Origin of the sequence: Gordonia metallireducens, from assembly GCF_021245825.1 — a bacterium.
Classification (GTDB): domain Bacteria; phylum Actinomycetota; class Actinomycetes; order Mycobacteriales; family Mycobacteriaceae; genus Gordonia; species Gordonia namibiensis.
This window is the reverse complement of sequence record NZ_JAJQJP010000057.1, coordinates 1-57,671: the sequence shown is the minus strand read 5'-3', so window position 1 is coordinate 57,671 and position 57,671 is coordinate 1. Positions and strand designations below refer to the sequence as shown.

Below are 57,671 nucleotides of genomic sequence, written 5' to 3'. Positions count from 1 at the left end.
TGCCGGTGGCCCGTGTGCTGCCCATACTCGGACTCGCACACCTCGACCGACCGTTCGACTACCTGGTCGATTCCGATCAGGATGCGACGGCGGTTCCGGGGGTGCGGGTCCGCGTTCGGTTCGCCGGTCGTCTGATCGACGGATTCCTCCTCGACCGGATCGAGAAGAGCGACCACCCCGGCAAGCTGGGCTGGCTCGACCGTGTCGTCTCCGCCGAACCTGTCCTGTCACCGGAACTGGCCTCGCTGTGCCGCGCCGTCGCCGACCGCTATGCAGGCACCATGGGAGGCGTTGTCCGGCTGGCGATTCCGCCACGGCACGCACGCACCGAGAAGGAGACGACGCCGGAACCGACGACCGTCGTCGAGGCGCCCGACCTGGATGCGTGGCGACGCTACCCGCTCGCCGAGTCGTTCTTCGAGGCGATCTCCGACGGTGGGCACCCGCGTGCTGCGTGGCAGGCGCTGCCGGGGGAGGCCTGGCCCCGCAGGCTCGCCGAACTCGCCGCGACGACCCTGGCGGCCGGGCGCGGCTGCATCATCATCGTGCCCGACCAGCGGGACCTCGACCGGGTCTGGGCGGAATGCGAACCGCTCATCGGCGACCGGGGAGTCGCGCTGGCCGCCGGTCTCGGTCCCACCGCGCGGTACCGTCGCTGGCTCGCCGCACGACGCGGCGCGGCGAAACTCGTGATCGGTACGCGCAGTGCGGTGTTCGCACCCGTCACCGACCTCGGTCTGGTCGTCGTCTGGGACGACGGCGACGACAGCATGGCCGATCCACGCGCGCCGTATCCGCACCCGCGTGAAGTCGCGGTCCTGCGCTCGCATCAGGAACGCTGCGGACTGGTGCTCGGCGGCTTCGCCCGGACCGCAGAAGCTCAGGCGCTCGTCGCATCGGGGTGGGCACACGACCTCGTCGCCGACCGGCCGCTCGTCCGCCATCGCAGTCCGCGTGTGCAGGCCATCTCCGACGACGACCGTCAGATCGCCCGCGATCCGATGGCGAGGTCAGCGCGGATCCCCGAGGTCGCCTTCGACGCGGCCCGTTCGGCGTTCGCCGCCGATCAGCCTGTGGTGTTCAGCGTCCCGCGCCGCGGCTACGTGCCATCGTTGGCGTGTACGCGGTGTCGCGAGCACGCTCGTTGCCGCGCGTGCAACGGGCCCCTGCAGATGGACGGCAACCAGCGTCTGAGTTGCCGCTGGTGCGGTCGCCCGGAGCCGGTCTTCCGCTGTCCCGAGTGCGGCAACACCAAAGTGCGTGCGACGGTCACCGGAGCCCGACGCACCGCCGAGGAACTCGGACGTGCCTTCGCCGGCGTGCCGGTCCACACCAGCGGCGGCGACACCATCCTCGACGAGATCGAGGCGGGCGCACGCCTCGTCGTCGCGACGCCGGGCGCCGAACCGGTTGCACCAGACGGTTACGGCGCGGCTGTCGTCGTCGACACCTGGGCGCAACTCGACCGAGCCGATCTGCGCGCGGAGGAACACGCCGTCCGACGCTGGATGGCGTTGGCCGGCATGGTCCGGCCGCATGGCGAGGGCGGACGCGTGGTCATCGTCGCCGACTCGACCCTGGCCCCTGTCCAGGCGCTGATCCGTTGGGACCCCGTCGGATTCGCGTCGCTTCAGCTGAACGAGCGCGTCGAACTGGGTTTTCCGCCTGCGGTGACGATGGCCTCGGTCGACGGTCCGACGCAGGTCATCACCGACTTCGTCGAACACCTCGAATTGCCCGAGGGTGCGGACGTTCTCGGGCCGGTACCGCTCCCGCCCGGGGTGCGACCGCCGGCCGGGAGTGCCGAGTGGGAGGCCGCCGCCGACGACGAGATGGACCGCATCCTGGTGCGGTTGCCGCGCAAGCACGGCCGGCTCCTCGCGCAGGCTCTCGCCGCCGGGCAGGCGCGGCGCAACACGCACCGGCAGACCGGGCCGATCCGGGTCCAGGTGGACCCGCCTACGATCGGATGAATGCGCATCGTTTTCGCCGGCACCCCCGAGGTGGCCGTGCCGTCGTTGCAGGCCCTGCTCGACTCGCCGTCGCATGAGGTCGTCGGCGTCATCACCCGGCCCGACGCGGTGTCGGGTCGTGGTCGCAAGGTCGTGCGGTCACCGATCGGCGTGCTCGCCGACGAGCACGGCCTCGAGGTGATCACCCCGCGACGCATGTCCGAACCCGACGTCGCCGAGACGTTGCGTCGCTGGGCGCCGGACTGTGCGGCAGTGGTCGCCTACGGCGGCCTGGTGCCTGAGGATCTGCTGGCGCTCCCGACCCATGGCTGGATCAACCTGCACTTCTCGGTGTTGCCCGCGTGGCGTGGCGCGGCACCGGTGCAGGCCGCGATCGCCGCGGGTGACGAGGTGACCGGTGCCAGCACCTTCCGGCTGGAGAAGGGGCTCGACACCGGGCCGGTGTACGGCATCGTGACCGAGACCATCCGGCCCACCGACACCAGCGGCGACCTGCTCGCCCGTCTCGCCGATGCCGGGTCCGGCCTGCTCGTCAACACGCTCGACGGCATCGAGGCCGGGGAACTCATCCCCGAACCGCAGCCCTCGGTCGGAGTCAGTCATGCGCCGAAGGTCGAGGTCGAGGATGCGCGTATCCGCTGGGATCTGCCCGCGCACATCATCGATCGGCTCATCCGCGCCTACACGCCGGCCCCGGGTTCGTGGACGAGTCTCGACGACGCCCGGATCAAGGTGGGCCCGGTGCGCCCCGTCGCCGAGGACGATGCGTCGCTCCCGGAATCGGTTCGTGCCGAGCCGTTGCCGGCGGGTGCGGTCGCGGTGACGAAGAAGGCGGTGTTCGTCGGGACCGGTTCGACGCCGGTGAAACTGGGCACGGTGCAACCGCCCGGGAAGAAGCCGATGCCGGCCGCCGACTGGGCGCGCGGCGCCCGACTGACCGATGGGACGGTATTGGGATGAGTGCAGATCGCCGACCGAGCCAGGGCAAGCGGGACAACAACTCCGCGAAGTTCCGGCAGAAGGACCTCGACCCGGCCCGCGTCGCGGCCCGGGACACGCTGCGCGCGGTTCGTGAGCGCGACGCCTACGCGAACCTGGTCCTCCCGAAGATGCTGCGGGATCGCAAGATCGAAGGCCGCGACGCGGCGTTCGCAACCGAACTCGCCTACGGCACGTCGCGTGCCCAAGGGCTCCTGGATGCCGTGATCGCCGCGGCGGCCAAGCGACCCGTCGAGGAGATCGACGGCCCCGTCCTCGACGTGCTGCGACTCGGCACCTACCAGTTGCTACGGACGCGCGTGGGTTCCCATGCGGCGGTGTCGACGTCGGTGGATCTCGTACGTTCTGAGAACGGCATGGGCCCTTCGGGTTTCGCCAACGCCGTGCTGCGCAAGGTGTCGCAGAAGGACGAGGACATGTGGGTCGAGGAGCTCGCGCCGTCGCCCGCCGAGGACCTCGTCGGCTACCTGGCCTTCCAGTACGCGCATCCGCGCTGGATCGCGGAGGTGTTCCGCGACGCACTCGGCGGTTCGGCCGGTCAGCTGCAGGCGGCGCTCGCTGCCGACGACGAACGGCCGCCTGTGCACCTGGTCGCCCGGCCGGGCTACATCACCGCCGAGGAACTGGCGCTGACCAGCGGGGGAGAGGAAGGCAACTTCTCGCCCTACTGCGTGTACCTGCCCGGCGGTGATCCCGGTGATGTCGACGCGATCCGCGAGGGTTACGCCGGTGTGCAGGACGAGGGGAGCCAGTTGATCGCGCGTGCGGTCACCGTCGCCGAGGTCGCCGACGACTCCGGCCGTTGGCTCGACATGTGCGCCGGACCCGGCGGTAAGGCCGCGCTGATCGGTGCGCTCGCCGAGATCGACGCCGCCCGACTCGACGCGATCGAGGTGTCGAAGCACCGCGCCGACCTGATTCGCAAGGTGGTCAGCGACCTGCCGGTGACCATCCACGTTGCCGACGCCCGGTCCAGCGGCCTCGAACCCGGATACGACCGCATCCTGCTCGACGCCCCCTGCTCGGGTCTCGGATCGCTGCGCCGGCGCCCCGAATCCCGTTGGCGCCGAACCGCCGCCGACGTCGAAGAGCTCGTCGTCCTGCAGAAGGAGTTGCTGACCGAAGCGCTGCGGTTGGTCAAACCCGGTGGCGTGGTCGTCTATTCGACGTGCTCGCCGCACCCGGCCGAGACCACGTCGGTCGTCGCTGATGTTCTGTCATCGGTGCAAGGTGCGCGTCAACTCGACGCCCGTCCGCTGGTGACCGTCGGCAAGCTCGGGCCGGAGCTTCTCGGCGACGGCCCGCACGTTCAGCTGTGGCCGCACATCCACGGCACGGATGCGATGTTCCTGGCGGCACTGACCCGGGACTGACCGTTCAGTTGCCGTGCGAGGCAGTGACCGCGCGGACGCCCTCGTAGTCTGCTACCGCCGCCTGGCCGGTCGGTTCGTATTCGAGGATCAAGAGTCCTCCGGGAGTCGCGGTGTGTTGCGTCATCCGGAATCCCAGGCTGATTGCGTTGCGTCCGAACAGCTGTCTCCCGGTGCCGAGTGCGGTCGGGGCGACGACCAGCCGCAATGCGTCGACGAGCCCGGCTTCGAGGAGCGACGTGGCGAGGGTATTGCTTCCGTGGACCTGCAGTTCACCGCCCGGTCTCGAGCGCAGGGAAGACACCGCCTCGATCGCGGCGCCACCGAGGAGTGTCGCAGGCTGCCAGCGGGGTTCGGTGAGCGTGCTGCTCACCACGTACTTGGGGAGGGTGTTCATCCGCTCGGTGAACGGGTCGCCGGGGTCGGTGATCTGCGGCCAGTCGCGGGCGAAGGCCTCGTAGGTTCGACGCCCCAGGAGCAGTCCGTCGGCCAGATCGAGCCACTGTGACGCCTGCTGAATGAAGGTCTCGTCCATGTGTGGGACCAACCATCCGCCGGCAGTGAAGCCGTCGGAGGTGTCCTCGTCGGCCGAACCTGGTCCCTGGGTGACGCCGTCGAGGGTCATGAATTCGGTGACGGTGACTCTCATCGCGACCCCTCGTTTTCGACGAGTGCGGCGAGCGCTGCGGTGACCGAGCCCCAGCCGTCGTAGAAGCCGAGATCGTGATGCTGCTCGCGATCGGATGGATTGCCGTGTCGTACGACGACGCTGTACTCGGTCCCGTCGGGATGTTGGCCGAGGGTGATCTCGGCGGTCATGGGGACGGGTGCGGGTTCCGCAGGTCGCCACGAACTGTCGATGGCGTTGGTGAACACCAGGCGTTCGTGGTCGTCGACGACCAGGAACACGGCGTCCATGTGCGGCACGAAGGTCTCGCCGTCGTCGCTCATCTGCGTGACCAGTGCACCACCGGGACGCGGTTCGAGACGCTCGACCCGGGTGACGGTCGGGGAGGGCGTCCACCATTTCGCGAGCTGCTCGGGCTTGGTCCACGCGTCCCAGATCCGTTGCCGCGGTGCGCGGATGATGCGTTGCAGGGTCAGGTCGAGTTCGGGGTCGATCATGTGGTCTCCTCGGTTTCGGTGACGAAGGCTTCGAGTCGGTCGGTGCGTTCGGTCCAGACGATGCGCTGGTGTTCGAGCCAGGTCTGTAGGCGTCGCAGGCGTCGACGGTCGAGCGTGCACATTCGGGTGCGCCCGGTCTTCTTGGTCATGACCAGGCCGCTCTCCTCGAGAACCCTCAGGTGCTTCATGAAGGACGGGAGGGACATGGGGAAGGGGCCGGCGAGTTCGCCGACGCTCGCAGACCCGCGCCCGAGACGTTCGACGACGGCGCGGCGCGTCGGGTCCGACAGCGCACCGAATATCTCATCGAGGGCGACTGAACTGTTTGCCATGTGGCTAAGTGTTGCACGGTCGGATGATTAACTCAACGGTTAAGTGATGGAAGTTTCGTCTGGTTGTGGAAAACCTCGTCGGATCTGTGCGGAAGCGCGTATCATCGAACGTATGTACGAAACGTGTGCGAGCGGAATGTCGATCCTTTCGACGGATGATCTTCAAGCTTTTCAGCGCCTCCTCGCGGGAATGACTGCGGGCGTCGACGAGGCCGAGTCGGTGCAGCGGTTGACGCTGCTCGAGGAGGTGAAGTCCGCCTGTTCCGCGGCGCAGGTGCGTGAGACCGCGAACCTCGATCAGCTTCGTGCAGCCGATGAGGCTGCGAGGAATGTCCCGCCGCAGCGGCGGGGGCGGGGGCTTGCCGCCGAAATAGGATTGGCGCGTAAGGCCTCACCGCAGAAGGGGAGCCAGTACCTCGGGTTCGCTCGTGCCCTGGCGCATGAGATGCCGCATACGATGGCGGCTCTCGCGGACGGAGTCCTCACCGAGTGGCGTGCCACGATCCTCGCCCGCGAAACCGCTTACCTGACTCGCGAATCGCGGGAGGAGATCGACCGCCGGGTGTGCGGCGACCGTCAGGCGCTGGTGGGTGCTTCCGATCGAGAGGTCGAAGGCCGGGCAAAGCGTCACGCCTACGAACTCGAGCCGGCCGCGGTGGTCGCGCGAAAGGCCAAGGCCGAGAAGGACCGGCGGGTCAGCGTGCGGCCGGCGCCGGATCTGATGACCCAGCTTTCGGCGTTGTTGCCGATGACGCAGGGGATCTCCGTATATGCCTCGCTCAAGAAACATGCCGACTCGGTCCTCGGCGCCGACGATCGCACGCACGCGCAGATCATGGCCGACACGCTGGTCGAACGTGTCACCGGTCGATCCGCAGCGGAGCCGGTGCCGGTGGCAGTGAACATGATCATGTCCGACGAGTGTCTGCTCGGGCTGAACGATTCGGCGGCTGAAGTGCAGGGGTACGGACCGATCCCGGCGGCAGTGGCACGGGAACTCGTCGCCGCATCGGTGTCGCCCGATGGCGAGACCGCCTCGACGCTGCGTCGAATCTATGCACGTCCGTCGGATGGCGCACTGGTGTCGATGGAGTCGAGATCGCGAACCTTCCCGGCCGCACTCGCGCACTTCGTTCGACTCCGAGACCAGCGCTGTCGAACTCCGTACTGCGGCGCTCCGATCGCAGAGGTCGACCACGCGAAACCGCATCGACACGACGGCCCGACCAGCGAAGCCAACGCCGACGGCATCTGTGTCACCCACAATCGGGCGAAAGAGGCTGACGGCTGGGCATATTCGGTTCGCATGGCCGGACACATACGGGTCATCGACGTCATCACCCCGACCGGCGCCCGCCATCGAAGTGCCGCGCCACCGGCGATCGGGCACCAAAGTCCTGACCGCAGCATGATCGAGACGAAGCTGCTGCAGCTGCTCGCGGTCGCTTGAGCGCTGCGGGGCGCCGGGTAACCTCGCTTCGCGTGACGATCAGCCCTTCCATTCGACCGGCGACTCCGGAAGACATCGACGCTGCCGCAGAAACGCTCGGCCAGGCCTTCGCCGACTATCCCTTCACCAGGCACACGGTGGATGCGCGTGACCATGGCGCTCGCGTCGAATACCTGCAGCGGTTGTATCTCGCCGAGATCGGCATGCGGTGCGGCCGCGTCTGGGTCTCGGACGACCTTGCCGCCGTGGCGGTGTGGATCACTCCGTCCTCGTCGGGTCTCGACGAGGCGTTCGGCGACATCGCCGCCCGAGTCGTCGACCTGTACGGGGACCGAGCAACCGTCGCCGCGCGGGCCGACGAGGCAACCGCCGGTCTCCGGCCGGCCGAACCCGTCTGGCATCTGGCCACGGTCGGGGTCGCGCCACATTCGCAGGGACGAGGGCTCGGCAGAGCTGTGCTCGAGCCAGGGCTCGAGGCGGCCCGGACAGAGGGGTATGCCGCATACCTCGAGACCTCATCCCCGGAGAACGTCACGTTCTACGGACGGCTCGGGTTCGAGGTGACCGGCAAGGTGTCTCTGCCCGATGACGGCCCGGACGTGGGGGCGATGGTGAGGGTTCCGTGATTGTGGATGTCGAATCCCCACTTCGTGCTGTTTCGTACTAGGTTGTCTGAGCGGAGGGGTGTCAAGAAGTGTTGATGCCGGGGACGGGGGACTCACAGTGACTTATCGCCTGGAAGCCGAGAAGGGTGTAATCGAGGGCGTCGGCAAGACGTTGGCCGAGTGCTCGAATGCCACCCGGGCGCTCTGGTCGGGCAGTACCGGATTCGCTGACGCAGCTGCGGCGATGCCGGGTTCGGCTTTCGGTGGCGCCTGCGCCGGCAAAGACGACCTCGTTCGAACTCTCCTCGGTCGCGCAGCTGCTCGCATGGACGCGGTTTCGCAGACCTGCTACCAGGTTGCGACCGAGTTCGCAGACACCGATGAAGAGTTGGCGAGCGGTTTCCGAGCCATTTCCGTGTTCTGATGAACCGTCCGACACGGTCGACCGTCAACAGCTGGGACGTGATGGTCCTGCTCCAGTCTGCGGAATCGCTGGAGACGACAGCCGAGAACCTGCGAACCCAAACCAAGGCGATGGCCGATGCTCCCATGAACGTGGAGGGCTGGTCGGGCGAATCCAAGCGTGCGTGCGAAGACCGTACGACGTCCGACCGAGACGAGATCAACAGGCTCGGCACCGAACTCAGCGCGGCCGCGAGGGTGCTGCACGACACCGCCGCCGCGATCAGCCCAAACCGAAGCACTGCTCTGACGAAGGCACTCGGCCTCGAACTCGACAAGTTCAGCGTCTCGGATGACTGGACCGTGCGCGACGCTCGTGACTACGCCTCGGAGTTGAACGGTGTGGAGGCCGGAAGCGCGGCCGAACAGTCGATTCGGAACGACCAGGCCAAGCGCGCCGAGGAGGCGAAGACAGCGACGCTGTCGCTGCAGTCGCTGGCGGACCAGATCGGGGAGGACGACCGTAACGGTGCCCGCGCACTGAACGTGGTCTTCGGCAACGCCGAGATCAACGCTCCGCTCAGCTCGAGCTTCTCCGCCGGACAAGCAAGTCGCGACGTCCAGGCGATCATGAGCGGGACTGCGACACCGGAGCAGAAGGAACGCTTCTACCGTGCGACCAGTCTGACGCCCGAACAGCGCGCGGCGCTGGCACGCGGCGAAGAAGCGGTCATCTCGAAAGAACAGTTCGATTATCTGAAGGCCATCTACACGCCCAATTGGGGTCAGAGTTCTGAAGGCTCGGCGCCCTACTCGCTCGACGCTTTGAAGCGTTTCGGTGACGAATATTTTGGCGCGGAACGTCTTCAGTTGAAGAACGCGCTCGGTGACGGTATCTACCTGCTCGGTAACCCAAGCGTGCGGACAGACCAGCAGGTCGAGCAGACGTTCCTTGCCGGACCGCTACAGCAGATGGGACTGCACCCGGGGCCGCGGTTTGTGACGGGCGGACTGAACGAACTGTCTGCCCCGGTTCGCGAGGTGCTGACAAGCCCTGCAGCTAGCAAGGGGCAGTTGAGCGCCACCGACTCAGGTGCGCATTCCGGTAGTAGCAAGTCGGTCAACAATCTCAATACGTTCAATGATCTCAAGTCGTTGATGGACATCCTGGAGCATCGGTCGGTGGATACAGGTGAGATGTACGGGTCCAGATCCCTTCAGCTTGGCAGCGATGTAGACCGCGCCCTCATAGCAAGGGCGGGCGAGGTAGCGGCCGGTAGAGAGGAGTCATACGTCACCGACCTCCGAACCTTCGGCCACAGCAATATCGAAAAGTCCGAAGTTGAAGGTCTACTAGTTCGAATGCTCGATGTCGCCGGCGCGGATCACATCGCGGTTCATGACGCTGTTATGTCCGGGACGGGGCGGGACGTTGATGGCGGCGGGATCGCCGCCTACGACCTTGATGGGAACAAAACGACTCTCCATGATGCGGGAACTCTGAAGAACCTTCTTTCGTTCGATTGGACAGACGATGACGGAAAAGAAACTTCTGGCGTCAATAAGCTTTTCAATTGGATGCCGGACGTAGCGAGCACCCCCGACGGAACGCCCGATGTGAGAATGGCTGACAGCGTCCGGTCCGGCCAAATCGCAACCGCACTAGGTGAATACGTTGGCGACAACAAGGATTATTTCGCTGATATGCACGGCGACCAAGCTCTCGGCGAGCTAAACCCGGAGCTGACGAGGACGTTGGCGAAATCGATAGCGCCATACCTTGCTGAGATGGCCGGCGCTGACCAGGACATCTTCCAGACCCGTGGCGCTTCACAACTAAGTGATGCCCACGATTTGAAGGGACTCTTCCAGGTCTTGGACACGGACCCTGAAGCTGGTCGAATCGTGAACACCAATGCCATGATGCAAGCGGGTGTCTTGGAGCAAGTATTCGGTGCCGACGACAGTCGCTCTGGCCTAGGCAAAATTGCAGGCAGACTCCACGGCGCGATGACTGCAGGTCTAAACGACATGTTGGATGAGGATGTAGAGGACGAACGCTACAAGGCGGCCAGAGATTACGCGCGCTATGGTGCGGCGTTTGACTCGGTTGCAGCTCTGGGAACTGCGATACCGGGCCTCCATCCAGGCCTGAGTTCTCTTGTCGATCTCTCGTCCTCGGCGCTCAAGTTGAGTATTATCGGCGATCCTCCCAACGCGTCTGACATCTCTCCTGACGTCAAGTTCAACGAGGTGCGAGCCAGTGTTTTCAGAAGCACGAATATGGATTTCGTATACGAAGGAATGATGGAAGGCTATCTCAAGAACAATCCGGATTTCGTAGACAGCCCTGAGATGAGGGAAATCTACGGCGACAGGATGGACGATCCTGCTTTCGTCGAATCGTTGCGACGCGACGGGCTGAGTCCGGATGGAATGGATAGGACGGTGTTGAGCGAGGTGGCGGGGAGGCTCTTTGGGGCTCGCGACAACGATTTCTTGAATCAGTACCAAGGTGAGATGGAGAGGCATAATCGTCCAACCCCCAACGGGGGTGGATGGTGAGGACGCTTCTTCTTCGGGTTGTGGCGGTAGTAGTTTCTGCGTTCGTACTGGGCTCGTGCACCCAAGATGCCGACTCAAGGGGAGTCGAGGAATCTGGCTCTGGCGTTGACGAAGGCCTACCGCCAGGTTTCGACGTCACTTTCAGATGGGTTGCCGGCGAGAAGTTCGATCCTCTGGCAGCCGAAGGTACGTTCGTTCGCGGGTTTGTCGAGTCGTTCTATGTGGCCCGCGAGGGAAATTCGACGTCTTGGGCTTATCCCGGATTTCTGGAGGCTGCGCCAGACGGATTCGCTTCCTCGGTGCTACGGCCGAACTCGGCCAGCGCTGGAAGAGAGTTGGTTGGCACGTCGACGTTCAGCGTTTTGCGTCGTGATGATCGCGGTTCCATGACCAGACTCGTTCTGTGCGAATTTGGATACGCGTCAAGTCCGACAGGGGCAAACAGCACAGGATTGTGGGAGACCTATGCGAAGAGCAGCCTGGTTTCGATAATCGAATTTGACAGGATTGGTCAGTCGCCGCCCCCGCGACAGCGTGGAAGTGCGCGGCGGCCCCAGAACGACGTCTTCGGTGGCTGGCGAGTGCTCGATTTCGAGTTCGTTGCGAACGGTCCTGAATTCCATCGAGAAATGGCGGGATGTGATTCGCTACCCCGCCCCGAAGGCGTGCCCCCAGAGTCCGAGGTGCGCGGAAGCAGCGCCGTCCCGCGCGCACCGGAGCAACAGAACCCTGGCTGGCCGATGTCCGGCGTCGAGTAGAAGAAATCGGCATATAGCGCGTATTACTTCTACCGATCGCGGGGGCGGTGACTGCCGCGCCCTACACTTGTCCACCATGTGCACCGCTGGTAACGCGCCTATGATCGCTCCGTCCATTCTGTCCGCGGACTTCGCGAATCTCGCCGACGAGGCGGCTGCTGTTGCCAAGCCCGGTGCCACCCGTGCCGATTGGCTGCACGTCGACGTGATGGACAACCATTTCGTGCCGAACCTGACGCTGGGTCTGCCGATCGTCGAGAGCCTGCTGAAGGCCACCGACATCCCGCTCGACTGCCATCTGATGATCGAGAACCCGGAGCGGTGGGCGCCGCCGTATGCCGAGGCCGGCGCCTACAACGTCACCTTCCATGCCGAGGCCACCGAGAATCCGATCGGCGTCGCCCGTGACATCCGCGCCGCTGGTGCGAAAGCCGGTCTGTCGATCAAGCCGGGCACCGCGCTCGAGCCGTATCTGGAGATCCTCCGCGACTTCGACACCCTGCTCATCATGAGCGTCGAACCCGGTTTCGGTGGGCAGAAGTTCATCCCGGAGGTTCTCGAGAAGGCCCGCGCCATCCGGAAGTTCATCGATTCCGAGGATCTGAGGCTGCTCGTCGAGATCGACGGCGGCATCAACGCCGACACCATCGAAGAGGCGGCCGAGGCCGGAATCGACTGCTTCGTCGCCGGGTCGGCGGTCTACGGTGCCGCCGACCCCGGCCAGGCCGTCGCAGCCCTCCGCGAATCTGCCGCGACCGCACGCGCCCACAGCGACATCTGATCCACCACATGGACATTGCCGCCGCCATGGACCGAGCCGTCGAGGCGTCGTATGCGGCCATGGGTGTCAGTTCACCGAATCCGCCTGTCGGAGCGGTGATCCTGGCTGCCGACGGCACTGTCGCCGGCGTCGGCGCGACCCAACCGCCGGGCGGGCCGCACGCCGAGGTCATGGCCTTGCGTGCGGCGGGTGACGCCGCACGTGGCGGCACCGCGATCGTCACGCTCGAACCCTGCAACCACACCGGACGCACCGGCCCGTGCACGCAGGCACTCATCAAGGCCGGCATCGCCGACGTCCACTACGCGGTCAGCGACCCCAACCCCGTCGCCGCGGGTGGCGCCGACACCCTGCGGGCCGCCGGCATACGGGTGACCGGGGGAGTCGCGGCCGACATCGTGGAGAACGGTCCGCTGCGTCCGTGGCTCACCCGACAGCGCCTCGGGCGGCCGATGGTCACCGCCAAGATCGCGGCCGGCATCGACGGCCGCATCGCCGCACCCGACGGCACCAGCCAGTGGATCACCGGCCCCGCCGCCCGCGACCACGCCCACGCGCAGCGGTCACGCCTCGACGCCATCGTCGTCGGCACCGGCACGGCCCTCGCCGACAATCCGACCCTCACCGCCCGCACCGCCGACGGCGGGCTCTATCCGCACCAGCCGGCCCGCGTGGTGCTCGGACACCGCGACGTACCGGCCGACGCCAACCTCCGCGGGGACACCGGGGGACCGCTGGCCCAGGTCGACTCCCACGACCCGGCCGACGTCCTCGCCGCACTGCCCGACGCCCTCTGGGTTCTGGTGGAGGGCGGCCCGCACATCCTCGGCGCCTTCTTCGCCGCCGACCTCGTCGACGAGGTGCACGCCTACGTCGCGCCGATGGTCCTGGGCGCCGGACGCAGTTCCGTCGAGATCCCGGGAGTCACCACTCTGGGCGACGCCAGACGGTTCGAGACCCGCGAGGTCACGACGCTCGGCAATGACGTGTTGGTCACACTCGCCCGCACTGTGCGGCCATCGGCGCAGGTCTGAGCAGGGCGAGATGCGCGACACACCGGGGTCGGACTGTTTCGCTCAGCGAAATTCCAATGCGACTCCGTTCGCGCATCGTGCTAGCGTCGATATCACCAGTTCTCGGGGCGGGGTGAGATTCCCCACCGGCGGTGATGAGGGTGCTATGGATATGCACCTTCCAGCCCGCGAGCGCCTGTCGGAAGACAGGGACAGCAGATTCGGTGAGATTCCGAAGCCGACGGTCATAGTCCGGATGCGAGAGAACAGGCGACACAGTGCCGCCCTGTCTGCTCCGAGCGAGCAGGAGGAGTGCGTGTTCACCGGAATCGTGGAGGAACTCGGCGTCATCGCCGACCGCGAGGATCTCTCTGATGCAGCCCGCTTCACCGTGCGGGGACCCATCGTCACCACCGATGCCGGCCACGGCGACTCCATCGCGGTCAACGGCGTGTGTCTGACCGTCGTCGACCTCCGACCGGGCGAGTTCACCGTCGACGTGATGGGCGAGACGCTTCGTCGTAGCTCCCTGTCCGACCTCGCCGCGGGCAGCACCGTCAACCTCGAACGCGCCATGCCCGCCAACGGGCGTTTCGGCGGCCACATCGTGCAAGGCCACGTCGACGGGACCGGTCGCGTCCTGTCCGTGAGCCCCTCGGAGAACTGGACCGTCGTGCGCATCGGCGTGCCGGAGAAGCTGACCCGCTACCTCGTCGAGAAGGGCTCGATCACCGTCGACGGTGTGTCGCTGACCGTCTCGTCCGTCGGCGGATCGGGTGACGACTCGTGGTTCGAGATCTCCCTGATCCCCACCACCCTCAACGAGACCAACCTCGGTGCCACCAAGCCCGACACCGTGGTCAACCTCGAGGTCGACGTGATCGCCAAGTACGTCGAACGTCTGCACCTCGGAAATACCCAAGCTGTCCCTGCGCTTGAAGAGACGAAATGAGCACAGCGGCCGAAATGAGCACAACGAGTGAGGTTCTGATGAGCGAGTCGCCGCGTGATGGTGAAGACGCGACCACCGACGAACGAGTCCAGCTCGACTCGATCGAACGGGCCATCGCCGACATCGCCGCCGGCAAGGCGGTCGTCGTGGTCGACGACGAGGACCGGGAGAACGAGGGCGACCTGATCTTCGCGGCCGAGAAGGCCACCCCGGAGCTCGTCGCCTTCATGGTCCGCTACACCTCGGGCTACCTGTGCGTCCCGCTCGACGGCGACGCCTGCGACCGTCTCGGTCTGCCCCCGATGTACTCGATGAACCAGGACAAGCACGGCACCGCCTACACCGTGACCGTCGACGCCCGTGAGGGCATCGGCACCGGTATCAGCGCCTCGGACCGTGCCACCACCATGCGTCTGCTCGCCGACCCGGAGGCCACCGCCGGCGACTTCACCCGTCCCGGCCACGTGGTCCCGCTACGCGCCAAGGAGGGCGGCGTGCTGCGTCGTCCCGGCCACACCGAGGCCGCCGTCGACCTGGCCCGCCTCGCCGACCTCGCACCGGCCGGTGTCATCTGCGAGATCGTCAGCCAGAAGGACGTGGGCTCGATGGCCCGCTCCGACGAGCTGCGCGTCTTCGCCGACGAGCACGACCTCGCCATGATCTCGATCGCCGACCTCATCGCATGGCGTCGTCGTCACGAGAAGCACGTCGTGCGCGTCGCCGATGCCCGGATCCCCACCCGTCACGGAGACTTCCGCGCCGTCGGCTACTCCAGCGTCTACGACGACGTCGAGCACGTCGCCCTGGTCAAGGGCGACATCTCCAGCGACGACGGACACGACGTCCTCGTCCGCGTGCACTCGGAGTGCCTGACCGGCGACGTCTTCGGTTCGCTGCGCTGCGACTGCGGTCCGCAGCTCGACGCCGCGATGGAGATGGTGGCCGAGGAAGGCCGCGGCATCATCCTGTACATGCGTGGCCATGAGGGCCGCGGCATCGGTCTGCTGCACAAGCTGCAGGCCTACCAGCTGCAGGACGCCGGCGCCGACACCGTCGACGCCAACCTGGAACTCGGTCTGCCCGCCGACTCCCGCGACTACGGTCTCGGCGCCCAGATTCTCGTCGATCTCGGTGTGTCGTCGATGCGTCTGCTGACCAACAACCCGGCCAAGCGCGTCGGCCTCGACGGCTACGGCCTGCAGATCGTCGACCGTGTGCCGATGCCGGTGCGCGCCAACGCCGAGAACCTGCGCTACCTTCGCACCAAGCGCGACCGGATGGGACACGACCTCGTGGGCCTCGACGACCTTGCGCACACCGGTGACGACGCATCTGAAGGAGCCCCTGCATGAGCGGCCACGGAGAACCGACCCTCGAACTCGCCGACGCCGGCAAACTCCGGCTCGCGATCGTGTCGTCGCAGTGGCACGAGAAGATCTGCGGCGCACTGCTCGACGGCGCGGTCCGCGCGGCCAACGAGAACGGTGTCACCGAGCCGACCATCGTGCAGGTGGCGGGCGCGATCGAGTTGCCGGTCATCGTGCAGGCGCTGGCCCGCACCCACGACGCCGTCGTCGCGCTCGGCGTCGTGATCAAGGGCGAAACACCGCATTTCGAGTACGTGTGCGACGCGGTGACCGCGGGTCTGACCCGCGTCTCGCTCGACGAGTCGACCCCGGTCGGCAACGGCGTGCTGACCACGCTCACCGAGGAGCAGGCCATCGCCCGCGCAGGCCTGCCCGGTTCGACCGAGGACAAGGGCGCCCAGGCGACCGTCGCCGCACTGGCGTCGGCACTGACCCTGCGTGCACTGGCACGCGGTGAGGCCCTGCCGAATGCGGTCGGAGGAGCATCGGCGTGACCTCCCCGCGATGGGACCTGGTCTATCGGCCGCGTAAGTTGCCCCGCTGGGCGATCATCGCGGCCGTGATCGTGATGGCCATCCACATCATCTTCGGGCTGCTGCTGACGGTCGAGGACGTCGGGGTCCGCAACCTCGGCGGCTCCGACCAGGTCGCGATCATCCTGATCGGCGTCCTCATCTCCGGCGCCATCCTCCTGCTGACCCGTCCGCGGCTGCGCGTCGGGGCCGAGGGCGTCGAGGTGCGCAACCTCGTACCGGTCCGGCTCTTCGGCTGGGACCAGGTGCTCGGACTGACCTACCCCGAGAAGGGGTACGGTGCCTGGCTGCTGTTCCCGTCCGACGAACACATCACCGTGCTGGCCGTGCAGGCGAACGACGGCCCGCGGGCCGTCGAGGCGATGGCCCGGTTCCGCGAGCTCGAAGAGCGCTATCGCGGGACCGTCCGACCCGCCAACTAGCCTGGAACACGTGGCCGACCCGACTACCTACCGTCCTGCTCACGGAACCATCCCGACCGATCCCGGGGTGTACAAGTTCCGTGACGAGCACGGTCGTGTCATCTACGTGGGCAAGGCCAAGAACCTCCGGTCGCGCCTGACCTCGTACTTCGCCGACATCGCCTCGCTGCACCCGCGCACCCGCCAGATGGTGACGACGGCGGCGTCGGTCGAGTGGACCGTCGTGGGCACCGAGGTCGAGGCGCTCCAGCTCGAATACAACTGGATCAAGGAGTTCGATCCGCGGTTCAACGTCCGCTACCGCGACGACAAGAGCTATCCGATGCTCGCCGTGACCCTCAACGAGGAGTACCCGCGGCTGTTCGTCTACCGCGGGCCGCGCCGCCGTGGCGTGCGTTACTTCGGTCCGTACGCGCATGCGTGGGCGATCCGCGAGACCGTCGACCTGCTGACGCGGGTGTTCCCGGCGCGCACCTGCTCGGCGGGCGTGTTCAAACGGCACCGACAGATCGACCGCCCGTGCCTGCTCGGCTACATCGACAAGTGCTCCGCCCCCTGCATCGGCCGCGTCGACGCCGAGGAGCACCGTGAGATCGTCGAGGACTTCTGCGACTTCCTGGCCGGCCGCACCGACCTGCTGATCCGCAAGCTCGAACGCGACATGACCGCAGCGGCCGAGGATCTCGACTTCGAACGGGCGGCCCGTCTACGCGACGACATCGGCGCCCTCCGACGCGCGATGGAGAAGCAGGCCGTGGTCCTCGGTGACGGCACCACCGCCGACGTCGTCGCGATCGCCGGCGACGAACTCGAGGTGTCGGTCCAGGTCTTCCACGTGCGCGACGGACGCGTCCGCGGTCAGCGCGGCTGGGTCGTCGAACGCAGCGACAACGGCACCGACGGTGACGTCATCGGCGAGTTCATCACCCAGTTCTACGGTGCGCAGGTCGATTTCGACGCCACCGTCGACGTCGGTCAGAACCGCGCACACGGCGAGTCCGTTCCGCGTGAGGTCCTGGTCCCCGAATTGCCCGCCAACGCAGCAGAACTCGAAGAGTGGCTGTGCGGGCTGCGGGGGAGCAGGGTCAAACTGCGCGTACCGCAGCGGGGCGACAAGAAGGCGCTGTTCGAGACCGTCGCCCGCAACGCGGGTGAAGCACTCACCCAGCACAAACTCCGACGCGCCGGTGATCTCACCACCCGCTCGGCCGCCCTCACCGAGCTGCAGGAGAACCTGATGCTCGACCAGGCGCCGCTGCGTATCGAGTGCGTCGACATCTCGCACGTGCAGGGCACCGACGTCGTCGCCTCTCTCGTCGTCTTCGAGGACGGCCTGCCGCGCAAGTCCGACTACCGGCACTACGCGATCCGTCATGCCGCCGGCGACGGCCATTCCGACGACGTCGCGTCGATCGCCGAGGTCACCCGCCGCCGCTTCCTCCGGCACGGTGCCGACCGCGACGCGCCGCCACCCGAGTCGGGCGAGGTCGACGCCGTGCCCGAGACCCCGGCGCAGCCACGGAAATTCGCGTACCCGCCCAACCTGTTCGTCGTCGACGGTGGCGCACCGCAGGTGCATGCGGCCGCGGCAGTCCTCGACGAACTCGGCGTCACCGACGTCGCGGTCATCGGACTCGCCAAACGCCTCGAGGAGGTGTGGGTGCCCGGCGAGGACGACCCGATGATCCTGCCGCGCAGCAGCCAGGCACTGTTCCTGCTGCAACGTGTGCGCGACGAGGCACACCGGTTCGCCATCACCTTCCACCGCAGCAAGCGCAGCAAGCGGATGACCGCCTCGGCGCTCGACGGCATCCCGGGTCTCGGGAAGACACGACGCACCGCGCTGGTGACCCACTTCGGGTCGGTTGCGCGTCTGCGTGAGGCATCCTTGGAGGAGATCGCCCAGGTTCCGGGGATCGGACTGACCACCGCCCGTGCGGTGCAGAGCGCGCTCGGCGGTGACACCGTCGTCGAGACGGTGCCCGAGTCCGAGGTGGTGGAATCCGAGGTGGTGCCGGTGGAGACGGTGGTGTCCGACGCGGTGAACGAGGCAGAGATGACGGTGGTGACCGGTGACGCGGGACGAGGTGTCGATGAGTGAGCAGGCCGAGGCCGAACACGACGAGCAGCTGACCGGTGGGGTCCGGAACGGCGAGGTGCCGGACGGACTCACCGTCCTGTTCGTCACCGGCATGTCAGGTGCGGGCCGCTCCACGGCGGCCAACGTTCTCGAAGACGACGGCTGGTACGTCGCGGACAACGTTCCGCCGTCGCTGATCTCGACGATGGTCGGGATGGTGCGGGAGAGCGACCCGACGATCACCCGGCTCGCGATGGTGTTGCGCGCCTCCCACCCCAACCTCGCCCACGAACTCGAACAGTTGCGGGACAGCCTCGAGGAGTCCGGGATTCGTACCCGGCTGCTGTACCTCGACGCGAGCGAGGAGGCGCTGGTCCGTCGCTTCGAACAGGTGCGTCGCCGACACCCCCTGCAGGGCAAGGAAACCCTCATCGAGGGCATCGCCCGGGAGCGCGCGATCCTGGCGCCCATCAAGAACGTCGCCGACCTCGTCGTGGAAACCTCGGCGCTCACCGCGGCCAAGCTCCGCTCCGTGGTGGAGGGCGTGTCCCCGGGCGACGCCGAACCGCGGCTGAGCATCGCGGTGCAGTCCTTCGGCTTCAAGTACGGACTGCCCATCGACTCCGATCTCGTCGCCGACGTGCGGTTCCTGCCCAACCCCCACTGGATCGACGAACTGCGCGACCACAACGGGCAGGAGGCGCCGGTCCGCGACTATGTCCTCGGCCAGCCCGACGCCGGTGACTTCCTCGACCTCTACACCGGCCTGGTGTCCATCGTCGGTCGCGGCTACCTACGAGAAGGCAAGCGCTACATGACGATCAGCGTCGGCTGCACCGGTGGCAAACACCGCAGCGTCGCCATCTCCGAGGAACTCGCCCGACGGCTCCGCAAGACCGTCGACGACTCCGGTGTGGCCTCCTACGATGTGCGCGTGATGCACCGCGATCTGGGGCGCGAATGACCCAGAAGATCGTCGCCCTCGGTGGCGGCCACGGCCTGTACGCGACGCTGACCGCGATGCGCTACCTCAGCACCGACATCACCGCGGTGGTGACGGTCGCCGACGACGGCGGATCGTCGGGCCGGCTGCGTGCCGAACTCGGGCTCATCCCGCCGGGAGACCTCCGAATGGCGTTGGCCGCGTTGATGTCTGCGCCCAAGGCGCTCGAGGACTTCCAGACCGCGGGCGATCCCGACACCCGTCGGCGCCACGAACTGTGGGCCGAGGTCCTGCAGCACCGCTTCGGCGGTCGCGGGGCCCTCGCCGGACACCCCATCGGCAATCTGATGCTCGCCGGCCTTACCGAGGTCCTCGGCGACACGGTGGCCGCGCTGCAGGAGCTCCGGTCGATGTTCGGGATCGTCGGGCAGGTGCTGCCCATGTCGACCGTCCCGCTCGACATCGAGGCCGACGTGTCGGGACTCGAGGCGGATCCCCGCATCAGCCGGGAGATCCGCGGACAGGTCGCGGTGGCCACGACGCCCGGCAAGGTACGCCGCGTGCGATTGATCCCCGAGGATCCGCCCGCCTGCGAGAGTGCCGTCGAGGCAATCGAATCCGCCGATCTCGTGATGCTCGGTCCCGGCTCCTGGTTCTCCAGCGTGATCCCGCACGTGCTGGTGCCCGAACAGCTCAAGGCCTTACAGCGCACCGCCGCCCGCAAGGTGCTGGTGGTCAATCTCGCACCCGAACCGGGGGAGACCCCGGGGTTCTCGGTGGAGCGGCATCTGCACGTCCTGCACGCGCACGCCGATACCTTCCGTGTCGACAATGTCCTGGTCGACGCGTCGTCGGTACCGGCCGGACGGGAACGCGAGCATCTAGTGCGTGCGGCAGGGCTCTTCGGCGCCGAGCTGAACGTCGGCGATGTCGCCGTACCCGGTCGCCGGGTCCATGACCCGGCGAAAGTCGCCGCCGTGGTGAACGAACTGTGCGAAGGTGAATCGAACCGTTACGCTGACCGGGCGGACGCCTGACACAGGCGATGATTCGGCGTTTTCTTCAGGGACGTGTGGGCTGTTGACAGGAGGACAGGGACCGGTGGCGATGACGGCGGCGGTGAAAGACGAGCTGAGTCGCCTGACGGTGACCCAGGTGAGTTGCCGGAGAGCCGAGGTGTCGGCCCTGCTGCGATTCGCCGGCGGCTTGCACATCGTGGCCGGCCGCGTCGTGGTCGAGGCCGAGGTCGACATGGGCAATGTCGCGCGGCGCCTACGACGCGAGATCCACGACCTGTTCGGCTACGGCTCCGACGTCCACGTCCTGCGCGGCGGCGGACTGCGTAAGTCGGCCCGCTACATCGTGCGCATCACCAAGGACGGCGAGGGCCTCGCCCGGCAGACCGGCCTGCTCGACCTGCGCGGTCGTCCGGTGCGCGGACTCCCCGCCCAGGTCGTCGGCGGAAGTGTTGCCGACGCCGAAGCCGCCTGGCGCGGTGCGTTTCTCGCCCACGGATCGCTGACCGAACCCGGACGTTCGTCGGCCCTGGAGGTCAGCTGTCCCGGCCCGGAGGCCGCCCTCGCGCTCGTCGGAGCGGCCCGTCGCCTCGGCGTGACCGCCAAGGCCCGCGAGGTCCGCGGCGCCGACCGCGTCGTCATCCGCGACGGCGAGGCCATCGGCGCCCTGCTCACCCGGATGGGCGCCCACGACACCCGCCTGGTGTGGGAGGAACGCCGCATGCGCCGCGAGGTGCGCGCGACCGCGAACCGCCTCGCCAACTTCGATGACGCCAACCTGCGACGCTCGGCTCGTGCGGCAGTCGCCGCGGCGGCCCGCGTCGAACGCGCCCTGGAGATCCTCGGTGACGAGGTCCCCGACCATCTCGTCGCGGCCGGGCAGCTGCGCATCACCCATCGGCAGGCCTCCCTGGAGGAGCTCGGCCAGCTCGCCGACCCGCCGATGACCAAGGACGCCGTCGCCGGACGCATCCGTCGTCTGCTGTCGATGGCCGACAAGAAAGCTCGCCAGGACGGCATCCCGGACACCGAGTCGGCGGTCACCTCAGAGCTGCTCGACGAGGCCTGATCGCTGCGAGGAAGCCAACAGGCGGACCTGCGGTGTGCCGGACGGAACCCGGCCTACTAGGCTGAAGTCGACGTGTGCGGACCGGGGTCGCCCCTGTGTGCCATCGGTGACCGCTCACGGCGCGGCCAGCAGGGCTTGACCCACAGGCCTGACCATGAATACCGCTAAGGAGCACAACTGTGACTGTTCGGGTAGGCGTCAACGGATTCGGCCGGATCGGCCGCAACTTCTTCCGTGCCGTCGAAGCGCAAAAGGCTTTGGGCACCACTGACATCGAGATCGTCGCGGTCAACGACCTCACCGACAACGCGACTCTCGCGCACCTGCTGAAGTTCGACTCGATCCTCGGCCGTCTGCCCGAAGAGGTCAGCCTCGAAGGCGACGACACCATCGTGGTGGGCGACAAGAAGATCAAGGCGCTCGAGGTCAAGGAAGGCCCCGCCTCGATCCCGTGGGGCGATCTGGGTGTCGACGTCGTCGTCGAGTCGACCGGCATCTTCACCGCACGCGCCAAGGCCCAGGGTCACCTGGACGCCGGCGCCAAGAAGGTCATCATCTCGGCCCCCGCGTCGGATGAGGACATCACCATCGTCATGGGCGTCAACGACGACAAGTACGACGGCAGCCAGAACATCATCTCGAACGCCTCGTGCACCACGAACTGCCTCGGCCCGCTGGCCAAGGTCCTCAACGACGAGTTCGGCATCGTCAAGGGCCTCATGACCACGATCCACGCCTACACCCAGGATCAGAACCTGCAGGACGGCCCGCACAAGGACCTGCGTCGCGCCCGCGCCGCCGCCCTGAACATCGTGCCGACCTCGACCGGTGCCGCCAAGGCCATCGGCCTGGTCCTCCCGGAGCTGAAGGGCAAGCTCGACGGCTACGCCCTGCGTGTGCCGATCCCCACCGGCTCGGTCACCGACCTCACCGCGCAGCTGGCCAAGCAGGCCACCGCCGAGGAGATCAACGCCGCGCTCAAGGCCGCTGCCGAGGGTCCGCTCAAGGGCATCCTCAAGTACTACGACGCCCCGATCGTCTCCTCCGACATCGTCACCGACCCGCACAGCTCGCTGTTCGACGCCGGCCTGACCAAGGTCATCGACGATCAGGCCAAGGTCGTGTCCTGGTACGACAACGAGTGGGGCTACTCGAACCGCCTCGTCGACCTCATCGGACTCGTCAGCAAGTCTCTCTAGTCCACTCGTCGTACAACGAAAGAGGAGTCAACGCCTCATGGGTGTTCCCACTCTGAAGAACCTTCTGGAAGAGGGTGTTTCGGGTCGCGGAGTGCTGGTCCGTTCGGATTTCAACGTCCCGCTCGACGGGTCGACGATCACCGATCCGGGCCGCATCCTCGCCTCCCTGCCCACCCTCAACGCGCTCATCGACGCCGGTGCCAAGGTGATCATCACCGCGCACCTGGGTCGGCCGAAGGGCGAGCCGGATCCGAAGTTCTCGCTCGCGCCCGTCGCGGCGCGTCTCGGCGAGGAGCTCGGCCGCAACGTGCAGCTCGCCGGTGACGTCGTCGGCACCGACGCGCTCGCCCGCGCCGAGGGTCTCACCGACGGTGACGTCCTGCTCCTGGAGAACATCCGCTTCGATCCGCGGGAGACCTCCAAGGACGACGCCGAGCGCGAGAAGCTCGCCAAGGCGCTCGTCGAACTCGTCGGCGACGACGGCGCGTTCGTGTCGGACGGCTTCGGAGTGGTCCACCGCAAGCAGGCATCGGTCTACGACGTCGCCAAGCTCCTCCCGCACTACGCGGGAGAGCTGGTGGCGGCCGAGGTCGATGTCCTGTCGAAGCTCACCGAGGAGGTGACCCGCCCGTACGCGGTCGTCCTCGGTGGTTCGAAGGTCTCCGACAAGCTCGGGGTCATCGAGGCGTTGGCTCCCAAGGTCGACACGCTCGTCATCGGCGGCGGCATGGCCTTCACCTTCCTGGCCGCACAGGGCCATTCGGTGGGCACCTCGCTGCTGCAGGAAGACCAGATCGAGGTCTGCAAGAGCCTGCTCGAGCGCTTCGGCGACGTCATCCACCTGCCGGTCGACGTCGTGGTGGCCGACAAGTTCGCCGCCGACGCGGAGGCGAAGACCGTCGCCGCCGACGCCATTCCGGACGGCTGGATGGGCCTCGACATCGGACCGGAGTCGGTGAAACGATTCGCCGCGGTCCTCTCGGGCGCCAAGACGATCTTCTGGAACGGTCCATCAGGCGTCTTCGAGTTCGAGAAGTTCTCGGCCGGCACCCGCGGTGTCGCCGAGGCCATCGCCGGGGCGACCGGCAACGGTGCGTTCACCGTGGTCGGTGGCGGCGACTCGGCCGCCGCGGTGCGGACCCTGGGCCTGCCCGACTCGGACTTCTCGCACATCTCCACCGGAGGTGGCGCATCGCTGGAGTACCTCGAGGGCAAGGAACTCCCCGGACTGAACGTGCTGGAGAGCTGAGCCATGGCAACTCGTAAACCGCTCATCGCGGGCAACTGGAAGATGAACCTGAACCACCTCGAGGCCATCGCGCTGGTTCAGAAGATCGCCTTCGCCCTGCCGGCGAAGTACTTCGACAAGGTCGACGTGACGGTCATCCCGCCGTTCACCGACATCCGCAGCGTGCAAACCGTCGTCGACGGGGACAAGCTCCTGCTCACCTACGGTGCGCAGGACCTGTCGCAGCACGACTCGGGCGCCTACACTGGCGAGATCAGCGGTGCCTTCCTCGCGAAGCTCGGCTGCACCTTCGTCGTCGTCGGGCACTCGGAGCGTCGCACCCTGCACGGCGAGACCGACGAGATCGTGCTGGCCAAGACTAAGGCCGCGCTGCGGCACGAGCTCACCCCGATCGTCTGCATCGGCGAGGGTCTCGAGATCCGCGAGGCCGGCGAGCACGTCGCGTACAACGTGACGCAGCTCAAGGGTTCGCTGGCGGGCCTCTCGGCCGATGAGATCGCCAAGACCGTCATCGCCTACGAGCCGGTCTGGGCCATCGGCACCGGTCGCGTGGCCAGTGCCGCCGACGCCCAGGAGGTCTGCAAGGCGATCCGCGAGACCCTCGCGGAGATCGCCGACGCGGAGACCGCGGCTTCGGTCCGCATCCTCTACGGCGGTTCGGTCAATGCCAAGAACGTCGGCGACATCGTCGGCCAGACCGACGTCGACGGAGCTCTCGTCGGCGGCGCGTCGCTGAAGTCCGACGAGTTCGCGACGCTGTCGGCGATCGCCGCGGGTGGCCCCTTGCCCTGACGGGTCACACCCACGCGTACACTGTGGCAGGTTGGTGTCGATTTGCGTCGGCACCACCTGCCACAGCTGTTTCTCCAGGTGTTTACGGAAGGGCGTTTCGACTCGTGACTGTGCAAGGTGCACTCGACATCGGATTGATCGTGACCAGCGTGCTGCTGATCGTGCTCGTCCTGCTGCACCGCGGCAAGGGTGGCGGTCTGTCGTCCCTGTTCGGCGGCGGTGTCCAGTCCAGCCTGTCGGGTTCGAGCGTCGTCGAACGCAACCTCGACCGGCTGACCATCTTCGTCGGCCTCATCTGGGTGATCTTCATCGTCGGCGTGGGCGTCGACATCAAACTTTCCTGAGCTGATTTCTGCTCTCGACCTCGGGCGACGCGTCAAACGCGTCGCCCGTCGCTTTCCCCGGGATGCCGGATACCCCTGATCTCGGGATACTTGAGGGCATGAGTGAAACCGCCCCCGCACAGGGAGCCCCGGCATCGCGTCCGTCCATCTCGATCGTCGACCACATCGTCGTCGACGACGAGGGGCGTGCACTCACCGAACCGTTACGCGAGGACATCCGTCTGCTCGGCGGCATCCTCGGCGAGGTCGTCGCCGAGCATTCCGGCACCGAGGTCTTCGATCTCGTCGAATCTGCTCGGGTGGCAGCATTCGGCGTGCGTCGCAACGAGATCGATCGCAGCGAACTCGCGGACATGTTCGTCGATCTCGACGTGGCGACCGCGGTGCCCGTCATCCGCGCCTTCAGTCATTTCGCGCTGCTGGCCAACCTGGCCGAGGACATCCACCGCGAACGTCGCCGTGCCATCCATGTGCGGGCCGGTGACCCGCCGCAGAAGTCCAGCCTCGCCGCGACCTACCGTCAGCTCGCCGACGCCGGACTCGGCGACGAGGAGGTCGGCAAGGCGCTCGCCGACGCCAACGTCGTTCCGGTCATCACCGCCCACCCGACCGAGACGCGTCGTCGCACGGTGTTCGAGGCGCAGAACCGCATCACCGAGCTGATGCGCTTCCGGGGCCGCACCGAACTGACCCCCGACGAGGATGCGGAGGTCACCGAGGCGATCCGACGCCAGATCCTCACGCTGTGGCAGACCGCGCTCATCCGCCTCGAACGGCTCACCATCCAGGACGAGATCCGTTCCGGTCTGCGCTATTACGATGCCTCGTTCTTCGACGTGGTGCCGGCGATCAACACCTCGGTGCGTGCCGCACTGCGGTCGGCGTACCCGGAGGCGGGTCTCGCCGACGAGCCGATGATCCGCATGGGGTCCTGGATCGGCGGCGACCGGGACGGCAACCCGTTCGTGACCGCCGAGGTCGTCACCCTGGCCACCACGCTGGCCGCCGCGACCGCGGTCGGGCACCATCTCGCCGAACTCGAGAACCTCGCGCAGGAACTGAGCATGTCGGCGCGACTGATCACCGGCACCGAGCCGCTGCTGGAACTCGCCGGTGCCGATGCCGACGACCCGGGCGTCGACGAACCGTTTCGGCTCGCGTTGCGGCACATCCGATCCCGTCTCGCGGCGACGGCGCGGGGGATGTTCGATGACGATTTCCTCTCCTCGAGCGACCTCTTCCTCGTCGACGGCAAGCCACCCTATGACGACGCATCGGAACTGCTCGCCGACCTGGACGTCATCGACGCCGCGCTGCGGGTCAACAACGACGCCACCATCGCCGACGATCGCCTCCTGTCACTTCGGGAGTCGGTGCGTACGTTCGGTTTCCATCTGTCCGGTCTCGACATGCGGCAGAACTCCGACATGCACGAGGAGGTCGTCGCCGAACTCCTGGCCTGGGCGGGCGTCCACGCCGACTACGCCTCGCTGGGGGAGGACGAGCGGGTCGAGATCCTGTCCGCCGAGCTGCAGCGGCGCCGGCCCCTCACCAGTCCCGACGCGGAGCTGAGCGAGCTGGCGACCAAGGAACTCGGGATCGTGCGGGCGGCGGCGAAGGCGGTCGCGACGTTCGGTCCGGAAGCAGTGCCCAACTACATCATCAGCATGTGCACCTCGGTGAGTGACATGCTCGAGGCCCTGATCCTGCTGAAGGAGGCCGGTCTCTACGATCCCGGTGCCGCGGGGGAGAACACGCCGCGATCGACTGTGCGGGTCGTGCCGCTGTTCGAGACGATCGAGGATCTGCAGCAGGGCGCCACCACGCTGCTCGCCGTTCTCGACGTGCCGTTCTACCGGGCGCTCGTGGAGTCCCAGAACGGCATGCAGGAGATCATGCTCGGCTACTCCGACTCCAACAAGGACGGCGGCTACATGGCCGCCAACTGGGCGCTGTACCGCGCCGAACTCGACCTTGTGGAGGCGGCGACGAAGTCGGGAATCCGGTTGCGGCTCTTTCACGGTCGCGGTGGCACCGTCGGCCGCGGCGGCGGACCCAGCTACGACGCCATCCTCGCGCAACCGCCGGGCGCGGTGCAGGGATCGCTGCGCATCACCGAACAGGGCGAGATCATCGCCGCCAAGTACGCCGAACCGGTGACCGCGCGCCGCAACCTGGAGACGCTGCTGGCCGCGACCATCGAGTCGTCGCTGCTCGACGTCGAGGGTCTCGGCGACGAATCGGAGTCGGCCTACGAGATCATGGACGACATCGCCGCCAAGGCGCGCGCGGCGTACAGCCGCCTCGTGCACGAGACACCGGGATTCGTCGAGTACTTCACCACGTCGACCCCGCTGTCGGAGATCGGCGCTCTCAACATCGGCAGCCGCCCGGCGTCGCGCAAGCAGACCGAGAAGATCTCGGATCTCCGCGCGATCCCGTGGGTGCTGTCGTGGACGCAGTCACGAGTGATGTTGCCGGGCTGGTACGGCACCGGATCCGCGTTCGAGGAGTGGGTCGGCGACGATCCCAGCCGTCTCGAGGCATTGCAGCGCTACTACGAGAAGTGGCCGTTCTTCCGCACCGTCATGTCGAACATGGCGCAGGTGCTGGCGAAGTCCGACATGGGTCTCGCCGAACGCTACGCACAGCTGGTTCCCGACGAGGAACTACGCGACAAGGTGTTCGGCATGATCGTCGACGAACACGAGCGCACGATCGCCATGTGCGCCAAGATCACCGGCACCGACGACCTACTGCACGACAACGCGGCCCTGAAACGCTCTGTCTACAACCGCTTCCCGTACCTCGAGCCGCTCAACCTCCTCCAGGTGGAGCTGCTGCGCCGGTTCCGTGCGGGGGAGGACACCCCGCTGGTGCGTCGCGGTATCCAGCTGACGATGAACGGTCTCGCGACGGCGCTGCGCAACTCGGGCTAGACCGCAGTGCTGCGCTGCTGGTGCGCAGCATTGCCTTCGACGCCCGGGGAGATGTGCTCGTGCAGACGGATCGAGTGGTCGTAGAACTCGTCCGCCATCGGCAGGTATGAGATCGGGTCTTCCTCGGTGGCGTGTTCGAGACGTTCCGTCAGCGCGCGCTCCACGGCGCAGACCGTCGACCGGTCCACGTCGTCGGCTTCGGTGACGAGGTGCGGTCGCAGTGGCAGCATGCCGGTGTACCAGAGGGTTCCGTGCAGTATCGGCCACAGCACATCGTCGATGTGGCCGCTGATCCCACGGGGCCCGAGGCTCGCGCGCCGGTCACCGGCGGTGACGACCACGAGCGCCCGTTTCCCGGTGAGTCCGCCCCGGCCGTATTTGAGGAAGCGTCCGGTCTCGGGGTCGGGGACGTCGTGAGCGAAACCGCTCTCGAAGACCCGGTCGAACCAGCCCTTGAGGATGGCAGGCATTCCGTACCACCACAGAGGGAACTGCAGGATCACCAGATCGGCATCGGCGAGTTTCCGCTGCTCGGCGCGGACATCGGCCGATCTGTCGTCGGCGACGAGGAGCGGGTCCCATCTCATCCGGTAGAGGTCGGATTCGTCGACGCGCCAGCCTGCTTCGCGTAGCGCCGCGACACCGACGTTCCGCAGGTGGCTGCTCAGGGAGGACTGATCGGGGTGGGCGAGCACCCACAGTGCATTGCCGCGCATGTGGCGTGCAACACTGCGTAGCCCGGGATGATTCCTCAGCCGTAGTGGCAGACGTAGCTGACGGCGTCCGTGACCTCGATGTCGAACGAGGAGTCGCCGGGCACCGAGAACGAGGAGCCCGCGCCGTAGGAGGTCCAGTCATCGCTGCCTGCGAGACGAACTCGGCAGGATCCGGTGTGCAGTTCCATGATCTCGGGTGCGCCGGTGCCGAAGTTCAGGGCCGCGGGAAGGATGACGCCGGCTGACTTACGGGTGCCGTCAGCGAGATGGAACGTGTGGCTCACGCACTTGCCGTCGAAGTAGACGTTGGCGGCCGGGTCGAGGGTCACGTTCGCGTAGGTCGAGGTCTCGGTCACGAGCACTGAGCCTAGCGAGCCGGCCACCGGATGATCGCGGGAGGTCCGTGGTCAGGAGCGCCAGACCCGGTCGTAGAACCTCGGTCCGCGAGGCGTCCGGGTCCATGGCGAGCTCAGTTCACACGTGCGATGACATCGAGTCCGACGCCGTCGGCCGCCGCGAGGTGAACTCGGTGCCGGGCACTCCCGTCTCGTAGATCCACCGGTCCGTGCGGTGAGTCCCAGCCCCATGACTCGAGTACCCGTCGCGCGTCATCGACACTCGGCATGCCGTCGCGGGCCATCCCGGCGAGCACTTTCAGCCCGGAGTAGGTGGTTTCGGCCATCGTTCCCGGCGGTGGTGCGGCGCCGACTCCGATGGGACCGGTCCCATGGATCAGGTCGAAAGCGCGTGCGAATCCGGTGGTGAAATCCGTTGCCGACGCCGAGTCCAGACCGGCGAACCATCCCGCGGAGATGTACAGATCGCCGGTGGCCTCGGCGCCACTGGCGAGGACCACGGTTTCATCGGTGAACGGACTGAATCGGGTGATGCAGGCGTCGAGCTGATGCCGCGCGAACGCGCGGTTGAAGCGGACGGCGTCGGAGCCGACGAGAAGCGAGAGAACGCCGTCCGGTTCGGCTCGGGCCACGGCAGCACATGTCGCATCCCACTGTGAGTCGTCCTCGGTACCGAGCGGCAGATAGCATTCGGCAACAACGCCGACATCGCTGCCCTCCAACCCTTTCCGTGTTGCTGCCGCCGTGCCTCGCGGCCAGATGTAGTCGTTGCCGACGATGTACCAGCGCTGCAGAGCGCGCTCTCGCCGAAACCACTGCAAGGAGGCGAGGATCTGGTCGATCGGGACCTCACCGCTGCACACCACGCCATCACTGTTCTCGCCGCCCTCGTATGCGGCGGCGTACACGTAGGGAATCGAGCCACGCACCACACGGGCGATGGCCTGTCGGGTGTTCGACAGGTGCCATCCGGATATCGCGTCGATGGCGCCGTCGTGCAGGAGCAACGCCACGTCCCGTGCAACCTGCGCCGGTGGCCGCCCAGCGTCGAGATGAACGAATTCGACTGCACGTCCACCGATTCCGCCCGTCGCCTCGATCTCAGTTGCCGCCAGTTCGGCGGCGGCCAGACATTGCGGCCCGAAGATCCCGGCCGGGCCCGTTCGAGGGAGGACGAGTGCAACTCGGCAAGAAGCGTCGGTCCGAGTTCGTCGGTCACCGGCCCCGCGAACAAGCGGCGACGAGTTGGTATGTTGCAGATTGTGCACGCCGCCGGAGTCGGGCGCGGGCGACAACGCGAAAGGGGACCAGTCATGACCGAAGTCCTCGCCGCCCTCTCTCTCTTGCGTCAGGCTGCGTTCGTTTCCACCCGTCTCGACGCAGCGCTTCGCGAACACGGACTGACGGCTGACCGGTGGCGAGCCCTGGCCGCCGTCGAGGCCAACCCCGGGTCGTCGATGGCCGACCTCATCGATGCCCTGGTGATCCCGCCGACCTCGGCGACTCGTGCGATCGACTCCCTGGTCGAAAGTGGAGCCGTTTACCGGAGCCCGGCGCCCGATGACCGTCGTCGGGTGACTCTTCAGATCTCTGCTCAAGGTGCCCTGCTCCTACGGGAGGTCGAACCGATCATCTCCCGGGTGTACGAGGAGTCGGCTGTGTCGTCGGTTCGCGAGTCGCAAGGATGAAACCCGCTCTTTTGTCACTCTGACACCGCTCGACCCCGCACGAGGTTTCTGCCGTGTAACGCCTTTCGTGAATGGTACGAGGTCTGTTGCACCGGCGTTAACAGTTCCCGAATGCCGATATCCACCGCCGTTCTGGCATTGACACCGTAGTGGCGCTGAGTAGTCTCCTCATTACTCCCAAATGGGAGTAATGAGACCGATGGAGGGTTCAGTGACCGTCTACGACTACCGGTGCCCCGCCCACGGTGACTTCGAACAGCGGTTTCCGATGGGGGAGACTCCGGCTGCGGTGCGCTGTGGCACCTGCGGCGGGAAGGCGCCCCGCGTCTACGGGCCGCCGGCGGTGTTGTCACACGATCCGTTGGCAACGAAATTACTTGCCCTGCAGCAGTCTTCCGGGGAGAGTCCGTCTGTTGTCAACCGGTCGCGTACCGCGGCAGGCCGCCGCGCGCCCATGCAGGATCCGCGCTGGCGGCAGCTGCCACGGCCCTGACAGGTCGATCCTCGACTACCCAACTCTCCTAGGAGGAATCCACATGCCTGACGTCATCTTTCCCGTCGACCATGCCAAACCTTTTCGCGCACAGGAGCTCGTCGGCCACAACCGGTGGCACCCCGAGATCCCGCCGGTGGCGACCGTTCGATCGGGGCAGTCCTTCCGGGTCGAGTCCAAGGAGTGGTTCGACGGTACGATTCTCAACTCCGATGATGCAGATGACATCCGTGACTGTGACCTGTCGATGGTGCATCAGCTGTCCGGACCCTTCGGAGTGGACGGCGCCGAGCCGGGCGATCTGCTGATGGTCGACATCCTCGACGTGGGCCCGGTGCCGCAGCAGCAGGGCCCGGTTGCCGGACAGGGATGGGGGTACACCGGCATCTTCGCTCGCGAGAACGGCGGCGGGTTTCTCACCGACTTCTTCCCCCAGGCCTACAAGGCTGTCTGGGACTTCGCCGGACAGCAGGCGACGAGCCGCCATATCCCGGGCGTCGAATTCACCGGGCTGATCCATCCGGGACTCATGGGCACCGCACCGAGCAAGAGCCTGCTGGCGACCTGGAACTCGCGCGAACAGGCGCTGATCGACACCGACCCCGATTGCGTACCACCGCTCGCCCTGCCGCCGCTACCGCACAATGCGGTGCTCGGCGGTGTCGACCCCGCCGACCACGAGCGGATCGCCGGCGAGGCCGCCCGCACCGCGCCGCCTCGCGAAAACGGCGGAAATCAGGACATCAAGAACCTGTCGAAGGGCAGCCGGATCTTCTACCCGGTCTTCGTCGACGGTGCGAATCTCTCGCTCGGCGACCTCCACTTCTCGCAGGGCGACGGTGAGATCACCTTCTGTGGCGCGATCGAGATGGGCGGCTACATCGATCTCCGGGTCGAGGTGATCAAGGGGGGAATGGAGACCTACGGGGTCACCACGAATCCGGTCTTCATCCCGGGGATCGTCGAGCCGCGTTACTCGGAGTTCCTCACCTTCGTCGGATTCTCCGTGGACAAGCAGGGAAACCAGCACTATCTCGACTCGACGCTGGCGTACCAGAACGCCTGTCTCAACGCGATCGAGTATCTGTCCAAGTTCGGCTGGACGAAGGAACAGGTGTACCTCCTGCTCGGTGCCGCACCGGTGGAGGCCAGATTCTCCGGCGTCGTCGACGTGCCGAACTCCTGCGCCACCCTCTACGTCCCGACGGCGATCTTCGACATCGACGTTCGTCCTTCGGCACAGGGGCCGGTACACGTCGATCGCGGCCAATGTGCAGTCAGCAGTTGATCCCGTAATCATCCGATTCGTTTCACACCCAACCAACAGGAGACCGACCATGCCGGCACCAACGGACGCCGAGTATTTCGAACTGGGAGATTTCACCCTGCAATCCGGCGCCACCCTTCGTGGCGCCCGCCTCGCTTACAAGACCTACGGTGCGCTCAACGACGACAAGTCAAACGTCATCGTCTACCCGACGTGGTATTCGGGGTGGCACACCGACAACGAGTGGCTGATCGGAGACGACAAGGCCCTCAATCCCAACGACTGGTTCATCATCGTGCCGAACATGCTCGGCAACGGCCTGTCCTCGTCGCCGTCGAACACCCCGCCGCCGTATGATCGGGCTCGATTCCCGGCTGTGACGTTCTATGACCAGGTCGAGGCCCAGTACAGGCTGGTCACCGAGAAGTTCGGAATCTCACGGATCGCGTTGGTCACCGGCTGGTCGATGGGTGCCGGGCAGACCTACCAGTGGGCGGTCAGCCATCCCGAGATGGTGGAACGTGCGGCTCCGTTCTGCGGTTCGAGCATCACTTCTCCGCACAACAAGGTGTTTCTGGAGTCGCTCGAGTTCGCGCTCAAGGCCGACGCGGCCTACGCCGACGGTGATTACACGCCAGAAGCACTGCCGATCAAAGGACTCCGCGCCTTCGCGCGCGTGTACTCGGGATGGGGTTACTCGCAGGCCTTCTACTGGGAGGAGGAGTGGCGTGCCCTGGGATTCACTTCGTTCGACGATTTTCTCTACGGGTTCTGGGAGAACTTCTTTCGTGACGGCCGTGACCCGAACAACCTGATCGCGATGCTGAGGACCTGGCATGCGGGCGACGTGGGCAACACCCCAGGATTCGACGGGGACACCACAAAGGCGTTGCGCGCCATAGTATGTCCGCTGCTCGCGATGCCGGCGGAGAAGGATCTCTATTTCCCGCCGGAGGACGAGCATTGGGCGACGCAGTTCATCGCCAACGGCGAGGTGCGGGTCATCCCGGGGATCTGGGGGCACTTCGCGGGAGGTGGTGCCAACGACGTCGACACCGCGTTCATCGACGCCGGGATCCGCGACCTGCTATCCAAGCCCGGCGCCGTCGCGAGCGATTGAGAATCGGCCGGGGACGGGGAGAGGAACGAGATATGCCTCAACGCGTGGCATCAACTCTGGTGATCGGGCTGCTCGCTGCGGTGTCGGTCTTGTTCACGAACTACGTGCTCGACGTCCCGATCTGGGTTGTGTTCATCGCGTGGGCGTCCTACTTCGCCGCCGGGGGTGGGCCGTCCGGCGCACGGTCCACGCTCGTGATGGGTATGGCCGGGGTCGTCAGCGCCACGATCACCCTGCTGGTCGCGAACGCCATGGGCGGCGAAGCCTGGGTGGTTGCGTTGTGCTGCATAGGGGGAGCCGGTGTGCTCGCGGCGATCTCGGGGATCCCCTGGCTGTCCTTTACGCCTGCAGGCTTCCTCGGGTTCGCCTCGACCGCAGGCACCATAGCTGCGACCGGGTCAGCGGTGAACGATCCGGTCAGCTGGCAGCACCCGAGTGTGCTCGTTGCGGGTGCGTTCGTGGTCGGCGTCGCATTCGGGATGGCGTCGGAGTACCTTCCGGCTCTGCTCACCGGCTCCGCCGGCGCACCGGCGACGGCCTGAGGACCGCGTCGGTCAGAGGTTCTTGGCGGCGTCCTCGTCGAGGAACCAGATGGTCTCGTCGGTGCCGTGTGCACCCGCGCAGGGCCAGTCCGCCGGATCGGCGCCGTTGTGGGCGGCGGCGACGGCCTCGGCCTTGTCGGCGCCCGCGACGAGGAACCACACGTTGCGCGACCGGTTGACCACGGGCAGCGTCAGGGTGATCCGACGCGGCGGCGGCTTGGGCGAGTCCTCCACGGCGACAACGGATTTCTCGGTCTCCGCGGTGGCGGCGGTGTGCGGGAAGAGGGAGTTGATGTGACCTTCGCCGCCCATGCCCAACAGATGCAGGTCGAACTCGGGGGCGATGCCGTCGACCGAGCGACCGGCCAGGATCGCCGCGTAGTCGGCTGCGGCGGCGTCTATGTCGTCGCCGAACGGACCGTCGGACGGGGCCATCGGGAACACCCGCGACGGGTCCACCGGCACCTTGTCGAGCAGGGCCTCGCGGGCCTGGCCGGAGTTGCGTTCCGGGTCGTCGGCCGGCACGAAACGGTCATCGCCCCAGTAGAGATCGACTCGCGACCAGTCGATCGTGCCGCTGTCGGCGGCCAGCGCCGACAGGATGCCGATCCCGTTGCTGCCGCCGGTCAGGACGATGCTCGCGACTCCGCGTTCGGACTGTGCGCGGGTCACCAGGTCGACGAACCGGGCGGCCGCGGTGACGACCAGTTCCTGTTTGGAATCGAAGACCAGCGTCTCGATGGCCACGTCGTTCACTCCTCTCCGTCGGCTGTTTCTGAATCGCTCTGCTGCGCAGCGTGGTTGACCGCGGCCCGCATGTCGGCCCGGAGGAGCGCCTCCTGCTCCGGCGAGATCCGCTCCACGTCGGCGACGCCCGCCAACGCCGAGGCGTACACCTCGTCGATGTCGAGGCGACGCAATTCCTCGGCGATGCACACGGGCAGCGAGCGCGGCGTCATCGCGATCTTCCCGTCCGGCTTGCCGGGAGCGGTCAGGACCGCGTTGTTGGCCTCGTCGACGGCCAGCACGGTGTCGCCGTCGGTCCGGACCAGCCGGACCTCGAAGCTGCCGGTGAACCTGCGCGTCGGCACACCCAGCGCCGACCGTAGCCAACCGGCGAGCAGGTCGATGGCCGGGCTGCGATCGGGACCGGTCACATCGACCTCGAGGACCGGGGTGAACGGAGGGCGATCGAGTGCCGATGCCAGGATCGCCCGCCACGGGGTGAGCTGGGTCCAGGCGATGTCGGTGTCACCGGGGGAGTACCCGGCCAGACGCCGTTTGAGGACGGTGTTCAGGCCCGGGTCACGGTTGGCGTCCATGATCCGGCGGCGGCCCAGGGTCCCGAGCGGATCGGAGGCCGGCTTCGAGGGACCGATGCTCGGCCACCAGGTGACCACCGGGGTGTCGGGCAGCAGGAAGGGGATCACCACCGCGTGCGCATGGTCGGCCATGTCGCCCGCCAGCGACAGCACGATGACCTCCGACGCGCCGGCGTCGCCGCCGACGCGGATCTCGGCATCCATCCGCGAACGGGCATGGCGCACACCGCGGGAGACGACGATGACGCGGCTGGGATGCTCGCGACTTGCCGCGATCGCGGCCTCGATGGCGCCTTCGGTGGGTTCGTCGTGTTCGGCGCAGACGACCAGCGTCAGCACACGGCCGTTGTTGACCGAACCCTCGGTCTCGTGGAGGTTGACCAGTCGCTTGGCGACTTCCCGGCTCGTCGTGTCGGGCAGGTTGACGATCATGGACGCCTCCACTGTCGGCCATGGCGCGCGAGCATCTCATCGGCGGACGCCGGCCCCCACGTTCCCGCCTCATATGCGTCCGGCCGACCGTTCTGGGCCCAGTGTTCGAGCACCGGATCGAGGATCTGCCAAGACAATTCGACTTCCTCGTTGACGGGGAAGAGGGACGGTTCGCCGAGCAGCACGTCGAGGATCAGCCGTTCGTAGGCCTCCGGAGACGCCTCGGTGAACGCCGTGCCGTAGCTGAAGTCCATGTTCACATCGCGGACCTCCATGCTCGTCGCGGGAACCTTGGAGCCGAACCGGAGCGTCATGCCCTCATCGGGCTGGACGCGGATCACCAGCACGTTCTGGCTGAGTTCCTCGGTCATCGTCTGGTCGAAGGGCAGATGCGGTGCCCGTTTGAAGACCAGCGCGATCTCGGTGACGCGCCGACCGAGGCGCTTGCCGGTACGCAGGTAGAAGGGCACCCCCGCCCAGCGTCGGGAATCGACCTCGAGAGCGATCGCGGCGAAGGTCTCGGTGGTGGAGTCCTTCGCGAAACCCGATTCCTCTTTGAGGCCGCGGACCTTCTCGCTGCCCTGCCAGCCGGCGGTGTACTGGCCTCGAGCCGTGTTCTCCGACAGCGGCTCGATGTTGCGGGTGGCGGCGAGGACTTTCGCCTTCTCCGCCTGTAACTGCTTGGGTTCGAAGGAGATCGGCTCCTCCATCGCCACCAGCGCCATCAGCTGCAGCAGATGGTTCTGGATGACGTCGCGCGCCGCGCCGATGCCGTCGTAATAGCCGGCCCGGCCGCCGAGACCGATGTCCTCGGCCATGGTGATCTGGACATGGTCGACGTAGTGCGCACTCCACAGCGGATCGAACAGCTGGTTGGCGAAGCGCAGCGCCAGGATGTTCTGCACCGTCTCCTTGCCCAGGTAGTGGTCGATGCGGAACACCGACGACTCCGGGAAGACGCTGTTCACGATGGCGTTGAGCTCACGGGCCGACTCGAGGTCGTGACCGAAGGGCTTCTCGATGACGACCCGGCGCCAGCTGTCGCCGGTCGGTGACGCCAGCCCGCTGCGCTCGAGCTGTTCACACACAGTCGGGAAGGCACCGGGCGGGATCGACAGGTAGAAAGCGTGATTGCCGTCCGTACCGCGTTCGTTGTCGAGCGACTTGAGGGTGTCGCGCAACTTGTCGAAAGCGGCGTCGTCGTCGAAGTTGCCCTGCACGAAGCGGAAGCCCTCGGCGAGGCGCTCCCACACCTCCTCGCGGAAGCCCGTGCGGGCGTGTTCCCGCACGGCGTCGTGCACGACCGCCCCGAAGTCCTCGTCGGTCCAGTCGCGCCGGGCGAACCCGACGAGAGCGAACGACGGGGGGAGCAGGCCGCGGTTGGCGAGGTCGTAGACCGCAGGCATCAACTTCTTGCGTGCCAGGTCTCCGGTGACGCCGAAGATGACCAGACTGCACGGGCCCGCGATGCGGGGGAGCCGCTTGTCCTGTGGGTCACGGAGCGGATTGGTCCAGGAATCGGGTCCTACTGCGTCCTCGCCGACGGCCACGTGGGTTCAGCCCTTGTTCGCCGCGGACAACTGCTCGGCGGTCGCGTCGAGCAGATCGTTCCACGCGTCCTCGAACTTGCTGACGCCCTCCTCCTCGAGGACCTTGAAGACGTCGACCGTGTCCACGCCGAGCGCCGCGATCTTGTCGAAGATCTCCTGCGACTCCTGCGCGAGACCGATGATCGAGCCGGTGTTGACCCAACCGTGGTCGGCGAAGGCGTCCATCGTCTTGCCCGGCATGGTGTTGACCGTGTTGGGCGCGACGAGCTCGCTGACGTACAGGGTGTCGGGGTAGTCCGGGTTCTTCACACCGGTCGACGCCCAGAGAGCGCGCTGCGGGCGTGCGCCGTGGGCGAGCAGGTCGGGGAAACGCGACTCGACCTCGAACACCTGCTGGTAGGCCGAGTAGGCCAGGCGGGCGTTGGCCAGCGCGGCCTTGCCCTTGAGCTCCACCGCCTCCGGGGTGCCGATGGCGTCGAGGCGCTTGTCGATCTCGGTGTCGACACGCGACACGAAGAACGACGCCACCGAGTGGATGTTGGACAGGTCGTGACCGGCTTCCGCGGCGGCGTCGAGGCCGTCGAGGTAGGCGTCCATGACCTCCTTGTAGCGCTCCACCGAGAAGATCAGCGTCACGTTGACGCTGATGCCCTCGGCGATCACCTTGGTGATCGCGGGGAGCCCGGCCTTGGTGGCCGGGATCTTGATCAGCAGGTTGGGGCGGTCGACGATCTTCCACAGCTCGATCGCCTGGGCGACCGTGCCGTCGGTGTCGTGGGCCAGGCGGGGATCGACCTCGATCGACACCCGGCCGTCGACGCCGTCGGACTCCTCGTACACCGGTGCGAGGACGTCACAGGCGTTGCGGACGTCGTCGGTGGTCACCGTGCGGATGGTGCCGTCGACATCGGCGCCGCGCGCAGCGAGTTCGTTGACCTGCGCGTTGTAGGCAGTGCCCTTCGACAGTGCCGCCTGGAAGATCGACGGGTTGGTGGTCACGCCGACCACCGACTTGGTCGCGATCAGTTCGGCGAGGTCGCCGGAACTGATCAGGTCACGGGACAGGTCGTCCAGCCACACCGAGACACCGGCGGCGGACAGTTCGGCGAGCTTCTCGTTCTGGGTCACGATCTCTCTCCTTGGGTTGGTCAGCCGGCGACGACGCGTTCGGCGGCCGAGGTGACGGCCTCTGCGGTGATCCCGAACTTGGTGAAGAGCACCTTGTAGTCGGCCGATGCACCGAAGTGCTCGATGCTGACGATCTCGCCACCGGCACCGACGATGCGGTACCACGGCATCGCGATGCCGGCCTCGACGGCGACACGCGGAACCGACGGCGGCAGGACGTGGTCCTGGTACCCCTTGGGCTGCTCGTCGAACCACTCGACACACGGCAAGGACACGACGCGGGCCTTGATTCCCTTGTCGGCCAATGCCTTCTGTGCCTCGACGGCCAGGTACACCTCGGAACCGGTACCGATGAGCACGACCTGTGGGTCGCCCTCGGAATCGCTGAGGATGTAGCCGCCGTTGGCGACGCCCTGTGCCGAGGTGCCCTCGAGGATCGGAAGGTTCTGGCGGGTGAGAGCCAGGCCGACCGGGTGGTTGCGCCGGGTCAGCAGGTGCGCCCAGGCATAAGCGGTCTCGTTCGCGTCGGCGGGGCGCACGACGTCGAGGTTCGGGATCGCCCGCAGTGCGGCCAGGTGCTCGATCGGCTGATGGGTCGGGCCGTCCTCGCCGAGACCGATCGAGTCGTGGGTCCAGACGTAGATCGGGTCGATCTCCATCAGCGCGGCCAGCCGGACGGCCGGACGCATGTAGTCGGCGAACTGCAGGAAGGTACCGCCGTAGGCGCGGGTCGGTCCGTGCAGGGCGATGCCCGACAGGATCGAACCCATCGCGTGCTCGCGGACACCGAAGTGCAGGGTGCGGCCGTAGGGGTTGGCCGACCACTTCTTGGTGCTGATCGACGTCGGGCCGAACGAGGGCTCGCCGTCCATCGTGGTGTTGTTCGAGCCGGCGAGGTCGGCGGAACCGCCCCACAGTTCGGGCAGCACCGGCGCGAGGGCGCCGAGCACCTTGCCCGAGGCGCTGCGCGTGGCCACGTCCTTGTCGCCGACGTTCCAGCTCGGCAGGCTGTCGGTCCAGCCCTCGGGGAGCTCATGGGCGGTCAGGCGGTCGAACAGCGCCTTCTGCTCGGGGTTCTTCTCGGCCCACGCGTCGAAGGAGGCGGTCCACTCCTTGCGCTGCTCGGCACCGCGCTCGACGAGCTTGCGGGTGTGCGCGATGACCTCGTCGGTGACCTCGAAGTTCTTCTCGGGGTCGAAGCCGAGGACCTTCTTGGTGGCCGCGACCTCGTCCTCGCCGAGTGCGGCGCCGTGGGCCATGCCGGTGTTCATCATGTTCGGCGCCGGGTAGCCGATGATGGTGCGCAGGCAGATGATCGACGGACGGTCGACGACCTCCTGGGCGGCCTTGATGGCGGCCTCGATGGCCACGACGTCCTCGCCGCCCTCGACGGTCTGCACGTGCCAGCCGTAGGCCTCGTAGCGCTTGGCGACGTCCTCGGACAGGGCGATGTCGGTGTCGTCCTCGATCGAGATCTGGTTCTGGTCGTAGAACACGATCAGGTTGCCGAGCTGCTGGGTGCCGGCGAGCGAGCTGGCCTCGGAGGTCACGCCCTCCTCGATGTCACCGTCGGAGGCGACCACGTAGATGTAGTGGTCGAACGGGCTCTCGCCGACGCCGGCGTCCGGGTCGAACAGGCCGCGCTCGCGGCGGGCGGCCATCGCCATGCCGACCGACGAGGCGAGACCCTGTCCCAGCGGGCCGGTGGTGATCTCCACACCGCGGGTGTGGCGGAACTCCGGGTGGCCCGGGGTCAGCGAATCCCAGGTGCGCAGCGCCTCGATGTCGGACAGCTCGAGTCCGAAGCCGCCCAGGTAGAGCTGGATGTAGAGGGTCAGGCTCGAATGTCCGCAGGACAGCACGAAGCGGTCGCGGCCGGCCCAGTCGGTGTCGGTGGGGTCATGCCGCATCACACGCTGGAACAGCGTGTAGGCCAGCGGCGCGAGGCTCATCGCGGTACCGGGATGGCCGCTGCCGCACTTCTGCACCGCGTCGGCGGCCAGCAGGCGGGCCGTGTCGACTGCCCGGGTGTCGAGGTCGGTCCAGTCGTCCGGATGGCGGGGGGTGGTCAGTGCGCGGATCTCATCTGTGTCGGCCACGATGGTGATTGTCTCCTGTGCCTGCTCGGTTTTCGGCGCGTTCGAGTCCAGAGTAATCGGCTGCGACGGCGACCTGCGCGCCGACCGAAAGTTACCCGCCGGTTCGCCGATCGTCGCCGGTCACGGGCTCCGCCACGACGCGATTCACGGTTCGCAAAGGCAAACGTCTACCATGCTCTGTAGTAGCCCGCGGCGATCTGTGCGGGCGGACGAGGAGTGTTCGTGAGGATAGGGGAGCGTGTGAGCGGAGACCATCCCGCCGCATCCCACTCGACCGACACCGCATCACAGCAGGTTTCGACCGAGCCGGTCATGCCGGCGGATCTGACGTGGGCCGGACGTGTGCGCGCGACGGTGCTTGCGTATGTCGCGCTGACGAAGCCGCGGGTCATCGAGCTGCTGCTGGTTGCGACGATCCCGGTGATGCTGCAGGCCGATCGCGGTCACGTCGACATCGCCGTCATCGCCTTCACCCTGATCGGTGGATGGCTCGGTGCCGGCAGCGCGAACACCCTCAACATGGTGGTCGACGCCGACATCGACAAGAAGATGAAGCGCACCGAGCGCCGGCCCCTGGCCCGTCGGGCGGTCGCCACGCGCAGTGCGCTGATCTTCGGCCTGGTGCTCTGGGCAGCGTCGTTCGCGGTGCTGTACTTCGCCGCGAACCTGCTGTCGTCCCTGCTCGTCTCGGCGACGATCATCTTCTACGTCGGCGTCTACACGATGATCCTCAAGCGCCGCACCTGGCAGAACGTGGTGTGGGGCGGTGCCGCCGGTTGCATGCCGACGCTCGTCGGCTGGGCCGCCGTCACCGGCTCCATCAGCTGGCAGCCGATCGTGCTGTTCCTGGTCATCTTCTTCTGGACTCCGCCGCACACCTGGGCGCTCGCGATGCGCTACAAGGAGGATTACAAGGCGGCCGGCGTGCCGATGCTCCCGGTCATCGCGACCGAGGAACGCGTCACGCGTCAGATGTTGGTCTACACCTGGCTGACCGTCATCAGCTCGCTCGCCCTGATCCCGGCCACGAGCTGGATCTACACCGTGATCGCCCTCCTCGCCGGCGCCTGGTTCCTCGAGCGGGTCACCAAGCTCTACCGCGACACCAAGCGCGGTGCCGAGGTGAAACCCCTCAAGGTGTTCCTGCAGTCCAACGAGTACCTGGCGATCGTCTTCTGCGGTCTGGCGATCGACGCGGTCGTCGGCATGCAGACGATCTCCTCGTACTTCTGACCCCGGTACTTCTGAACCCCGGTACTGCTGATCCCGTCCGTCTGACGCGTCAGGAATCGGCCGGCAACAGCACGGTCGCACCCGTGGTCTTCCGTGCCTCGAGGTCCGCGTGGGCCTGCGCGGCGTCGGCCAGGCGGTATCGCTGACCCACCCGCACGTCCACGTCGCCATCGAGGATCGCCTCGAAGTATTCGCCGGCCCGCCAGTTCAGTTCCTCCGGCGTCGCGGTGAAATGCGCCAGCGTGGGCCGGGTCACCGACAACGAACCGGCCGGATTGAGGCGCTGCAGATCGAACGGCGGCACCGGTCCGCTGGAGGCGCCGAACAGGACGATGATGCCGCGGACGGCCGTGGCGGCCAGCGACTGCTCGAAGGTGTCCGCGCCGACCCCGTCGTAGACCACCGGGACACCGCGGCCGTCGGTCAGCTCCCGGACGCGCGCGGCGAGGTCGTCGGTGTACCGCAGGACGTGGTCGGCTCCGGCCTCCCGGGACAGCTCTTCTTTCTCGTCAGACGACACCGTCGTGATGACCCGTATCCCGTGGCGTTTGGCCATCTGGGTGAGGATCAGCCCGACCCCGCCGGCCCCGGCGTGGATCAGCACCGTGTCCTCCGGATGCGGATGTGCGCTCCCGTCCAGGAGGTAATGCGCGGTGAGCCCCCGGAGCAGCGACGATCCTGCGACCGCGTCGTCGATCCCGTCGGGGACGACGACCGCCTGCGCTGCGGGCACCGCCACGAGTTCGGCGTACGACGCGGGTGCTGCGCACCACGCGACCCGTTGGCCCACTTCGAGGCCGGACACCTCCGAGCCCAGGGAGACGATCTCACCCGCGCCCTCGGTGCCCGGAATGTACGGCGGGGTCGACGGGTAGAGCCCGCGCCGGAGATAGGTGTCGATGTAGTTGACGCCGACTGCCGAGGTCCGGACGATCACCTCGTCGGCGGCCGGGATCGGGTCGTCGACGGTTCCGAAGGCCAGGACGTCCGGACCGCCGTGGCGGGTCACCTGTATCGCGCGCACGACACCCGTTGTACACGGGGAACACGCCGGATGTGATGCCGATCCCGCTATCGGGACCGGCCCGGGCCCACCGGTATGCTGAGCGTCATGACTGACAGTGCCGCCACCGACACCACAGCCACGCCGACCGTCCAGGCCCCGGGCGATGTCGTCGCCTCGGTGAAGAAGTTCGTCGCCCGCGAGGGCGGCAGCGCGAAGGTCGTCCTCCAGGCGATCGGTGCGGCCGGCGTACGGATCACGCTCGTCGGTGACGCCGGGGGCGTTCTCGGTGACCGCGTCGTCGCCGACCTCGCGACCGCGCAGGCCGTCGTCGATGCCGTCGACGGACTCGAGATCGCCGAGTGGGACCGCGATCTCACCTCGGAGACCACCGTCAAGCCGTCGCACTACCGCAAGATGGCCGGCTGGGTGGCCCGCCAGAAGCGCTTCCCGAAGGCGCGCAACCGCGCGATCCTCTGACCGACGGTCCGACCCGCGGAACAGAAACGACCCCCGGCGTGATCGCCGGGGGTCGTTTCTCGTTTCGTGGCTCGTGGTCAGGCCGCCGCCTCGACGCGCGGCTGATCGGTCGCCCGGGCGACCAGCACCTGCCAAGTGGCGCCGATGAGCAGCAGCGCACTGCCGAACATGTGGGCGATGACCAGCGCGACGGGCAGATCGGTGAAGAACTGGACGAAGCCGATCACGCCCTGCAGGGCGAGCAGCCCCACGAAGACCAGCGCCGAGCGCTGTTGGGGACGCGCGAAGACGCGGGCGTAGACGAGTGCTGCCAGACCCAGTCCGACGAGGACGAACACCGCGTCGGCGTGGAGCTGGGTGGCGTTGTCGGGGTCGAGTCCGTTGCGAGGAGCGTCGACGTCGCCGGCGTGCGGGCCGGAGCCGGTGACCACGGTGCCGAGGTAGATCGTCACCCAGGTGACCACGTACAGCAGTCCCGCCAGGTAGATGCCCAGTCGCCGGGTCGCCATCCCCGGGGTGTCGGTGTCGGCAGGGGCGGGCTCGGTCGGAGTCGGGTACGGGCGCATCCGGAAGACCAGTACGGTCGCCGCCGACACCAGGATCATCGACAGGATGAAGTGCAGCGCCACGACCCACGGGTTGAGGTCGGTGAGGACGGTGATGCCGCCGATCACGCCCTGGAACGGGATACCGAGCGCGATCAGGGTGACGAGCCACTTGTCGCGACGTGCCGATCCGGCATACCGGAGCACGGCGATCCAGGTGGCGATCGCGATGATGATCAGGACCCACGTCAGCATCCGGTTGCCGAACTCGATCGCGCCGTGGATGCCGAGTTCGCCGTGCGGGACGAAGGAGTCGTCGGTGCAGCGCGGCCAGGTCGGGCAGCCGAGACCCGAACCCGTGACCCGCACGGCGCCGCCGGTGGCGACGATCCCGACGTTGGAGACGAGCAGCGCGATCGCCCAGCGGTGCACGAAGCGGATCGTCGGTCGGCCGAATCCCGGGATGGACCGCCAGAACCCGCTCATCCGCCGGTTGCCGCGCTCGTCGGGGGTGACCCGGTCGGGGTCCGCCCCGTCGGGTCGTGTCGAAGTCTGCGACGTCGTCATCGGAATCGGAACCACCTCACCGCCAAGGTGCCGGCCACTGCGGCCCACACCAGCAAGACGCCCACCCCGAAGGCGTCGAACGAACCACGCGAGGCCATTTCGAGGGCCTCACTGAGCGCACCCGAGGGGATGCACCGTGCCAGGGTGTGCACGGCGCCGGGAACGTTGGAATCGACGACCACGAGGCTGCCGAGACCGATGAACGCGAACCAGAGCAGGTTCGCCAGGGCCAGGACGACCTCCGCCTTGAGCGTGCCGCCGAGGAGCAGTCCGAGCGCCGCGAAGCAGGCGGTGCCGATGATGATCACCAACGCGCCGATCAGCAGTCCGACCGCGTCGGGCCGCCACCCGAAGGCGAATCCGATGGCGCCGATGATGACCGACTGCAGGGCCACCACGATCAGCACCGCGACCGACTTGCCGACGATGATGCCCCACCGGGGGATCGGCGTGGCGCCCAGTCGTTTCAGCGCCCCGTACCGACGGTCGAAGCCGACGGCGATCGCCTGGCCGGTGAAGGCGGTCGACATCACGGCGACCGTGAGGATCGCGGGGACGAAGAGCGTGGCCCGCTCGGCCGGTCCGTCGCCGAACGTCGTGTTGATCGGTAGCAGGCACAACCCGACGAGCAGGGTGATCGGGATGAACATCGTGAGCAACAGCTGCTCACCGTTGCGCAGCAGGAGCTTGAGCTCGAGCGTCGACTGTGCGGCGATCATCGCCGGCAGGGATGCCGGACGCGGCGCCGGACGGAACATGCCGTCGGGGAAGAGTCCGGTGCCGGGAGCAGGGGAGTTCACTGCGGGGGAGTTCACGGTCGTAGGGCCCGTCCGGTCAGGTCGAGGAAGACGTCTTCGAGACTGCGGGTCTCGACACGGAGATCGGTTGCGAGGACGTTGATCTTCGCGCACCAGGCGGTCACCGTCGCGAGGACCTGGGGGGTCATCGGACCGATGACGAGGTACGAGCCGGGGTTCGCCTCGGTGCAGTGGTAACCCTCGGGCAGCGCGAGCGTCAGCATCGACAGGTCGAGCCCGCGGGGTGCGGTGAACCGCAACTCGTTCTCGGCGCCGGTGCTGGTGAGATCGGCGGGGGTCCCGGCGGCAACCGCGCGGCCGTGATCGATGATCACGACCTGGTCGGCGAGTTCCTCCGCCTCGTCCATCAGATGGGTGGTGAGCAGGATGGACACCCCGTCGGCGCGGAGACGGTCGACGAGTTCCCAGACGACGAGACGCGCATGGGCGTCGAGGCCCGCGGTCGGCTCGTCGAGGAACACGAGTTCGGGACGGCCGACGATCGCGCAGGCGAGCGCAAGGCGTTGCTGTTGCCCGCCGGAGAGGCGTCGGTACGACGTGCGTCGGACGTCGCCGAGACCGAGTGCGTCGAGGAGGAATTCGGGGTCGATCGGGTCGGCCGAGTAGGCGGCGACGAGCCGCAGCATCTCCTCGGCGCGGGCGCCGGGGTAGGCGCCGCCGCCCTGGAGCATCACGCCGATACGGCGGCGGAGGGCGTCGTTGTCGACGATCGGGTCGAGCCCGAGAACCCGGACGGTGCCGGCGTCGGGGGCGGTGAAGCCCTCGCAGATCTCGACGGTGGTGGTCTTGCCCGCACCGTTCGGTCCGAGAAGGGCGAGGATCTGACCGCGCTCCACGGTGAGATCGAGTCGATCGACGGCGGTTCGGTCACCGAAGGCCTTGACCAACCCGCGGACCTCGACCGCGGGGGACGCGACGGGGTCGGTCGGCGGACGATCGTTCATCCGATCGTCGTCGCTGATCTGCCGAGGAGTCGTGCTGCGCACACAGGTCAGACTAGGCGCTCGGACCCCGCGGACGAAAAACGCCGCTCGCGGGTGCGGTGGGGGATCGTCATGGCGTCGGGGCGTTCTCGGCGGGTTCCGGGGTGTCCTCCGGCGCCCCGGTTCTGCGGCGACGCCACCGACGCGGCGAGCGGTCCTCGAAGAAGAGCGCGGTGAGTGCTGCGACCATGATCACACCGGCCAGAAGGCCCTGTGCGAGAACGACTCCACTGGTGTTGGAGCTCGTGGGCATCACGACGATCGCGATGATCGCCGACGCGGCGATGGTGGAGATCCGGAACCACGCACCGGTCGCCCAGGCCGCGAGGGGGATCACTGCCCAGAGCAGATACCAGGCCTGAACGAACGGGAAGAACAGGATGAATGTGGCCATTGACACACCGAGTGCGCCGAGCGGGTGGAGGCGTCCGCCGAGGGTCGCGAGCATCCAGCGGATGATGAACAGGCCCGCGACGAGCTGGCCGACCGGACGGGCGACCTCGAGGATCGCCTGCGTGTGTTCGCCGAGTCCGAGCGTCACACCGATGCGTCCGGTGGTCACACCGAGCAGGGTCGGCATCGACATCCACGACCGCACGATCTCACCGGTCGACAGCGTGCCCGTCCAGCCGAATCCGAGCCCGGTCCCCAGCGAGATGCCGACCATCACGATGCCGAGCACCACCGCGTAGAAGCCGGCGGAGACGCAGAGGGCATACACCGACCATTTCGATCGGGACCACCATTCGCGGACCGGCGCGCGTCGAAGCGCCGGCAGCGTGGCGCCCCAGCGCATGGCCAGGGCGATCCCGACGAAGCCGAGCGCGAGCAGGGAGGCGACCTTGATCATCGCGGACGCCGCTATCACCGCGCCGCCGGCGATCAGGATCCACCCGGCTCTCGTGGGTATCAGCGTTCCCGGCTTGCGTAGCCGATCGACACCGTAGATGGCGCGGAAACTCAGTTCGAGGCCCACGAGCATCAGACCGAGCATGAGTGCCTCGTTGTGGATGCCGCCCACCAGATGCAGGATCACGAGCGGGTTCATCGCACCGAGCCACAGGGCGGCGACCGAGGACACCCCGCAGCGCTTCGCCAGCCGCGGCAACGCCCACACGATGAGCGCGACACCGAGCAGCGCGACGATACGGTGCAGGAAGATTGCCGCGGTGATGTTCGCGCCGGTCACCTTCGTGATGCCCTCGCCGATCCACAGGAAGAGTGGTCCATAGGGTGCCGGGGTGTCCCGCCACAGGTTGGGCACCGATCGCGTCAGGATGTGGTCGACGCCCAGACCTCGTACCGGGCTGACCGAGTAGGGGTCCATGCCCCGGTAGGCGATGGCACTCTGCGCGAGGTACGAGTAGACGTCCTTGCTGAGCAGCGGGGGAGCCAGCACGATGGGCGTGATCCACAGCATGAGGGTCCGGTCGGCCTGACGTCGACTCATCCGGCGTTCCGGGCTGCGCCCATGCAGGACCTCGACGCTGAACCGACCCACCGCGAAACGGCCGATCAGCAGCCACGCGACCACCAGGGTGATGGTGCCGCCGATGGAGAGGGCGAGTGCGGTGCCGAACATCCGGGACGGCAACGACAGCACGCGCATGCCGGCCACCGGGTTCTGCAGCACCGGAACCGCGCCGGTACCGAGTGCGCCGATGAGGATCAGGACGGAGCCGGTGGCGCCGAAGAGCTTGATGCGGCGAAGGCGTCGGGTCTCCGCGGCGTTGAGGGGGCCGACCTCGCGTTCGTCGTCGTGTAGGCGGGCGACGGTCTTTCCGTAGTCGCCGCGCTGCTCGGTGGCGTCGGCGTCGGGTTCGACCGGGCGCTGTTTACGTAGTCCGAGGTAGTTCAACACGGAGAGCAGGTGATTCCACACGAGTCCGAAGAAGTCCGGCACGCGGCGGCCAGCTGTGGTTTCGGGCACACGACGACTGTAATCGTCGGCGGCCGATACCTCGCGACCACCCTTTATCCGGACAATCGAGACACCGTGGCAGAATTCCATCGCTTCGCTAAGGGCACCCTTGCTGGCAGCGTGGAATCAATTACGTCACACTCGTGTTGTGAAAACCATGCGGAACGATGTTGTGCTGCCCTCGGGCAGCGGCAATGCCGTGCCCTCCGCTGGTACGGCAAGCCCTCAGCCGACCGCCGGTGCCGAACAGCACGACGGTCAGACGCGTGACGCCGTGGTGAACCTGCTCGTCGAGGACGGCCCGCTGACCGCGGGCGAGATCGGCGAGCGTCTCGGCATCTCCGCCGCCGGCGTGCGTCGTCACCTCGATGCGCTCACCAGTGCCGGGGACATCGAGGTCGCCTCGACCGGGTTCGGTCAGCGTCGCGGTCGTGGGCGCGGTCGCCCCGCGAAGTGGTTCCAGCTCACGCCGGAGGGGCGCGGCAAGATGCGCCACGCCTACGATGACCTCGCCGGTGCCGCGATGCGCAAGCTTCGTGACCTCGGTGGCCACGACGCCGTCGCCGAATTCGCGCGGGAACGAGTCGAGCGGATCGTGGCCGACGTGTCGCCGAGCACCGACCCCGTCACGGTCGCCGACACCGTCGAGGAGATCGCCGACGCGCTGACCAGCGCGGGCTATGCGACCAACACCCGGCAGGTCGGCAACGGCATGCAGATCTGCCAGCACCACTGCCCGGTGGCGCACGTCGCCACCGAGTTCCCCGAACTCTGTGAGGCCGAGACCGCGGTCTTCACCGAGCTGCTCGGTACGCACGTGCAGCGCCTGGCCACCATCGCCAACGGTGACTGCGCCTGCACCACCCACGTACCGATCCATCCGCCGCCGGAGTCTCCACCGTCTCCTCAGCACGGAACCTCACAGACACTGCCCACGACAACCCGAAAGGCCACGCGATGACCGTCACCGATCCGGCCGCCACCACGCCGACCGCCCCGGCTCCCCTCACGCAGGAAGAGACGATTGCCGCCCTCGGCAAGTACGGCTACGGCTGGGCCGACTCCGACGTGGCCGGCGCCAGCGCCAAGCGCGGACTGTCCCCGGCGGTCGTCGCCGACATCTCGGCCAAGAAGAGCGAGCCCGAGTGGATGCTCGAGCAGCGCCTCAAGGCACTGAAGATCTTCGACAAGAAGCCGATGCCGGGTTGGGGCGCCGGACTCGAGGGCATCGACTTCGACAACATCAAGTACTTCGTGCGGTCCAGCGAGAAGCAGGCCGCCACCTGGGAAGACCTGCCCGAGGACATCAAGAACACCTACGACAAGCTCGGCATCCCGGAGGCGGAGAAGCAGCGCCTGGTCTCCGGTGTCGCCGCTCAGTACGAGTCCGAGGTCGTCTACCACTCGATCCGCGAGGACCTCGAGAAGCAGGGCGTGATCTTCCTCGACACCGACACCGCGCTCAAGGAGCACCCGGAGATCTTCCAGGAGTACTTCGGCTCGGTCATCCCGGCCGGTGACAACAAGTTCTCCGCGTTGAACACCGCGGTCTGGTCCGGTGGCTCGTTCATCTACGTCCCGCCGGGTGTCCACGTCGACATCCCACTGCAGGCCTACTTCCGGATCAACACCGAGAACATGGGCCAGTTCGAGCGCACCCTGATCATCGTCGACGAGGGTGCCTACGTGCACTACGTCGAGGGTTGTACCGCGCCGATCTACAAGACCGACTCGCTGCACTCCGCGGTCGTCGAGATCATCGTGAAGAAGGGCGGCCGCTGCCGCTACACGACCATCCAGAACTGGTCGAACAACGTCTACAACCTGGTGACCAAGCGCGCCAAGGCCGAGGCCGGCGCCACCATGGAGTGGGTCGACGGCAACATCGGCTCGAAGGTCACCATGAAGTACCCGGCGGTCTGGCTGACCGGTGAGCACGCGAAGGGCGAGGTCCTCTCCGTCGCCTTCGCCGGCCCCGGACAGCACCAGGACACCGGTTCCAAGATGGTCCACCTCGCGCCGAACACCTCGAGCAACATCATCTCGAAGTCGGTGGCCCGAGGCGGTGGCCGCGCCTCCTACCGCGGCCTGATCAAGATCAACAACGGAGCGCACGGCAGCCGCTCGACGGTGAAATGCGATGCGCTGCTGGTCGACACCATCTCCCGCAGTGATACCTACCCCTACGTCGACATCCGCGAGGACGACGTGACGATGGGGCATGAGGCGACCGTCTCGAAGGTCAGCGACGATCAGCTCTTCTACCTGATGAGCCGTGGTCTGACCGAGGACGAGGCGATGGCCATGGTGGTCCGCGGCTTCGTCGAGCCGATCGCCAAGGAACTCCCGATGGAATACGCGCTCGAGCTCAACCGCCTGATCGAGCTTCAGATGGAAGGAGCCGTCGGCTGATGGCCGATCCGACACTCCCGGTTTCGACACCGGGCTCGCATTCGCCTGTCGTCAACAAGGGTGAACTGTTCACCTCGTTCGACGTCAACGCCTTCGAGGTGCCCAGCCCTCGCGAAGAGGCCTGGCGCTTCACCCCGTTCCGCCGCCTGCGCGGTCTGCACGACGGTTCCGCACAGCGGACCGCTGAGGCGACCGTCGAGGTGACCGGAGTGTCCGAGGGCGTCACCGTCGAGACCGTCGGTCGCGACGACGAGCGTCTCGGCCAGGGCGGCGTGCCCTTCGACCGGGTCGCCGCGCAGGCATACTCGACGTTCACGCAGGCCACGGTCGTCACCGTCGGCCGCGAGGTCGAGCTGTCCGAGCCGGTCACCATCACGGTCACCGGTCCCGGTGAGGGCGAGACCGCCTTCGGTCACACCCAGGTCCGGCTCGAGCCCTTCGCCCGCGCCGTCGTGGTGCTGGACCAGAAGGGCGGCGGAACCTTCGCCGAGAACGTCGAGTTCGTCGTCGGCGACAGCGCCGCGCTCACCGTCGTCAACGTGCACGACTGGGACGACGACGCGGTTCACGTCGTCGCCCATCACGTGCGCACCGGCCGCGATTCCGTGGTCCGCCACTTCGCGGTCAGCTTCGGCGGCAACCTCGTCCGGCTCTCGCCGATCGTCCACTACGACGCGCCGGGTGGCGACGTCGAGATGTGGGGTCTGTACTTCGCCGACGCGGGACAGCATCTCGAGCAGCGCCTGCTCGTCGACCACAGCCAGCCCAACTGCCGCTCGAACGTGGTGTACAAGGGTGCACTGCAGGGTGATACGAGCGGCGACCGGTCGCGCGAGGCGCACACGGTCTGGATCGGCGACGTGCTGATCCGCGCCGAGGCCGAGGGCACCGACACCTTCGAACTCAACCGCAACCTGGTGCTCACCGACAACGCCCGTGCCGACTCGGTGCCCAACCTCGAGATCGAGACCGGCGAGATCGTCGGCGCCGGCCACGCCAGCGCCACCGGACGTTTCGACGACGAGCAGCTGTTCTACCTGCAGGCTCGCGGCATCCCCGAGGATCAGGCGCGCCGTCTGGTCATCCGCGGATTCTTCGGCGAGGTGATCGCCAAGATCGGCGTGCCCGAGCTCCGCGAGCGTCTGTCCGCCGCCGTCGAGCGCGAGCTCGAACTCTCCGGCGCCTGACCAGCGACCGCGTCCGACTCAGAACCTCCCACAGCCTGTTAGAGAGAACTCAGAAACATGACCACACTGGAAATCCGTGACCTGCACGTCGATGTCGCACAGTCCGACTCCGACGCCGAGCCCATCCACATCCTCAAGGGTGTCGACCTGACCGTGAAGTCCGGTGAGACGCACGCGATCATGGGGCCCAACGGTTCGGGCAAGTCCACGCTGTCCTACGCCATCGCCGGTCATCCCAAGTACCAGGTGACCTCCGGCTCGATCACCCTCGACGGCGAGGACGTCCTGGAGATGAGCGTCGACGAGCGTGCGCGCGCCGGCCTGTTCCTGGCGATGCAGTACCCCGTCGAGGTGCCCGGCGTGTCGATGTCGAACTTCCTGCGCACCGCCGCCACCGCCGTCCGCGGCGAGGCGCCGAAGCTGCGGCACTGGGTCAAGGAGACCAAGGAGGCGATGACCGCTCTGGAGATCGATCCGTCGTTCTCCGAGCGCAGCGTCAACGAGGGCTTCTCCGGCGGCGAGAAGAAGCGCCACGAGATCCTGCAGCTCGACCTGCTCAAGCCGAAGATCGCGATCCTCGACGAGACCGACTCGGGTCTCGACGTCGACGCGCTGCGCGTCGTCAGCGAGGGCGTCAACCGCTACAAGGAGCGCGACAACGGTGGCGTCCTGCTGATCACGCACTACACGCGCATCCTCCGCTACATCAAGCCCGAGTTCGTCCACGTCTTCGTCAACGGACGTGTCGTCGAGTCCGGTGGCCCGGAACTGGCCGACGTGCTCGAGGAGAACGGCTACGAGCGTTTCACCTCGGCGGCCAAGGCCGGCTGAACCAACACCCCTGGAGGTGCACGTACGTGACACTCTCGCCTGAGACCACAACTGCGGCAGCCGCTTTCGACGTGGAGGCGCTGCGCGCGGACTTCCCGATCCTGTCGCGCACCGTTCGTGACGAGAAGCCGTTGGTGTACCTCGACTCCGGGGCCACATCGCAGCGTCCCGTGCAGGTGCTCGACGCCGAGCGGTACTTCCTCACGCACCACAATGCGGCGGTGCACCGGGGAGCCCACCAGCTCGCCGAAGAGGCCACCGACGCCTATGAGGATGCGCGTGAGGTCATCGCGGCCTTCGTCGGCGCGTCGTCGGATCAGCTGGTGTTCACCAAGAACGCCACCGAGGCGCTCAATCTGGTGACCTACACGCTCGGCGATCCGCGTTCGGCGTCGATCCTCGGCGGATCGGCATTGGGCCCGGGCGACACCGTGGTCATCACCGAGCTCGAGCATCACGCGAATCTGGTGCCGTGGCAGGAACTCTGCCGTCGGACCGGTGCGACGCTGCGCTGGTACGGAGTGACCGACGACGGTCGCATCGACCTGGACTCGCTGACCCTCGACGAGTCGGTGAAGGCCATCGCGTTCACCCACCAGTCGAACGTCACCGGTGCCGTCGCCGATGTCGGAGAACTCGTCTCGCGCGCGCAGGCAGTCGGTGCGCTCGTCGTCCTCGACGCGTGCCAGTCGGTGCCGCACATGCCGGTCGACCTGACCGCGCTGGACGTCGACTTCGCCGCGTTCTCCGGGCACAAGATGTTCGGTCCGAGCGGTGTCGGCGCGCTGTACGGCAAGACCGAACTCCTCGATGCGTTGCCGCCGTTCATCACCGGCGGCTCGATGATCGAGACCGTCACGATGGAGGTGTCGACCTACGCGCCGCCGCCCCAGCGTTTCGAGGCCGGTGTGCCGATGACCTCGCAGGTCGTGGGCCTCGGTGCCGCGGTGCGCTACCTCCAGACCATCGGCATGGAAGCCGTTGCCGCCCATGAGCATGCTCTCGTCGAGCACGCGCTCTCACGGCTCGGTGAGATCGACGGCCTGCGCATCATCGGCCCGACCACCACCGAGAACCGCGGGGGAGCGGTGTCTTTCCTCGTCGACGGCATCCACGCCCACGACCTGGGGCAGATCCTCGACGACGAGGGCGTCGCCATCCGCGTCGGCCACCACTGCGCATGGCCGCTGCACCGACGCTTCGGTGTGGCCGCGACTGCGCGTGCGTCGTTCGCCGCCTACAACACGCTTGCCGAGGTCGACGCGTTGGCCGCGGCGATCGTCAAGGCGCAGAACTTCTTCGGGGTGAACTGAGCATGCGTATGGAGCAGATGTACCAGGAAGTGATCCTGGACCACTACAAACATCCGCACGGTCGAGGACTCCGCGAGCCGTTCGGCGCCGAGGTCCACCACGTCAACCCGACGTGCGGCGACGAGGTGACCCTGCGCGTCGCCGTCTCGACCGACGGCAGCACGATCGACGACGTGTCCTACGACGGCCAGGGATGCTCGATCTCCCAGGCCTCCACGTCGGTGCTACACGACCTGATCGTCGGACAGTCGGTCGGCGAGGCCCTCGCCACCGTCGAGTCGTTCAACACGATGATGACCTCCCGCGGCAAGGATCCGGGCGACGAGGACATCATCGGCGACGGCATCGCGTTCACCGGTGTCAGCAAGTACCCCGCGCGCGTGAAGTGCGCACTCCTCGGCTGGATGGCGTTCAAGGATGCGCTTTCCCAGACGATGGACCGCCACGACACCGACAGCCATGAGAGAGAAGCGGAGTCAGCATGAGTGACGAGACAATGACCGAGAACCCGACCACGACCGACACCGCGACGACGGACACCACCGCAGCCGGTACGCCGGCAGCCCCCGCGACCTCACTGCCGGCCGTCGAGGACGTCGAAGAGGCCATGCGCGACGTCGTCGACCCCGAACTCGGGATCAACGTCGTCGACCTCGGACTCGTCTACGGCATCGAGGTCACCGATGAGGCCGTCGCCAAGATCGACATGACCCTGACCTCGGCGGCCTGCCCGCTGACCGATGTCATCGAGGACCAGTCCCGGGGCGCGCTCGTCAGCAGCGGTCTGTGTACCGACCTCGAGATCAACTGGGTCTGGCTGCCGCCGTGGGGCCCGGACAAGATCACCGACGACGGCCGCGAGCAGCTGCGAGCCCTCGGCTTCACCGTCTAGGTAACCCTTCTCGACGGCCATGACGTCGTGGTTCGAGTCCCGGGTCGAGCGGATGATCCGCGAGGCGACCGAACGCGGCGAGTTCGACGACCTGCCCGGTGCCGGCAAACCGCTCGACCTGTCGGACAGCGACGACCCCGACTGGTGGGTCAAGCGCAAGATCCGTGATGAGCACCTGGACTCCTCGGCTCTCCTGCCGGCGCCGCTCCAATTGCGCCGGGAGGCACAGGATTTCCCGGACTCGCTGCGCGACATCGCCGATGAGGCCGTAGTCCGCGACATCCTCACCGACTTCAACCGTCGAGTGCGCGAAGCCCACCTGGCGTCACGTCAGATCGCGATGCCGCACAGCGTCGTCGCGCACACCATCGATGTCGACGACATGATCGCGCAGTGGCGCGCACTGCGCCGCTGACCGTCACCCTTGTCGGCGGGCGTCCCCGGTCCATTCCGGCGTGGACATCGCGCCGCGCGCCACCACCGCTCGGGTCCGCATGTCCACGCTCCGGATGACCCGGGTCATCGCACCCATCGTCCCGGCCAGGTCGTCGCGCCGGCTGAGGTAGCTGCGCTGCGATTCGATCGGCATCGCGAAGAACGCCTCGAAGAACGCGATCGTCTGGGTGGGGCTGAGCTGCAACAAGACGCTGAGTCCGCGCAGACGTAGATTGTGGACCGCGCGGGCCGAGGCAGGCCACAATTCGGGTATTGGGTCGCGCCCCGCGGCCAGTGCGGCGACGACGCTGTCGACGCACTTCAGTGAGTAGGCGACGCTGTAACCGGTCGTCGGATTCTTGAAACCGCCTGCGGCGCCGAAGCGGAACGTCGGTTCCCGCCACGGCTGCGGCGACGACCCGGTCATCGGGAACGCCACCCGCTCGCCCCGGCGGACTCCCGACGGCAGCCCGCCGAGGCGGACGTCGAGCCGACGCTTGAGCTCGTCGAGACCCAGCGCGGGCCGGCCGACCAGACAGGTCTCCTCCAGCAGGTACTCGTCGTCGCCGAGGGGCACCACATAGAGGAACGACGGTAGCGCCCGGCGGTCTACGATCCCGCCGCGCCAGTCCATCAGCAGTGCGTCGTGCCCGTCGAGATATGTTGCGGCAGTGGCCTTGTCGACGACGATGCCGTAGGCGGTCTGCCGCGGCGACTCGTGGGGGAGCGCGCCGCGGCAGTCGACCACCACGTCGCCGGTCAGGACCCGGCCGGATTTGAGATGCACTCGCGCGCCGTCGATTTCGGTGACCCGGTCGGTCACGATCTCCGCGCCATCGAGCGTCAGCGAGCGTTGCAGACCGGGGGTGTCGAAAACCGTGTAACCGCGGTCCACCTCGTCGAGAGCGGTGCCGGCTACGCCGACGCGGTCGAGTCGGGCGGCGAAGGCCGCCGGGTCGAGCCAGTCGGGGAGCTCGTCGGACCAGCAGGCGAAGGTGGACTGCCAGACGCGGTCGGGGTGGGTGTCGACGATGGTCACCGGCACCGCGGCGGCGAGCAGCCGATGTGCCAGGGCACGCCCGGCCGGTCCCGCACCCAGAACGATCACTCCGCCGACCATGCCCTCGATCCTGCCACGAACCGGCGGGACGCGGCTTCGGCCTACGCGCCGCCCGTGGCCAGGGTCCCGCCGTCGACGGCCAGGGTCTCGCCGGTGATCCAGGCCGCCTCGTCACTGGCCAGGAAGGCGACCGCGCGGGCCACGTCCTCGGGTTCGCCGATGCGCTTCATCGGATACGCCGCGGCGGCGCGGGCCTCGTTCTCGCCCTCGATGAGTCCGGAGGCGAACTTCGTGCGCACGATCGCGGGTGCGATGGCGTTCACCCGGATGTTCGGGCCCAGTTCCCACGCCAGTTCCGCGGTGAGACGGATCAGCGCCGCCTTCGAGGTGCCGTAGGCCGCGATGACCCCTGTCGATCGCAGGCCGGCCACGGAGGAGATGTTGACCACCGCGCCACCGGTGTCCTTCATGCCCGCCCGGTAGGCCTCCTGGACGAACCCGAGGGCGGCGACGACGTTGGTGTCGAAGGTCTTGCGGTAGGCCTCCAGATCGGCGTCCATCAGCGGCCCGGCGAGGGGAGCGATGCCGGTGTTGTTCACCAGGATGTGGATTCCGCCGCCCTGGGCGACGGTGGCCGCGACCGCGCCCGCCCGATGATCGGGATCGCCGGTGTTCGCGGCGAACGCCGTGACCGCCGCCGACGGCACGGCCTGCCGGATGCGCTCGGCGGCCTCCTCGAGGGGCTCGGCCTTGCGGCTGGTGATGACGACCGAGGCGCCGCGTCGGGCGAGCTCGGTGGCGATGGCCTCACCGATGCCCCGGCTGGCGCCGGTGACCAGAGCGGAACGCCCGGTCAGGTCGGACGTCTGGGGGAAGGAAGACTGGGGAAACGTTGTGGATTGCGTCACGTCCCACACCGTATCGGTCCACCGTGTCGCCGCGGGGCGACTCCACGAGGAGGTCCGCGACGGTTTCGTGGACAAACCACTGGACGCGCCCC

General features: G+C 67.3%; 55 protein-coding genes and 1 riboswitch. Of the genes, 37 read left to right on the top strand and 18 right to left on the bottom strand.

Features of this window, described 5'->3' with window-relative positions; translation table 11 throughout:
* The first annotated feature begins 5 nt into the window (after positions 1-5).
* The 3 genes from LQD00_RS21625 to LQD00_RS21615 are packed head-to-tail and all read left to right on the top strand — an operon-like array spanning position 6 to position 4,345.
* Positions 6-1,973 carry a primosomal protein N' gene (locus LQD00_RS21625; RefSeq protein WP_232719350.1) on the top strand — a complete coding sequence of 656 codons (1,968 nt, stop codon included), beginning with the start codon at positions 6-8 and terminating at the stop codon, positions 1,971-1,973.
* Positions 1,974-2,933, top strand: a complete 960-nt coding sequence (fmt, locus tag LQD00_RS21620; RefSeq protein WP_232719349.1) for a methionyl-tRNA formyltransferase — start codon at positions 1,974-1,976, stop codon at positions 2,931-2,933.
* Positions 2,930-4,345, top strand: a complete 1,416-nt coding sequence (locus LQD00_RS21615; protein WP_232719348.1) for an RsmB/NOP family class I SAM-dependent RNA methyltransferase — start codon at positions 2,930-2,932, stop codon at positions 4,343-4,345. Before fmt ends, LQD00_RS21615 begins: the two co-directional genes overlap by 4 nt.
* Positions 4,346-4,349: 4 nt before the next feature.
* Here the strand turns inward: LQD00_RS21615 and LQD00_RS21610 are convergent, their stop codons facing one another.
* The 3 genes from LQD00_RS21610 to LQD00_RS21600 are packed head-to-tail and all read right to left on the bottom strand — an operon-like array spanning position 4,350 to position 5,799.
* Positions 4,350-4,991, bottom strand: a complete 642-nt coding sequence (locus tag LQD00_RS21610; RefSeq protein WP_232719347.1) for a dihydrofolate reductase family protein — start codon at positions 4,989-4,991, stop codon at positions 4,350-4,352.
* Positions 4,988-5,467 carry an SRPBCC domain-containing protein gene (locus tag LQD00_RS21605; RefSeq protein ID WP_232719346.1) on the bottom strand — a complete coding sequence of 160 codons (480 nt, stop codon included), beginning with the start codon at positions 5,465-5,467 and terminating at the stop codon, positions 4,988-4,990. Before LQD00_RS21605 ends, LQD00_RS21610 begins: the two co-directional genes overlap by 4 nt.
* Complete coding sequence (locus tag LQD00_RS21600; protein WP_232719345.1) at positions 5,464-5,799, bottom strand: ArsR/SmtB family transcription factor; 336 nt, start codon at positions 5,797-5,799, stop codon at positions 5,464-5,466. Before LQD00_RS21600 ends, LQD00_RS21605 begins: the two co-directional genes overlap by 4 nt.
* Before the next feature lie 190 nt (positions 5,800-5,989).
* Between LQD00_RS21600 and LQD00_RS21595 the strand changes: the two genes are divergently transcribed.
* The 19 genes from LQD00_RS21595 (at position 5,990) to ppc (ending at position 28,278) form a co-directional block, all read left to right on the top strand.
* Positions 5,990-7,249 carry a 13E12 repeat family protein gene (locus LQD00_RS21595; protein WP_232719344.1) on the top strand — a complete coding sequence of 420 codons (1,260 nt, stop codon included), beginning with the start codon at positions 5,990-5,992 and terminating at the stop codon, positions 7,247-7,249.
* A 32-nt stretch (positions 7,250-7,281) separates the two neighbouring features.
* Positions 7,282-7,875 carry a GNAT family N-acetyltransferase gene (locus LQD00_RS21590; protein ID WP_232719343.1) on the top strand — a complete coding sequence of 198 codons (594 nt, stop codon included), beginning with the start codon at positions 7,282-7,284 and terminating at the stop codon, positions 7,873-7,875.
* A 97-nt stretch (positions 7,876-7,972) separates the two neighbouring features.
* Complete coding sequence (locus LQD00_RS21585; RefSeq protein WP_232719342.1) at positions 7,973-8,278, top strand: hypothetical protein; 306 nt, start codon at positions 7,973-7,975, stop codon at positions 8,276-8,278.
* Positions 8,278-10,821: a TPR repeat region-containing protein gene (locus tag LQD00_RS21580; protein ID WP_232719341.1), complete on the top strand. Its 2,544-nt coding sequence runs from the start codon at positions 8,278-8,280 to the stop codon at positions 10,819-10,821. The genes LQD00_RS21585 and LQD00_RS21580 overlap by 1 nt, the downstream gene beginning before the upstream one ends.
* Before the next feature lie 858 nt (positions 10,822-11,679).
* Positions 11,680-12,360, top strand: coding sequence for a ribulose-phosphate 3-epimerase (gene rpe, locus LQD00_RS21575; protein WP_232719340.1), 681 nt, complete (start codon positions 11,680-11,682; stop codon positions 12,358-12,360).
* Between the two features lie 8 nt (positions 12,361-12,368).
* Positions 12,369-13,394, top strand: coding sequence for a bifunctional diaminohydroxyphosphoribosylaminopyrimidine deaminase/5-amino-6-(5-phosphoribosylamino)uracil reductase RibD (gene ribD, locus LQD00_RS21570; protein ID WP_232719339.1), 1,026 nt, complete (start codon positions 12,369-12,371; stop codon positions 13,392-13,394).
* 94 nt (positions 13,395-13,488) lie between these two features.
* Positions 13,489-13,645: riboswitch (FMN riboswitch) on the top strand.
* A 44-nt stretch (positions 13,646-13,689) separates the two neighbouring features.
* Complete coding sequence (locus LQD00_RS21565; protein ID WP_232719338.1) at positions 13,690-14,325, top strand: riboflavin synthase; 636 nt, start codon at positions 13,690-13,692, stop codon at positions 14,323-14,325.
* 38 nt (positions 14,326-14,363) lie between these two features.
* Positions 14,364-15,677, top strand: coding sequence for a bifunctional 3,4-dihydroxy-2-butanone-4-phosphate synthase/GTP cyclohydrolase II (locus LQD00_RS21560; RefSeq protein WP_232719337.1), 1,314 nt, complete (start codon positions 14,364-14,366; stop codon positions 15,675-15,677).
* On the top strand, positions 15,674-16,186 hold the full coding sequence (gene ribH / locus LQD00_RS21555; protein ID WP_006866312.1) for a 6,7-dimethyl-8-ribityllumazine synthase: 513 nt from the start codon (positions 15,674-15,676) through the stop codon (positions 16,184-16,186). The genes LQD00_RS21560 and ribH overlap by 4 nt, the downstream gene beginning before the upstream one ends.
* On the top strand, positions 16,183-16,647 hold the full coding sequence (locus LQD00_RS21550; protein ID WP_232719336.1) for a PH domain-containing protein: 465 nt from the start codon (positions 16,183-16,185) through the stop codon (positions 16,645-16,647). The genes ribH and LQD00_RS21550 overlap by 4 nt, the downstream gene beginning before the upstream one ends.
* 10 nt (positions 16,648-16,657) lie before the next feature.
* Complete coding sequence (uvrC, locus tag LQD00_RS21545) at positions 16,658-18,748, top strand: excinuclease ABC subunit UvrC (RefSeq protein ID WP_232719335.1); 2,091 nt, start codon at positions 16,658-16,660, stop codon at positions 18,746-18,748.
* Positions 18,741-19,691, top strand: a complete 951-nt coding sequence (gene rapZ, locus LQD00_RS21540; protein ID WP_232719334.1) for an RNase adapter RapZ — start codon at positions 18,741-18,743, stop codon at positions 19,689-19,691. The genes uvrC and rapZ overlap by 8 nt, the downstream gene beginning before the upstream one ends.
* Positions 19,688-20,707, top strand: a complete 1,020-nt coding sequence (locus LQD00_RS21535; RefSeq protein WP_006866308.1) for a gluconeogenesis factor YvcK family protein — start codon at positions 19,688-19,690, stop codon at positions 20,705-20,707. The genes rapZ and LQD00_RS21535 overlap by 4 nt, the downstream gene beginning before the upstream one ends.
* Before the next feature lie 70 nt (positions 20,708-20,777).
* The gene (gene whiA / locus LQD00_RS21530) at positions 20,778-21,755 is read left to right on the top strand and encodes a DNA-binding protein WhiA (protein WP_174310871.1); all 978 of its coding nucleotides are present in this window, start codon (positions 20,778-20,780) and stop codon (positions 21,753-21,755) included.
* Between the two features lie 179 nt (positions 21,756-21,934).
* Complete coding sequence (gene gap / locus LQD00_RS21525) at positions 21,935-22,954, top strand: type I glyceraldehyde-3-phosphate dehydrogenase (protein ID WP_006866307.1); 1,020 nt, start codon at positions 21,935-21,937, stop codon at positions 22,952-22,954.
* A 37-nt stretch (positions 22,955-22,991) separates the two neighbouring features.
* Positions 22,992-24,203, top strand: coding sequence for a phosphoglycerate kinase (locus LQD00_RS21520; protein WP_232719333.1), 1,212 nt, complete (start codon positions 22,992-22,994; stop codon positions 24,201-24,203).
* A gap of 3 nt (positions 24,204-24,206) precedes the next feature.
* Positions 24,207-24,995: a triose-phosphate isomerase gene (gene tpiA / locus LQD00_RS21515; RefSeq protein WP_232719332.1), complete on the top strand. Its 789-nt coding sequence runs from the start codon at positions 24,207-24,209 to the stop codon at positions 24,993-24,995.
* Positions 24,996-25,105: 110 nt separating this feature from the next.
* Positions 25,106-25,339, top strand: coding sequence for a preprotein translocase subunit SecG (secG, locus tag LQD00_RS21510; RefSeq protein ID WP_006357231.1), 234 nt, complete (start codon positions 25,106-25,108; stop codon positions 25,337-25,339).
* Positions 25,340-25,437: 98 nt separating this feature from the next.
* Complete coding sequence (gene ppc / locus LQD00_RS21505) at positions 25,438-28,278, top strand: phosphoenolpyruvate carboxylase (protein ID WP_232719331.1); 2,841 nt, start codon at positions 25,438-25,440, stop codon at positions 28,276-28,278.
* On the opposite strand, the gene LQD00_RS21500 is transcribed toward ppc, so the two are convergent.
* The 3 genes from LQD00_RS21500 to LQD00_RS21490 all read right to left on the bottom strand — a co-directional run bounded on the left by LQD00_RS21500 (position 28,275) and on the right by LQD00_RS21490 (position 30,618).
* The gene (locus tag LQD00_RS21500) at positions 28,275-28,994 is read right to left on the bottom strand and encodes an NAD(P)H-dependent oxidoreductase (protein ID WP_232719330.1); all 720 of its coding nucleotides are present in this window, start codon (positions 28,992-28,994) and stop codon (positions 28,275-28,277) included. The two genes, ppc and LQD00_RS21500, sit on opposite strands and share 4 nt — an antisense overlap.
* Positions 28,995-29,029: 35 nt before the next feature.
* Positions 29,030-29,356: a pyrimidine/purine nucleoside phosphorylase gene (ppnP, locus tag LQD00_RS21495; protein ID WP_232719329.1), complete on the bottom strand. Its 327-nt coding sequence runs from the start codon at positions 29,354-29,356 to the stop codon at positions 29,030-29,032.
* A gap of 107 nt (positions 29,357-29,463) precedes the next feature.
* Positions 29,464-30,618, bottom strand: a complete 1,155-nt coding sequence (locus LQD00_RS21490) for a substrate-binding domain-containing protein (protein WP_308196042.1) — start codon at positions 30,616-30,618, stop codon at positions 29,464-29,466.
* Positions 30,619-30,663: 45 nt separating this feature from the next.
* On the opposite strand from LQD00_RS21490, the gene LQD00_RS21485 reads away from it, so the two are divergent.
* The 5 genes from LQD00_RS21485 to LQD00_RS21470 all read left to right on the top strand — a co-directional run bounded on the left by LQD00_RS21485 (position 30,664) and on the right by LQD00_RS21470 (position 34,460).
* Positions 30,664-31,038 carry a MarR family winged helix-turn-helix transcriptional regulator gene (locus tag LQD00_RS21485; protein WP_232719328.1) on the top strand — a complete coding sequence of 125 codons (375 nt, stop codon included), beginning with the start codon at positions 30,664-30,666 and terminating at the stop codon, positions 31,036-31,038.
* Positions 31,039-31,219: 181 nt separating this feature from the next.
* On the top strand, positions 31,220-31,531 hold the full coding sequence (locus LQD00_RS22910) for a zinc ribbon domain-containing protein (protein WP_406567082.1): 312 nt from the start codon (positions 31,220-31,222) through the stop codon (positions 31,529-31,531).
* Positions 31,532-31,574: 43 nt separating this feature from the next.
* Positions 31,575-32,819 carry a formamidase gene (fmdA, locus tag LQD00_RS21480; RefSeq protein ID WP_232719327.1) on the top strand — a complete coding sequence of 415 codons (1,245 nt, stop codon included), beginning with the start codon at positions 31,575-31,577 and terminating at the stop codon, positions 32,817-32,819.
* 49 nt (positions 32,820-32,868) lie between these two features.
* On the top strand, positions 32,869-33,918 hold the full coding sequence (locus LQD00_RS21475; protein WP_232719326.1) for an alpha/beta fold hydrolase: 1,050 nt from the start codon (positions 32,869-32,871) through the stop codon (positions 33,916-33,918).
* Between the two features lie 44 nt (positions 33,919-33,962).
* Complete coding sequence (locus tag LQD00_RS21470) at positions 33,963-34,460, top strand: DUF1097 domain-containing protein (RefSeq protein WP_232719325.1); 498 nt, start codon at positions 33,963-33,965, stop codon at positions 34,458-34,460.
* Positions 34,461-34,472: 12 nt separating this feature from the next.
* Here the strand turns inward: LQD00_RS21470 and pgl are convergent, their stop codons facing one another.
* The 5 genes from pgl to tkt are packed head-to-tail and all read right to left on the bottom strand — an operon-like array spanning position 34,473 to position 40,991.
* Entirely contained in the window at positions 34,473-35,207 is a 735-nt protein-coding gene (gene pgl, locus LQD00_RS21465) for a 6-phosphogluconolactonase (protein ID WP_232719324.1), read from the bottom strand.
* A gap of 5 nt (positions 35,208-35,212) precedes the next feature.
* Positions 35,213-36,214, bottom strand: coding sequence for a glucose-6-phosphate dehydrogenase assembly protein OpcA (locus tag LQD00_RS21460; protein ID WP_232719323.1), 1,002 nt, complete (start codon positions 36,212-36,214; stop codon positions 35,213-35,215).
* Positions 36,211-37,764: a glucose-6-phosphate dehydrogenase gene (gene zwf, locus LQD00_RS21455; protein WP_232719322.1), complete on the bottom strand. Its 1,554-nt coding sequence runs from the start codon at positions 37,762-37,764 to the stop codon at positions 36,211-36,213. The genes LQD00_RS21460 and zwf overlap by 4 nt, the downstream gene beginning before the upstream one ends.
* Before the next feature lie 6 nt (positions 37,765-37,770).
* Positions 37,771-38,892 (bottom strand): transaldolase, encoded by a 1,122-nt coding sequence (tal, locus tag LQD00_RS21450; protein WP_006866293.1) that lies wholly within the window; start codon positions 38,890-38,892, stop codon positions 37,771-37,773.
* A 20-nt stretch (positions 38,893-38,912) separates the two neighbouring features.
* Complete coding sequence (gene tkt, locus LQD00_RS21445; protein WP_232719321.1) at positions 38,913-40,991, bottom strand: transketolase; 2,079 nt, start codon at positions 40,989-40,991, stop codon at positions 38,913-38,915.
* Between the two features lie 240 nt (positions 40,992-41,231).
* On the opposite strand from tkt, the gene LQD00_RS21440 reads away from it, so the two are divergent.
* A complete protein-coding gene (locus tag LQD00_RS21440; protein WP_006866291.1) occupies positions 41,232-42,224 on the top strand; it encodes a heme o synthase in 993 nt (330 codons plus the stop codon).
* A gap of 49 nt (positions 42,225-42,273) precedes the next feature.
* On the opposite strand, the gene LQD00_RS21435 is transcribed toward LQD00_RS21440, so the two are convergent.
* Entirely contained in the window at positions 42,274-43,248 is a 975-nt protein-coding gene (locus tag LQD00_RS21435) for a quinone oxidoreductase family protein (protein WP_232719320.1), read from the bottom strand.
* 75 nt (positions 43,249-43,323) lie between these two features.
* Here LQD00_RS21435 and LQD00_RS21430 point away from each other — a divergent pair, with 75 nt between their 5' ends.
* Positions 43,324-43,707 carry a hypothetical protein gene (locus LQD00_RS21430; protein ID WP_006357241.1) on the top strand — a complete coding sequence of 128 codons (384 nt, stop codon included), beginning with the start codon at positions 43,324-43,326 and terminating at the stop codon, positions 43,705-43,707.
* 77 nt (positions 43,708-43,784) lie between these two features.
* Here the strand turns inward: LQD00_RS21430 and LQD00_RS21425 are convergent, their stop codons facing one another.
* The 4 genes from LQD00_RS21425 to mptB all read right to left on the bottom strand — a co-directional run bounded on the left by LQD00_RS21425 (position 43,785) and on the right by mptB (position 48,523).
* Complete coding sequence (locus LQD00_RS21425) at positions 43,785-44,819, bottom strand: COX15/CtaA family protein (protein ID WP_232719319.1); 1,035 nt, start codon at positions 44,817-44,819, stop codon at positions 43,785-43,787.
* Entirely contained in the window at positions 44,816-45,619 is an 804-nt protein-coding gene (locus LQD00_RS21420; RefSeq protein ID WP_406567088.1) for an ABC transporter permease, read from the bottom strand. The genes LQD00_RS21425 and LQD00_RS21420 overlap by 4 nt, the downstream gene beginning before the upstream one ends.
* 11 nt (positions 45,620-45,630) lie before the next feature.
* Positions 45,631-46,581 (bottom strand): ABC transporter ATP-binding protein, encoded by a 951-nt coding sequence (locus tag LQD00_RS21415; RefSeq protein WP_232719501.1) that lies wholly within the window; start codon positions 46,579-46,581, stop codon positions 45,631-45,633.
* A 109-nt stretch (positions 46,582-46,690) separates the two neighbouring features.
* A complete protein-coding gene (gene mptB, locus LQD00_RS21410; RefSeq protein WP_232719500.1) occupies positions 46,691-48,523 on the bottom strand; it encodes a polyprenol phosphomannose-dependent alpha 1,6 mannosyltransferase MptB in 1,833 nt (610 codons plus the stop codon).
* Between the two features lie 175 nt (positions 48,524-48,698).
* Here mptB and LQD00_RS21405 point away from each other — a divergent pair, with 175 nt between their 5' ends.
* From LQD00_RS21405 to LQD00_RS21370, 8 genes are read left to right on the top strand one after another with little or no spacing between them, the layout of a single operon-like run.
* Entirely contained in the window at positions 48,699-49,502 is an 804-nt protein-coding gene (locus tag LQD00_RS21405; RefSeq protein ID WP_232719318.1) for a helix-turn-helix transcriptional regulator, read from the top strand.
* Positions 49,499-50,953, top strand: a complete 1,455-nt coding sequence (sufB, locus tag LQD00_RS21400) for a Fe-S cluster assembly protein SufB (RefSeq protein ID WP_232719317.1) — start codon at positions 49,499-49,501, stop codon at positions 50,951-50,953. Before LQD00_RS21405 ends, sufB begins: the two co-directional genes overlap by 4 nt.
* The gene (gene sufD / locus LQD00_RS21395; RefSeq protein WP_232719316.1) at positions 50,953-52,140 is read left to right on the top strand and encodes a Fe-S cluster assembly protein SufD; all 1,188 of its coding nucleotides are present in this window, start codon (positions 50,953-50,955) and stop codon (positions 52,138-52,140) included. The genes sufB and sufD overlap by 1 nt, the downstream gene beginning before the upstream one ends.
* Before the next feature lie 57 nt (positions 52,141-52,197).
* The gene (gene sufC / locus LQD00_RS21390; RefSeq protein WP_232719315.1) at positions 52,198-52,971 is read left to right on the top strand and encodes a Fe-S cluster assembly ATPase SufC; all 774 of its coding nucleotides are present in this window, start codon (positions 52,198-52,200) and stop codon (positions 52,969-52,971) included.
* A 26-nt stretch (positions 52,972-52,997) separates the two neighbouring features.
* On the top strand, positions 52,998-54,284 hold the full coding sequence (locus LQD00_RS21385; RefSeq protein ID WP_232719314.1) for a cysteine desulfurase: 1,287 nt from the start codon (positions 52,998-53,000) through the stop codon (positions 54,282-54,284).
* A 2-nt stretch (positions 54,285-54,286) separates the two neighbouring features.
* A complete protein-coding gene (gene sufU / locus LQD00_RS21380; RefSeq protein ID WP_232719313.1) occupies positions 54,287-54,769 on the top strand; it encodes a Fe-S cluster assembly sulfur transfer protein SufU in 483 nt (160 codons plus the stop codon).
* Positions 54,766-55,176 (top strand): metal-sulfur cluster assembly factor, encoded by a 411-nt coding sequence (locus LQD00_RS21375; RefSeq protein WP_232719312.1) that lies wholly within the window; start codon positions 54,766-54,768, stop codon positions 55,174-55,176. The genes sufU and LQD00_RS21375 overlap by 4 nt, the downstream gene beginning before the upstream one ends.
* A 19-nt stretch (positions 55,177-55,195) precedes the next feature.
* A complete protein-coding gene (locus tag LQD00_RS21370) occupies positions 55,196-55,591 on the top strand; it encodes a DnaJ family domain-containing protein (protein WP_232719311.1) in 396 nt (131 codons plus the stop codon).
* 3 nt (positions 55,592-55,594) lie between these two features.
* Here the strand turns inward: LQD00_RS21370 and LQD00_RS21365 are convergent, their stop codons facing one another.
* On the bottom strand, positions 55,595-56,731 hold the full coding sequence (locus LQD00_RS21365) for a lycopene cyclase family protein (protein WP_232719310.1): 1,137 nt from the start codon (positions 56,729-56,731) through the stop codon (positions 55,595-55,597).
* 41 nt (positions 56,732-56,772) lie between these two features.
* Positions 56,773-57,588 carry an SDR family oxidoreductase gene (locus tag LQD00_RS21360; protein ID WP_232719499.1) on the bottom strand — a complete coding sequence of 272 codons (816 nt, stop codon included), beginning with the start codon at positions 57,586-57,588 and terminating at the stop codon, positions 56,773-56,775.
* Between the last annotated feature and the right edge of the window lie 83 nt (positions 57,589-57,671).

Coding starts and splice junctions, on each gene's coding strand:
- fmt (WP_232719349.1), top strand. CDS start 1,974: ATGCGCATCGTTTTCGCCGGCACCCCCGAGGTGGCCGTGCCGTCGTTG.
- LQD00_RS21615 (WP_232719348.1), top strand. CDS start 2,930: ATGAGTGCAGATCGCCGACCGAGCCAGGGCAAGCGGGACAACAACTCC.
- LQD00_RS21610 (WP_232719347.1), bottom strand. CDS start 4,991: ATGAGAGTCACCGTCACCGAATTCATGACCCTCGACGGCGTCACCCAG.
- LQD00_RS21605 (WP_232719346.1), bottom strand. CDS start 5,467: ATGATCGACCCCGAACTCGACCTGACCCTGCAACGCATCATCCGCGCA.
- LQD00_RS21600 (WP_232719345.1), bottom strand. CDS start 5,799: ATGGCAAACAGTTCAGTCGCCCTCGATGAGATATTCGGTGCGCTGTCG.
- LQD00_RS21595 (WP_232719344.1), top strand. CDS start 5,990: ATGACTGCGGGCGTCGACGAGGCCGAGTCGGTGCAGCGGTTGACGCTG.
- LQD00_RS21580 (WP_232719341.1), top strand. CDS start 8,278: ATGAACCGTCCGACACGGTCGACCGTCAACAGCTGGGACGTGATGGTC.
- rpe (WP_232719340.1), top strand. CDS start 11,680: ATGATCGCTCCGTCCATTCTGTCCGCGGACTTCGCGAATCTCGCCGAC.
- ribD (WP_232719339.1), top strand. CDS start 12,369: ATGGACATTGCCGCCGCCATGGACCGAGCCGTCGAGGCGTCGTATGCG.
- LQD00_RS21560 (WP_232719337.1), top strand. CDS start 14,364: ATGAGCGAGTCGCCGCGTGATGGTGAAGACGCGACCACCGACGAACGA.
- ribH (WP_006866312.1), top strand. CDS start 15,674: ATGAGCGGCCACGGAGAACCGACCCTCGAACTCGCCGACGCCGGCAAA.
- rapZ (WP_232719334.1), top strand. CDS start 18,741: ATGAGTGAGCAGGCCGAGGCCGAACACGACGAGCAGCTGACCGGTGGG.
- LQD00_RS21535 (WP_006866308.1), top strand. CDS start 19,688: ATGACCCAGAAGATCGTCGCCCTCGGTGGCGGCCACGGCCTGTACGCG.
- whiA (WP_174310871.1), top strand. CDS start 20,778: ATGACGGCGGCGGTGAAAGACGAGCTGAGTCGCCTGACGGTGACCCAG.
- LQD00_RS21520 (WP_232719333.1), top strand. CDS start 22,992: ATGGGTGTTCCCACTCTGAAGAACCTTCTGGAAGAGGGTGTTTCGGGT.
- tpiA (WP_232719332.1), top strand. CDS start 24,207: ATGGCAACTCGTAAACCGCTCATCGCGGGCAACTGGAAGATGAACCTG.
- ppc (WP_232719331.1), top strand. CDS start 25,438: ATGAGTGAAACCGCCCCCGCACAGGGAGCCCCGGCATCGCGTCCGTCC.
- LQD00_RS21500 (WP_232719330.1), bottom strand. CDS start 28,994: ATGCGCGGCAATGCACTGTGGGTGCTCGCCCACCCCGATCAGTCCTCC.
- LQD00_RS21485 (WP_232719328.1), top strand. CDS start 30,664: ATGACCGAAGTCCTCGCCGCCCTCTCTCTCTTGCGTCAGGCTGCGTTC.
- LQD00_RS22910 (WP_406567082.1), top strand. CDS start 31,220: ATGGGAGTAATGAGACCGATGGAGGGTTCAGTGACCGTCTACGACTAC.
- fmdA (WP_232719327.1), top strand. CDS start 31,575: ATGCCTGACGTCATCTTTCCCGTCGACCATGCCAAACCTTTTCGCGCA.
- LQD00_RS21475 (WP_232719326.1), top strand. CDS start 32,869: ATGCCGGCACCAACGGACGCCGAGTATTTCGAACTGGGAGATTTCACC.
- LQD00_RS21460 (WP_232719323.1), bottom strand. CDS start 36,214: ATGATCGTCAACCTGCCCGACACGACGAGCCGGGAAGTCGCCAAGCGA.
- LQD00_RS21430 (WP_006357241.1), top strand. CDS start 43,324: ATGCTGAGCGTCATGACTGACAGTGCCGCCACCGACACCACAGCCACG.
- LQD00_RS21425 (WP_232719319.1), bottom strand. CDS start 44,819: ATGACGACGTCGCAGACTTCGACACGACCCGACGGGGCGGACCCCGAC.
- LQD00_RS21415 (WP_232719501.1), bottom strand. CDS start 46,581: ATGAACGATCGTCCGCCGACCGACCCCGTCGCGTCCCCCGCGGTCGAG.
- LQD00_RS21405 (WP_232719318.1), top strand. CDS start 48,699: ATGCGGAACGATGTTGTGCTGCCCTCGGGCAGCGGCAATGCCGTGCCC.
- sufB (WP_232719317.1), top strand. CDS start 49,499: ATGACCGTCACCGATCCGGCCGCCACCACGCCGACCGCCCCGGCTCCC.
- sufD (WP_232719316.1), top strand. CDS start 50,953: ATGGCCGATCCGACACTCCCGGTTTCGACACCGGGCTCGCATTCGCCT.
- sufC (WP_232719315.1), top strand. CDS start 52,198: ATGACCACACTGGAAATCCGTGACCTGCACGTCGATGTCGCACAGTCC.
- sufU (WP_232719313.1), top strand. CDS start 54,287: ATGCGTATGGAGCAGATGTACCAGGAAGTGATCCTGGACCACTACAAA.
- LQD00_RS21375 (WP_232719312.1), top strand. CDS start 54,766: ATGAGTGACGAGACAATGACCGAGAACCCGACCACGACCGACACCGCG.
- LQD00_RS21370 (WP_232719311.1), top strand. CDS start 55,196: ATGACGTCGTGGTTCGAGTCCCGGGTCGAGCGGATGATCCGCGAGGCG.
- LQD00_RS21365 (WP_232719310.1), bottom strand. CDS start 56,731: ATGGTCGGCGGAGTGATCGTTCTGGGTGCGGGACCGGCCGGGCGTGCC.